A 56,930-nucleotide genomic window follows, 5' to 3' on the forward strand; every position below is an offset into this window, starting at 1 on the left:
CCGAGGTGCCCGCCGCAGCGAGGATGACGGAATCGCCGGGCGCCCAGCCGGATTCGATGAGCCGGTCACCCAGTACCCGTGCCAGTTGCGGGTCGGGGCCCAGCGCGTCTGCGACCGTGACGTCCGGGTGGCCGCTGGCCGCGATGTGTGCCGGGATGTCACTGCGGACGTGGTAGCCGCGCGACAGGAACGCGGGCACCAGGACCGCCGGGCGGTCGCCGGTCGCGGCGAGCAGGTCGGCGGGGGAGGGTCCCAGCACGTCGACGAACGCGACGCCGACCGGCGTCCCGAGCACCTCCGCGACGCTGTCGGCGATGTCACCGATCAGCGCCACGCCACTGGCTTTGCGGGTGCCGTGGGCGACCATGACGTGTTCCACCGGGCTTCTCACAATGCCTCCGCGAGGTCGTCGTCGACGGTGAGCCGGTAACCGCGTTTGACGACGGTCGACACGATCTGCTTGTCGCCCAGTGCTGTTCGTAGCCGCAGGACTGCGGTTTCCACGGCGTGGGTGTCGGTGCCGCTGCCGGGCAGGGCGCCGAGCAGGTCGGTGCGCGACACCACCGCGCCCGGCCGGTGGGCGAGCGCACGGATCGTCGCCATCCCGGCCGGGGACAGCGATTTGACGACCCCGTCCACCAGCACGCAGGTCCCGCGGATCTCGAGCAGATGCCCCGCGACGCGCACGGTACGGGCCTGCAGCAGCGGCAGTTCGTCGGTGATGTGGCGGGCCAACGCCCCCAACCGCATGCGCTCGGGCGCCGACGTCGGGACCCCGAGCCGGACCAGCGGTCGGGCGGTGACCGGTCCGACGCACATCGCGTGGACGTTGGTGCGCAGCGCCGTCAGGACCCGGTCGGTGACACCCATCTCGGTGGCCCGCATGAGCACCGACGCCACCGCGGGTGCGGAGGTGAAGCTGACCGCGTCGAACTTCTCCTCCGCGATGCCGGCGACCAGCTGGTCGAACTCGCCGTTGCGGGGCGCAGGCCGCCAGCGGTACACCCGGATCGGCACCACATCGGCGCCCGCTGCGCGCAGCTCGTCGAGGAATTCCGGGAACGGATCCCAGTCGTCGGTCGCGCCGTGCAACTGGACCGCGATGCGCTGCCCGGCGATGCCGCCGTCGAGCAGGTACCGCAGCACCTCACGCGACGACTCCGAATCCGGTGACCACTCCTCGGGCAACCCGGCGGCCCGGAGCGCGCCGGTCGCCTTCGGCCCGCGGGACACGATGCGGGCCCGTTCGAGCGCCGTGGTCAGGTCGGCGGCGACGCCCCAGCCGTCGGCGGCGGCGATCCACCCGCGCAGCCCGATCCCGGTCGTCGCGACGACGATGTCGGGCGGGGTGTCGATCAGCGCCTGGGTGTTGGCGCGTAGTTCGTCGTCGTCGGGCAGTGGCACCATCTCGATCGCGGCCGCGCTGGTGACGGTGGCGCCGCGCCGGCGCAGCAGTGCGCTGAGCTCGTCGGCGCGGCGGGCGGAGGTCACCGCCACCCGGAATCCGGTGAGCGGTGCCCAGTCAGGCTCACTCATGTGTTCTGTGTATGCAGGTCGTGTTTCGCATCTGTTTCCGGCCCGTTGCCGGGCCATTGCCATAGCGGCGGTCGGTGTGGACAGGACGACGCCATTGTCGTCCTGTCCACGGATCCGGTGGTCACGTGTGCGCGAGGTCGGGCCGCGTTGCGCGGTCGACCGCGGCGTCGCCGCTCGGGCGGCGCACGTACATGACCCAGGTGACCGCGGAGGCCACCACGTAGAACACCGCGAAGATCCAGAACGCGGCGGTGGCCGAACCGCTCGACAGGTAGGACTGCCGCAGCGCGAGGTTGATGCCCACCCCGCCGAGGGCGCCGACGGCGCCGGCGAACCCGATCAGCGCCCCGCTCATGGCGCGCGACCAGGCGGCCCGCTGCTCCTCGGGGGCGTCCAGGGAGCGACTGCGCGCCTCGAAGATCGACGGGATCATCTTGTACACCGAGCCGTTGCCGATCCCCGAGAGCAGGAACAGGGCGATGAAGCCGACGACGTAACCGATCATCGTGGCGGCGGTGGCCGCGCCCGGGCTGCCGTCGTCGAGGGTGCTGACGGTGACCAGGACCCCGGCCGCCAGGATCATGCCCGCGAACACCGCCAGGGTGACGCGGCCGCCGCCGATCCGGTCGGCCAGCTTCCCGCCGTAGACCCGTGACAGAGAACCGAGCAGCGGTCCGACGAACGCGATCTGCGCGGCGTGCAGCGACGCCTCCGCGGGGCTCTGCCCGCCGGCGGCGAAGTTGATCTGCAGCACCTGGCCGAATGCGAATGCGAACCCGATGAACGAACCGAACGTGCCGATGTAGAGCAGCGAGATCACCCAGGTATCCCGCACGCGCAGAATGTCTTTCATCGCGGTGAAGTCGATCTTGTGCTGTTCGAGGTTGTCCATGTACAGCGCCGCGCCGATACCGGCGACGGCCAGGGCCACCAGGTAGACCGCGCACACCCAGTACGGCTGCCGGTTGCCCGCGGTGGCGATGACGAGCAGGCCGACCAGCTGGATCATCGGCACCCCGATGTTGCCGCCACCCGCGTTGAGGCCCAGCGCCCAGCCCTTGAGGCGCTGCGGATAGAAGGCGTTGATGTTCGTCATCGACGAGGCGAAGTTGCCGCCACCGAAGCCGGCCAACGCCGCGCATACCAGGTAGGGCCACAGTGGGAGACCGGGATTGGCGAGCAACACCATGGTGCCCACTGTCGGGATCAGCAGCACGAACGCCGAGAACACCGTCCAGTTGCGTCCGCCGAACCGGGCCGTGGCCAGCGTGTAGGGGATCCGCAGGCAGGCCCCGACGAGGGTGGCGGTGGCGCCGAGCAGGAACTTGTCGCCCGCGGAGAACCCGTAGACGGCCTCGGGCATGAACAGCACCATGACCGACCAGATGGACCAGACGGAGAAGCCGATGTGCTCGGCGGCCACCGACCAGATGAGGTTGCGGCGGGCGATGTACTTGTTTCCGGCCTCCCAGGCGGCCGTGTCCTCGGGATCCCAGTCGGTGATGCGGTGCGACATGGCGGCAACGGTAGGAAGGTTTCGTTACCCCGACGCTGCAGGCGATGACCCCGCCGTGAAATTCCGCTCACCTCGGTCGGCGCAGCGGTGTGAGATCACCAGACGTCGCCGTGGCGCCAGTCGCAGGTCAGTTCGGCGGTGGGGTCGAGCTCCGTGCCCCCGAGGGCCGCGCGGACCGGGTAGACGAACACCGACCCGTCGTCGTCGGGGGTGTGCACGCGCCCGTGCGGGGACAGGACCGACGTCGGCCCCCGCCACGGCGTCCATCCCCTGGCGCGGTACATCGGCTGGGCCATGGTCGACGTCGCGAGCGCGCCGAGTTGATAGGCGCCGCGCACCACCTGTTCGCAGGCGTCCATCACGGCGCTGCCGAGACCCTGCCTGCGCCAGTCCTCGCGCACGGCCACGGCCTCGATGTATCCGCAGCGCAGTGCGGCGTCGCCGTGGAGCAGCCGGCGCTGCACCACCGCGGCGTGGGCGATCAGCGCCCCGTGACTGCAGATCAGCGCGTGCATCCCGCCGAGCGCGTGCTCCCAGTCGTCGTCGGTGAAGTCACCGCCGAAGGCGTCGGTGACCATCCGGCGAGCGCCTTCGCGGGTCTCGTTGTCGAGATCCGCGGTGTGCACCAGCCGCGCGGTGTGGATCACCCCGTGAGCGCGACCCTCGTGGACCAGCTGCGGCAGCACACCTCGGTTGTACCAGCGCGCCGCCGCCGCCACAACGGCCCGGTCACGTGATCGACCAGAACTCGAGCAGCGTCCGTATGGTCGCCGTCAGCGGCAGCGGTTGGTCCAGCATCGGATGATGCCCTGCCTCCGCCAGTTCGACGAAGGGTCCGCGCAGCTGCAGGATGTCGCGGATCCGTTCGGCCATCGGCGGGGGCACGAGGCCGTTCTCGCACCGCAGATATCCCACCCGGCAGGGGACTCGGGTGAAGGTGTCCTCGACGATCTCCCGTTCGGCCGGGGTCTGCTCGAGCAGCTCGCCCCCGAAGATCTCGGGGTCGAACTTCCACACCCACCCGGTGTCGGTGTGACGGACGGACTGCCTGGCGATGTGGTCGGCGATGTAGGGCAGCGTCACGTCCTGTGCCGGAACCGCTTTGAAGCGCGCGAGGATCTCCTTCTCCGTGCGGTAGCCCGGACTGTCCCGCCTGCGGCTGCGCAGCCGGTTCTCCTCGGGAGCGCGTTCGCGCAGGGGCGAGTCGACGACCAGCATGCTGTCGATCTGCGTGCCGTACCGGGTGGCCGCGGCGGCGGTCACCCAGCGCCGCCCATGCTGTGGCCGACGATGGTCGGCCGCGCCGACGATCCCGAGACCTGCGCCGCGGCGAGCACCTCCCGTGCCCAGACGGACACCGCGTAGCTCGCCCGGGTGCCGCTGTCGCCGTGGCCGCTCAGGTCGGGCGCGACCACCGTGTGGGTGCGGGTGAAGAACGGCGCGATGTGATCCCACCACCCGGAGTGGGCGCCGCCACCGTGGACGAGGACCAGCGGCGGTTTTCCCGGCTCTCCCCACGAGCGCACCCGGATGGGGCAGCCTTCGACCTCGATCGTGTGATGGTGTGGCTGCTGGCTCAACGCCGTCGTGAACCAGTCCGGCACGGCCGTCGACGGAGACGAGAGCGAGGACTCTCCGCGGCGGAACAGGCGATTCACCTCGCCATTCTGCAACAACTCCCTACGCGAAGGGTTTCCGCGGCCGTGACCAGTGCAGCCGCACGGTCTGGCCCGGGCGGGCCTGCGAGGCCCTGTCGATGTCGTCGTCGACCACGACACCGATCACCGGATATCCGCCGGTGACCGGATGGTCCGGACCGAGGATGACCGGCAATCCGTTGGGCGGCACCTGGATCGCCCCGCGCGTGGCGCCTTCGCTGGGCAGCTGCCGGTCGGACCACCGGTAGTCCAGCGGCATGCCGACCAACCGCGTACCGACCCGGTCGCTGCGGGTGGTGACCTGCCAGTTGGTGCGCACCAGGATGTCCGGGTCGACGAACCAGTCGTCGCGCGGACCGGGCACCACCATGAGCTCGAGGACGTCGTCGTCGAGCGCCGCCACGGGCGCCTGGTCGAGTTCGGGGAAGTCCTCGGTGTGGTGGCCGACGGGCAGCACGTCACCGGGTTTGAGCGGTTGCGGTCCGATCGCCGACATCACGTCGTAGCTGCGTGACCCGAGCACCGGCGCCACGTCGAACCCGCCCCGCACCGCCAGGTAGCTGCGCAGGCCGGAGTACGGAACCCCCAGCGAGATCACGTCGCCGTCGTGGGCGTAGTGGATGCTGTTGGTGCCGAACGGCTTTCCGTTGACAGCTGGGTCCGCGTCCGCGCCGGTCACGGCGACCGCGACGTCACCGCCCCGGACGCGGGCGGTGAAGCCACCGAACATCACCTCGACCGTCGCCCGGTCACCGGGGTTGGCGACCAGCCGGTTGGCCAGCGCGTGGGCGCGGCGGTCGGCCGCGCCCGAGCGGGTGACGCCCATGTGCGCGAGCCCCGGCCGGCCTAGGTCTTCGACCAGCGCGAGCGGGCCCGTCTTGAGAACCTCCAGAGTCGTCATCGTCGCCTCCTCATCCGACCGTGCTCATCAGACGCTGCGGAACTCGACCCACATGCCCGGGGTGAGTAGCGCGGGGTTCTCGCGGTCGACGTCCCACAGCGTGGCGTCGGTGTGTCCGATCAACTGCCACCCGCCGGGCGATTCGCGCGGATACACCCCGCTGTACTCGCCGGCGAGCCCGACCGAACCGGCGGGCACCTTCGTACGCGGTTCGGCACGGCGCGGGACGTGCAGCCGTTCGTCACCGCCGACGAGGTAGGCGAATCCCGGTGCGAAACCCCCGAATCCGACCCGCCACCACGTGCCGGTGTGGGCGGCCACCACCTGTTCGGCCGTCAGCCCGGTCAGGCGGGCGACGTCGTCGAGGTCGGCGCCGTCGTAGACGACATCGATCACGGCGTCGGCGCGGTCCGGTGGGTTCGCGGACTCCGCCACCGCGCCGCGATCGACGCGCAGGGCGGCCAGCCGTTGCCGGGTAGGCGCCTGGTATCGCGGGCCGTCGACTTTGACCAGGACGGTGCGGGAGGCGGGCACGATATCGATGACGCCGGGCAGTCCGGCCTCGCGGACGGCGTCGGTCCACACCAATACTTCGGCGGTGCTGCCGAACTCGAGGAGCAGTGCCCGGTCGCCGTAGTCGAGCACTCTGGCCAGAACCATCGAGTCCATCACATCCGGTGCTGCGGTCATACCCAAAGCTACCGCTGGGTAACGTCGGCGTCCGCTGACTGAGAAGGTTTCCCAGAGGTGTTTTAGGAAGCGCTCAGACCGCGGGTTCGTACGTGGGTTCGCGACGCTTGATGGTGGCGATCACCCGGTAGGTCACCGGCAGCATCGCCGCCTCGATCACGGTCTTGTAGACCCAGCCGAGTGCCGCGTAGACGGCGAACGAGCCCATGTTGCCGAAGCCGATGATCGGTGCGGCGATCGCGCAGAAGACGAGGGTGTCGGCGAACTGACCCACCACGGTCGACCCGAGCAACCGCGCCCACAGGTGCTGTTCCTTGGTGCGCTGTTTGATCCGGACGACCACCCAGGCGTTGACCAGCTGACCGACCAGGAAGCCGGACAGCCCCGCGACGGCGAGCCCGGTGATCGCCGCGACGGTGGTGGCGAGCGCCTCCTGGTTCGCGTAGTCCGGCGCGCCGGGCAGGTGCACGGTCGTCCACAGCACGAGGACGGCGAGCGCCTGCATGGCGAACCCGATGAACACCGCCCGCCGCGCGGCGCGGAAACCGTAGACCTCGCTGAGCACGTCACCGATCACGTAGGTGAGGGGGAAGACCAGGAAGCCGCCGTCGGTGAGCAGCGGCCCGAACGCCACCCCCTTGGTGGCCGCGACGTTGGAGATCAGCACCAGGCCGGTGAACACGGCGACCAGCGTGGGGTAGTAGGCCGAACCGATGGTCGCGGAACCGCGGTGAGCTGTCGGCGCGACGGTCATCGGCACATTGTGTCAGGCCAGGATCTGCGCCAGCAGCGGCGGCAGCCGGTCGGCGACCAGCGGATAGGACAGCGGTGAGGCGAAAGCGATCGCTCCGGCGAGTTCCTTGTCGGTGAAGATGGTGCGCCCACCCGCGACGGCCTTCAGTCCCGCGATGGCCGGGTCGGCGAGCAGCGCGCCCTGTTCCTGTTCGTTCTCGGTCGTCCAGATGAGGACGTCGGCGGCGTCGAGCACCGCGGCCATCCGGTCGCGTGGGATCAGCGGGCCGCCCGGGTCGGCGACGGTGAACCCCATCTGGGTGAGGAAGTCGGTGCGCCAACCGGGCGGCACGGCCTGGACGCTGTCGCGGTGGAGCGGGCCGCGCACCAGCAGGGCCTTCTTGCCGGCGAACTGCGGATTGGCCGATGCCGCGGTGGTGAACCTCTCGTCGACGCGGGCGATGAGCGCCGCCATCTCGTCGGCCTTGAACACCGCCTGGCCGATGATCGTCGCCTGGTCCTTCCACGGCCCGAAGAACGCGGCGGACCCGCTCTGCGCCACGGTCGGCGCGATCTCCGACAGCGTCGTGTAGGTGTCGGCGTCCAGACCGGCGTTGGTGGCGACGATCAGGTCGGGGTTCAGCGCGCGAATCGCCTCGATCTGGATACCGTCGCCGAGGCTGAGCACAGTCGGCTGCGCGGGCCCGAGTTGGCTTCGCGCCCAGGGCCATACGCCGTACGGCTCGCCGCCGAACCAATCGGTGACGGCGATCGGGACGACCCCGACGGCCAGCAGGTCGTCCTGTTCGGTGAGCCCGGCGCTGACGACCCGGGTCGGCGGCCCGGGGATGCGGGTCTCGCCGAATGCGTGGGCGACGGTGACGGAGCCGTCCTTGGCGACGGTGCCCGTCTCGTCGCCGCCGCAGCCGGCGAGCGCGGTCGAACCGGCGAGCGTGGCGGTCATGGCCAGGAATGTGCGCCGCGACCAGGCAGATGACACGCGGCGAGCGTAACCGCTAACCCACCTCGAAGCCGCTGAACAACACGAGCGCGAGACCGAGTGCCACCACGATGTTGACGACGGTGGCCGAAGCGAACACCGCGACCGGGCGCCAACCCGCCTCGCGCAGGCCGCGCAGGGAGAACTCCAGTCCGATCGCGACGAACGCGAAAATCAGGAACCACGTCCGCAGGTCGTTGACCGTGGTGATGGTGGCCTTGTCGCCGCCCCACTGCAGGTACAGGGTGCCGATGATCGACGCGGCGATGAAGCCCAGCACGAATTTGGGGAACCGAGCCCAGAACTGCCCGACGGTCGGCCTGGCCGACTCAGCGCTGCGGCGTTCCACCTTGAGGGCGAAGTACGCGGTCAGCGCGATCGCGACGATGCCGATCAGCGCGTTCTGCGTGGTCTTGACGATGGTGGCGATCTGCAGGGCGTCCTCACCGGCGAGCGCCCCGGAGGCGGCGACGGCGGCGGTGGTGTCGATGTTGCCGCCGATCCACGCGCCGGCCACGGCATCGGGCAGGCCGAACACCCGGGCCAGCCAGGGCAGCAGGAAGATCGAGGGCAGCGCGAAGGCGATGACCAACGACGCGGCGTAGGCCAGCTGCTCACGCTTGGCCTGAACCGCCCCTGCCGCGGCGATGGCCGCACTCACCCCGCAGATGGACACCGCCGAGGCGAGCAGCGCGCGCAGTTTGTCCTCGAGTCCGAGGCGGCCGCCGAGCCACCAGGTGAACCCGAAGACGATGGAGATCAGCAGCAGCGCCTGCACGATCGCCGGTCCGGCCGCGGTGACGAGGACCTTGAGGTTGATCGACGCGCCGAGCAGCACCAGCCCGGTCTTGATGAAGAACTCGGTGCGAAAGCCGCCCGCCAGGGCGTCACGCAACGCGAGGCGGCTCAGCACCACGTTGCCCAACAGGCCCAAAGCGATGGCGTAGACCGGGAATTCGATGGATTTCGCGACGCCCTCGAAGGACGTGCCATCGGCCCACCGGGGCACCTGGGATTCGAGGAAGCGGGTGGCCGCGCCGAGCGCCAGCACGACCGCCACCCCGGCGACGGCGTACCCGATCCCGCTCGAGCGGCGCTCTTCGGTGGTCTGCTCGGTCACGGGATCACGCTGCCCGGGATGGCGCCGACGAGCACGAGCGCGAGCAGGGTGAGGCCGACGATCACGGCCAGCCAATCCTCGTTCATGGGTGCGCAACGTACCGGCGCCCGCAGGTGCGGGCACCGGTTGCGCTCAGCGTGAGGCCAAAGTCAGGAGTGGGCGAGCTTCTTGTTGACCAGCCTGGTCAGCCAGGCCGGCGAGAAGCGGGCGCCGGTGGCGAGCACCTTGGACTGCGCACCGACGGGGAAGTGCACCTGGTGCAGCGCGCGGCGCAGCGCCGGGGGTTCGACGGCGGCGACGATGGCATCGGCGATGTCCTGGGCGGTCAGTCGGATGCCCAGGGAGTCGGTGGTGCCGGTCTTGATGTCGTCGGTCATCGCCGTCTGGACGTACAGCGGCCACATCGCGATCACCCGGATGCCATACCGGCTCCACTCCAGGTCGAGGGCCTCGGTGATACCGCGGACGAAGAACTTGGTGGCGCTGTAGTTGGCGAGTTCGGCCTGACCGTAGATCGCGCTGGCCGAGGCGAGGTTGACGACGACCGCCCCGGGGGTGTTGCGCAGGTGGGGGAACGCGGCGTACAGACCGTTGACCACCCCCTTGGCGTTGATGTCGATCTCCTTGAGGTGCCCGGTGAGGTCGAGTTCCTCGAATCGGCCGGCCCGCAGGATCCCGGCGTTGTTGATCAGGACGTCGAGGCGGCCACCGGTGGCCTGGGTGAACTCCTCGATGCGTCGGCTCATCTCGTCGCTGTCGGTGACGTCGAGGTGACCGGTGAGGACGGTGGTCTGCACCCGGTCCAGTTCTTCGGTGAGCGTCTTGAGTCCGACCTCGTCGATGTCGAACGCTCCGACGGTGTAGCCCTTACGGGCGAAGGCGATCGCGGTCTTGCGGCCGATGCCGGCGGCGGCGCCGGTGATGAACACGGTTTTCGGGGTGCGCATAAGACATAGTCACCCATCCGCGGGTTTCGCAAACGTGATCGGGCCGCAGCAAACGAGACCGTAATAGGTGTTGGAATATCCAACCACGTCATTATTTGCGGGTATTCCTGCGACGGACGCGTCGCATGTGCCTGCTGTGACGGGCGTGACGGAGCTGATATGGCCAATGAGCCACGAATGGCCTGGAACTCCCCCTCGCGGCGCTAGGGAGAACGACCGCTCGGGAGAGCCCCAGGCCTGCGCCCAGGCTACGCTCAGAATTCGCTGGAGGACAGATTTCCGGGAATCCGTCATCGCGGAATCACGGAACTCATCCGAGAGCGATGGTGACGCCGAGAGCGATCATGATCATTGCGATCAGGGCGTCGAGGACTCGCCACGTCGACGGTGTCGAGAACAGGCCGCCGAGGCGGCGCGCGCCGAAGCCGAGGCCGGTGAACCAGACGGCGCTCGCCGTGACGGCACCGATACCGAAGAGCCAGCGGTCGTCGCGGTGCTCGTTGGCCAGGGCGCCGAGCAGCACGACCGTGTCGAGATAGACGTGCGGGTTGAGCCACGTGAGTGCGGCGCAGGTGACGAGGACACCGACGAGGCGGGCCGGGCCGTCCTCGGAGGGCATGAGCGCCGACGGCCGCACGGCGCGTCGCGCCGCGAGCAGACCGTAGCCGATCAGGAACGCGGCCCCGCCGAGCCGCGCGAGGTCCAGCACGCCGGGGTGGGCGGTGACGAGGGCGCCGAAGCCCGCGATCCCGGCACCGATCAGCAGGATGTCGGACACCGTGCACACCGCGACGACGGCGCCGACGTGCTCACCGCGGACGCCCTGGCGCAGCACGAACGCGTTCTGCGCGCCGATCGCCGCGATCAGCGTGAGCGACGACAGGAAACCGAAGACGACGGGGGAGGTCACGCCTTCGACGGTAGGCAGAGTGTGCGTTCAGTACAGCTAAAGATTCTGAAGATGGATTAGTAAAGTTAATGCGACGGGCCGTTCACGTGTGGAGGATCTCGTTGCCCTCCGGATCGCGGTCCGGCAGGTCGGCGCCGTCGACCACCAGGTGCAGGCGGTTGCGCAGGGTCTTGGGCTCGTCGACCCGAACGAACTCCACCCAGAACCGCGAGTCCTGACGCAACGACGCGTACACCGGGTGTTCCCGGGTGACGGGCAGTCCGGTCGGTCCGGACCAGAACCGGGCCAGCGCAGACGGGTCGAGGGCGTCGAACACCACCGCCGCGATCGGACCGACCCCCTGGTACTCCTCGCGGGGTTCGAGCACGCAGAACTCGTTGCCGCCGGGATCGGAGAGCACCACCCACGGCACGTCGCCCTGGCCGATGTCGAGAGGCGCAGCGCCGAGCGATCGAGCCTGACGCACCAGTTCGGCCTGGTGGTCGGCGGATGTCGAGGCGAGATCGAGGTGCAGCCGGTTCTTGACCCGCTTCGGCTCGTCGACCTCCGCGAACCGCAACCGCACGCCGTCGTCGAGGTGGACCGCGCCGTCGCCGACCGAGGGCAGCTGCAACAGCTCCGACCAGAACGTCACCAGCGGCGAGGGATCTGTCGACTCGACCAGGATCTCCCGGATACGGCTCGGCATGGTGCACAACCTATCCCGATGGGCGGGACGGGAGATGTGCCCCCGCTCACTGCGGTGTCACTGTTTCCCTTCGAGCCACCGGGGGTGGCGGGGACTAGGAGTGACGTTGGTGAACCGGGCAGATCTGGACCGTCCGCTGGAGGCGGTCGGCGGTCTGTTCGGGATGACCGTCGATGCGGTGAAGTTCGCGTTCAGGAGGCCGTTCCAGGCCAGGGAATTCCTCGAGCAGTCGTGGTTCGTCGCGCGGGTGTCGCTCGCGCCGACCCTGCTGGTCGCGATCCCGTTCACGGTGCTGGTCAGCTTCACGCTGAACATCCTCCTTCGTGAACTCGGTGCCGCCGACCTGTCCGGCGCAGGTGCCGCATTCGGCGCGGTCACCCAGGTGGGTCCGCTCGTCACGGTGCTGATCGTGGCCGGCGCAGGCGCGACCGCGATGTGCGCCGACCTCGGTTCGCGCACCATCCGCGAGGAGATCGAGGCGATGGAGGTGCTGGGCATCAATCCCGTTGCGCGCCTGGTGACCCCGCGCATGCTGGCTTCGGGCCTGGTGGCGCTGCTGCTCAACAGCCTGGTCGTCATCATCGGCATCATCGGCGGCTACGTCTTCTCGGTGTTCGTGCAGGGCGTCAACCCCGGCGCCTTCGCCGCGGGCATCACCCTGTTGACCGGTATCGGCGAGATGGTCATCTCCTGTGTGAAGGCCGCGCTGTTCGGGCTGATCGCCGGTCTGGTCGCGTGTTACCGAGGGTTGACGATCAACGGCGGCGGCGCCAAGGCCGTGGGCAACGCGGTCAACGAGACGGTGGTGTACGCCTTCATGGCGCTGTTCGTGATCAACGTGGTCGTGACCGCGATCGGTATCCGGATGACGACGGGCTAGCCGATGGGTGCACTCAGCACGCTGGGAGCGGCCTATCCCCGCGCCGTGCGGCAGTTCACGAAGCCGGCCAGTTCGGTCGGCCGCCTCGGCGACCACGTCCTGTTCTACGGCCGCGCCCTGGCAGGGACACCACATGCCGCCGTGCACTACCGCAAGGAGGTCATCCGGCTGATCGCCGAGATCAGCATGGGGGCAGGAACATTGGCGATGATCGGCGGTACCGTCGTCATCGTCGGGTTCCTCACGCTCGCGGCGGGCGGCACACTGGCGGTGCAGGGATACAGCTCGCTGGGCGACATCGGCATCGAGGCGCTCACCGGATTCCTCGCCGCGTTCATCAACGTGCGCATCTCCGCACCCGTCGTCGCCGGAATCGGCCTGGCCGCCACCTTCGGCGCCGGTGTCACCGCCCAACTCGGGGCCATGCGCATCAACGAGGAGATCGACGCGCTCGAGACCATGGGCATCCGCCCCATCGAGTACCTGGTGAGCACCCGCATCATCGCGGGGATGATCGCGATCACGCCGCTCTACTCGGTCGCGGTGATCCTGTCGTTCCTGGCATCGCAGTTCACCACCGTGATGCTGTTCGGCCAGTCCGGCGGGCTCTACGACCACTACTTCAACACCTTCCTCAACCCCGTCGACCTGCTGTGGTCGTTCCTGCAGGCGATCCTGATGGCGCTCACGGTGTTGTTCATCCACACCTACTTCGGCTATTTCGCCACCGGCGGACCGGCCGGCGTCGGGGTGGCCGTCGGCAACGCGGTCCGCACCTCGCTGGTCGTCGTCGTGGCGGTCACGCTGCTGATCTCGCTGTCCGTGTACGGCTCCAACGGCAACTTCAACCTGTCCGGATAGGCGTGGGATGGCGATGAAGTCGATTTCCGCACGGAACGTGGCGGGCACGCTCACCGTGGTGGCCATCGCCGCGATCGTGGCGCTGGCGGTGGGGCTGTTCAACGGGACGTTCACCAGAAGCGCGACGGTCACGGTCGTCTCCGACCGCGTCGGCCTGGTGATGAGTCCCGACGCCAAGGTCAAACTCCACGGCGCCCAGGTCGGCAGGGTGGCCGCCATCGAGGCGTTGCCCGACGGCCGGGCGGCCATCCGGCTCGCGATGGACCCGTCCCAGCTCGGGATCATTCCGTCCAACGTCCTGGTCGACATCGGCTCGACCACGGTATTCGGCTCCAAGGCAGTGGAGTTGGTGCCCCCGGCCGACCCCTCACCCGAGCCGTTGCGCGCCGGCCAGGTCCTCGACGCCGGACACGTCACCGTCGAGATCAACACGGTCTTCGAACAACTCGTGGCCGTGCTGGCGAAGGTCGAACCGGCCAGACTCAACGAGACGCTGGGCGCGCTGTCGCAGGGGCTCGCCGGACGCGGTGAGAAGTTCGGTCGGACACTGGCCGACCTGGACACCCTGCTCGCCGACCTCGATCCCAGCATGGACAACCTCAGCCGCGACATCGCCGTCGCGCCGCAGGTTCTCGACGCCTACGCCGACGCCGCCGCCGACCTGCTCACCACCGCGGACAACGTCTCCCGGATCAGCGACACGCTGGTGGAGAAGCGCAACGACCTCGACGCCCTGTTGGTCAGCGCCATCGGACTCGCCGACGTCGGCAACGACGTCGTGGCGACGAACCGGGGGGCGCTCACCGACGTCATGCGCCTGCTGGTGCCCACGACGGATCTGACCAACCAGTATCACACCGCACTCAACTGCGGCCTCGCAGGCATGCTTCCGCTGGCCATGGCCCCGCCACCTCCGGTTCCCGGTGTGCTGCTGCTGGATTCGTTCGTTCTGGGCACCGAGCGCTATCGGTACCCGCAGAATCTGCCGAAGGTGGCGGCGCGCGGCGGTCCGCAGTGTGTGGGTCTGCCCGACGTGGGATACGAGACCCGCGCGCCCTACGTCGTCTCCGACATCGATGCCAACCCAGCGCAATACGGCAACCAGGGCATCCTGCTGAACTCCGAAGGGCTCAAGCAGATGCTGTTCGGACCCCTCGACGGACCGCCCCGCAACACGTCGCAGATCGGCCAGCCGGGATGAGGCGGCTGGGCCCCACGCTGGCCAAATTCAGTGTGTTCGCCGCGGTGATGGTGCTGTTCACCGCAGCGCTGTTCGCGATCTTCGGGCAGTACCGCGCCGGGTCGGCGCACACGTACTCCGCGGTGTTCGCCGACGCGTCGAGTGTGAAACCCGGTGACTCCGTGCGGATCGCGGGAATCCGGGTCGGCACGGTCAACGGGGTGTCGCTGCAACCGGACAACACGGTGGTGGTGGACTTCGACGCAGGCAGCGACGTCGTGCTGACCACCGGGACGAAGGTGGCCGTCCGCTACCTCAACCTCGTCGGCGACCGTTACCTGGAACTCGTCGACGGACCCGGATCGACGAAGATTCAACCCGCCGGTTCGCGGATCCCCCAGGACCGCACCGAACCCGCACTCGATCTGGACCTCCTGCTCGGCGGCCTCAAACCGGTCATCAGGGGGCTCGATCCCGAAGACGTCAACGCGCTGACCCACTCGCTCATCCAGATCCTGCAGGGCAACAGCAACGACGTCGAGTCCCTGTTCGCCAAGACCTCGTCGTTCACCAACGCCATCGCCGCCAACGGCGAGACGGTCCGTCAGATGATCGACAACCTCAACACCGTGGTCGCGACGATGTCGCGGGACGGCGACCAGTTCTCCGGCGCCGTCGCCCGTCTCGAGGAACTCGTCACCGGGCTCGCCCAGGACCGCGATCCGATCGGTGCCGCCATCGAATCCCTCGACAACGGCACCGCGTCGCTGGCCGACCTCATGACCGAGGCCCGGCCGCCGCTGGCCGGATCGATCGACCAGCTCAACCGGGTCGCGCCGCTGCTCGAGAAGGACAAGGAGCTGCTCGACATCTCGCTGCAGAAGGCCCCGGGCAACTATCGCAAACTGGTGCGCCTCGGCGCCTACGGCAGCTGGCTCAACCAGTATCTCTGCGGCCTGTCCGTACGGGTCACCGATCTGCAGGGACGCACCGCGTATTTCCCCTGGATCAAGCAAGACACCGGAAGGTGCGCCGAGCCCTGATGCTGAAATATCGTGGATCATCGCTCATCCGAACCGGTCTCATCGGTCTGGTGCTCATCGTGCTGGTCATCGTGGTCGGTCTCCAGCCACAGCAGCTGTGGTCGATGGCGACCTCGGTGAAGTACCGGGCGATCTTCGCCGAGGCCGGCGGCCTGGCCGCAGGCAACGACGTCAAGGTCTCGGGTGTCACCGTCGGAACGGTGTCCGATGTGGCGCTCGAGCGCGGCAAGGCGCTGGTGACCTTCTCGCTCGACGGGACGGTGCGGCTCGGGTCGGATTCGACCGCCCACATCCGCACCGGCACACTGCTGGGCGAGCGGATGCTGACGGTGGAACCACGAGGGTCACGACCGCTCGGATCGCTGGAGACGATCCCGCTGTCGCGGACGTCGTCGCCCTACTCGCTGACCGAAGCCGTCAGCGAGTTCACCGCCAACACCGCCGAAACCGACACCGCGACGCTGAACCAGTCGCTGGACACCCTGTCGGAGACGATCGACCGGCTCGCGCCCCAGCTGGGCCCGACCTTTGAAGGGCTGACCCAGCTGTCCCGGTCCCTCAACGACCGCGACGAGACGCTGGGTGACCTGCTGGCAGGCGCCGCCGACGTCACCGGGATCCTGTCCGAACGCAGCCAGCAGGTGAACACGCTGCTGCTGTCCGCCAACGACCTGCTGGCGGTGCTCGAACAGCGCCGCTACGCGATCGTGAACCTGCTCGCCAACACCTCCGCGATGTCACAGCAGCTGACAGGTCTGGTGCGGGACAACGAACAGGAGCTGGCGCCGACGCTGGAGAAACTCAACTCCGTGTCGGAGATGCTGGAGCGCAACCGGGACAACATCGCCAAGGCCCTCAACGGACTGGCCAAGTACCAGGTGACCCAGGGCGAGGCCGTCAACAACGGCTTCTACTACAACGCGTTCATCGGCAACCTGATCCCCGGTGGGGCGCTGCAGCCGTTCCTCGACTACGCGCTCGGCTACCGCCGCGGCGTCAACGCCGGTCAACCCCCCGACAACGCCGGCCCGCGCGCCGAGTTCCCCCTCCCCTACAACGGTATTCCGGGTGGTTCGCGATGATCGGCCGCACCGGATTCGCCAAGGTCCTCACCGTCGCCTTGGTGGCGTTGCTCGTCGCCGGTGTCGCCGTCGTCGTGCGGCAGGCGTTCTTCGCGCCGCGGACCATCACCGCCTACTTCGCCTCCGCGACGTCGATCTACCCAGGCGACGAGGTACGTGTCGTCGGTGTCCGGGTCGGCAGGATCGAATCCATCGAACCGGTGGGCGAGCAGGCGCGGTTCACGCTCGCGGTCGACCGTGACGTGCCGATCCCGGCCGACGCCAAGGCGATCATCGTCGCGCCGAACCTCGTCGCCGCGCGCTACGTGCAACTCACCCCGGCGTACGAGTCGAGCGGTCCGGTGCTGTCCGACGACGCCGTCATCGGCGTGGAGCGCACCGCGATACCGGTCGAGTGGGACGAGGTCAAGGAGCAGTTGGCTCGGTTGGCAGGTGAGCTCGGCCCGGCCGGCGGAGTGTCGGACACCTCGGTGAGCCGGTTCATCGACAGCGCGGCCAAGGCGATGGACGGCAACGGGGAGAAGCTGCGGGAGACCATCGCCCAGCTCTCCGGGGTGGGGCGCATCCTCGCCGACGGCAGCGGGAACATCGTCGACGTCATCAAGAACCTGCAGGTCTTCGTGACCGCGCTGCGGGACAGCAACGTGCAGATCGTCCAGTTCCAGGACCGTCTCGCCACCGTGAGCAGCGTGGTCGACGGCAGCCGGGCGGAGATGAACTCCGCGCTGACCAACCTGGCCGAGGCCGTCGGGGAAGTGCGGCGGTTCATCGAGGGCAGCCGCGACCAGACCGCCGAGCAGATCCAGCGTCTGGCCGCCGTGACACAGAACGTCGCGGACAACCGCGTCGCCCTCGAGAACGTCCTGCACGTCGCACCGAACGCAATCGGCAACGGCTACAACATCTATCACCCGGACACCGGCACGATGCTGGGCGGATTCGCGATGGGCAACTTCGCCAACCCGGTGCAGCTCATCTGTTCGGCGATCGGGGCGGTCCGCAACGCGACGGCGCCCGAGACGTCGAGGATCTGCGCGGAATACCTGGGGCCGGCGCTGCGCCTGCTGAATTTCAACTACCTTCCGCTGCCCATCAACGCGTACCTCAAGAAGTCGCCGAGCCCGGAGAACCTGGTCTATTCGGATCCGGCGCTGGCGCCCGGCGGGGCCGGGGGTGCGCCGACCCCGCCCGAGACACCGCCCGCGGTGTCGGCCTACACCGGCGCCGGGGACGTCCCACCCCCGGCCGGGTGGGGCCCGCCGCCGGCCCCGCCTGCGGGGCCGGAACCCCCCGCCCCGGCCACGCTGCCCGACATGCTGCTGCCCGCCGAGACGCCGCAGGAAGGGCCACCCGCGTGACCGGCCGCCGTTCGACCCGTCGCATGGCAGCGGTCCTCGCGTGCGTGACGGTGGTCGCCTCCGGATGCACCTTCGACGGCCTGAACTCGATCCCGCTGCCGGGCACGGTGGGCACCGGTTCCGGCGCGTCGACCTACCGTGTCCAGCTCGCCAACGTCGGTTCACTGGAATCGAATTCGCCGGTGATGGTCAGCGATGTGGTGGTCGGCACCGTGGGGCGGATGACCCTTCGCGGTTGGCACGCCGACGTGGAGGTCACGGTGCAACCCGATGTCGTGATCCCGGCCAACGCGGTCGCGACCGTCGGGCAGACCAGCCTGCTCGGGTCCATGCACCTGGCACTCGATCCGCCGGTGGGTGCCTCACCGACCGGTCGCCTGCAACCGGGGGCGACCCTCGGGCTCGACAGGTCCTCGACCTATCCGTCGACGGAGCAGACCTTGTCGTCGCTGTCGGTCGTCGTCAACGGCGGCGGGCTCGGCCAGGTCGGCGACATCATCCGGGAGTTCAACGCCGCCCTCAACGGCCGTGAGGACCGATTACGCGATCTGCTGGTGCGGCTCAACGACTTCGTCGGCATGCTCGACCGGCAGCGCGGCGACATCAACGCCTCGATCGCCGCGCTGAACCGGCTCGCGGGCACCCTGGCCGGACAGCGAGAGGTCATCACCTCGGCGCTGCAACGCATCCCACCCGCACTCGACGTGCTGATCGCGGAACGGCCGAGGCTGACGGCCGCGTTGGACAAGCTCCGGATCTTCAGCGATACGGCCACCGGGCTGGTCGAGGACACCCAGGCCGATCTCGTGCGCAACCTCAGGAATCTGGAGCCGACGCTCAAGGCGCTCGCCGATGTCGGCCCTAACCTCGGCACTGCGCTGGCGTACGCCCCGACGTTCCCCTACACCCAGGGCTTCATCGACCGGGCCATCCGCGGCGACTACATGAATCAGTTCATCATCTTCGACTTCACGATCCCGCGGCTCAAGCGCGGGCTGTTCCTCGGCACCCGCTGGGGGGAGGAGGGCACCCCGATGGTGCCCGCGCCCGGGGACCCCTGGTACCTCAACTACACCCTCGATCCCCTCAACGCCCCGGTGACGCCGCCGGCCGAGGTGGCGCCGGTGCCGGAGTTGACCGAGACGGCCGACGGGATCGACACCGTGGACCCCTCGTCCGCGGGAACCGATCCGGCGAGCGCAGGGGGTAACTGATGCTCACACGTTTCGTGCGCACCCAGTTGGTGATCTTCACCGTCACCGCCGTGGTGGCGATGGCGGTGATGGTCTTCGGATATCTCCAGGCCCCGACCCTGCTCGGGATCGGCCGGATGACCGTGACGGTCGAACTGCCGGGAACCGGTGGGCTGTACCGGTTCTCGAACGTCACCTATCGTGGGGTCGAAGTCGGCAAAGTCACCGACGTCCACGCCACCCGGGAGGGCGCGGTGGCCATCCTCTCCCTGTCCACCGGGACCGACATCCCCGCCGACCTGCACGCCGCAGTGCGCAGCGTGTCGGCGGTCGGTGAGCAGTACGTCGATCTGCAGCCGCGCACCGAATCGGGGCCGTATCTGCGCGACGGGTCCGTGATCCCCGTCGGCGACACGTCGATCCCGCAAGCGGTGGGGCCGATGCTCGATCAGGTCAGCGCGCTGATCGACAGCGTGCCCAAGGACAGGATCAGCGACCTGCTCGACGAGTCGGCGAAGGCGCTCAACGGTTCCGGATACGATCTCGGATCCATGCTCGACTCGTCGTCGACCGTGATCGGCGATGCGAAGGGCGTGACCGGCGAGATGCGTTCGCTCATCGACGACAGCGGACCATTGCTCGAGGGTCAGGCACAGACGGCCGACCAACTGCGCACCTGGGCCCGGAGCATGGCCGGTGTCACCGGTCAGCTCGCGGACAACGATCCGCAGGTGCGGACACTGCTCGGCGCCGGGCCGGGTGCCGCCGACGAGGCGTCCAGGCTCTTCAACGCCGTCAAACCCACACTGCCGGTGCTGCTCGCCAACCTCACCACCATCGGTCAGGTGGCCGTCACCTATCACGCGTCGATCGAACAGCTCCTCGTGCTGCTTCCGCCGTACGTCGCCGCGACCCAGACCGTGGGTGTCTCGCGGAACAACCCGACCGGGATGTCGTTGGGCGACTTCACGCTCAACCTCAACGATCCGCCGGCGTGCACCGTGGGCTTCCTGCCGCCCTCGTCGTGGCGTTCGCCCGACGACGAGAGCGACATCGACACCCCGGACGGCCTGTACTGCAAACTGCCGCAGGACTCTCCGATCGGGGTGCGCGGTGCCCGCAACTATCCGTGCATGGCCCAACCGGGCAAGCGGGCGGCCACCGTCGAGCAGTGCGCGAGCGACAAGCCTTACGAGCCGCTGGCGATGCGCCAGCACGTGCTCGGCCCGTATCCGTTCGATCCATCCCTTGTCGCGCAGGGGATCCCGCCGGACGATCGCGTGGATTCCGACGAGCAGCTCTACGGTCCAGTGGGCGGCACCCCGCCGCCGCCTCCTGGCCCCGCGCCGCCCGCCGGCCCTGGCGTCGCGCCGAGCGCGTTCGGTGCGGGTGAGATGGGCGGACCCTCGGTGGCGATCGCCACGTACGATCCGCAGACCGGCAAGTACGCCACACCCGACGGCAAGGTGTTCACGCAGCCGGCGCTCGCCACGAACGCCGTTGCCGGTGAGGACAAGACGTGGCAGGACATGCTGCCGACCGGGGCCTGAGTCAGCCCAGTTTGACGAGTTTGAACGGCATCGTGATGAACAGCGGCCTGCTGACGCCGCAGGCGCCGCTGGGTCCGGTCGTCTGGTCTTCGCCGACCAGCATGGTCGAGGCCGAGTCGGTCATGCTGCCGTCGGGCACCGTCGGCACGAACCGGAACACCTGGAGTCCGTCCGCGGCGGTGCCGTCCGGGCAGGGCGCCCAGCGCGGCACGGTGTGCTTGACGTACCAGATGCCGCCCTTCTTGTAGATCGGTGCCTCCCAGCCCTGGTCACTGCGGACAGTGCCGGTGCATTCGGTGGGGTAGCTGCAGACGGTGTCGATCGTCCAGGTGGCGCGGACGGTGGCCTCGTCGCGGAAGACCTCGTTCTTCTTGGCCCATTCGCCGTTCGACGTGGCGGAGTAGGTGCCGTTCAGGCCCCACTCCGGGTCCGCCGACGCGGTCGGCGGAGTCGCGAGGCCCGCGACAGCTGCGAGCGCGCCGACAGTGGTGACCACGCTTCGAACCCGCAACGCTCTCTCCTCAGCACTCGGCGATGGGCGACGCTAACAGCGGCGCCACGCCTCGCGGCGCCGCGACGGCCGCTGAGCGGGACGGTCGGCGTGCGCTCGTCGACACCGATGCCACAGTGGGCCCGTGCGCACGACCGCCTCCGCCGTTCCCCTCGTGGTCGCCGTGGCCGCCCTCACCGCGGCGCCGGCCGGCGCGGATCCCCTCGGATGCGAGGAGCCCGCGTGCGTTCCGGGCATCGCAGGCAACGTCACGCTCGGTGCGTCGTGCGCCGACACCAGCCACTACGTGTTCGGTACGACGGAATGGGGACGGCTGGTGTTCTGCGGCTCGCCGCGCCGATACGCGCCGCGGTACTTCCGGTCACCGCCGATGGAGGGCATCCGCGAATTGCACACCAACTGCACCGGATTCGAGAACTCGGTGGCGCAAGCACCCGACGGTCTGTTCCTCGCCTGCGTGGCCTCCAGCGGCGAAAGCCGGTGGGTGCAAGGGGACAACGCATGAACCGCTTCGGTGCGTCGGCGGTGATTGCCGGTCTGCTGGTCGGCACGGCCCCGCAGGCGTCGGCACAAGGACCGGTGCCGCATCACGTCCGCTACACGGTGACCGCGGATCAACCGACGCGCGCCGACATCTATTACCGCGCCGTCGATCCGCCCAACTGGGCCGAATACAGCCACAATCCTTACCGATTCAGCCCGAAGGCCGAGGTCGCTCTCGCCCCCGCCAGTCCGTGGGTCTTCGATGCCACACTCGTCGACCCGAACCGCTGGGCGATGGTCACCGCCGGCAGCGGCGTCGGCCCGGACAGGCCGAACTTCCGGTGCGAACTCGCCGTCGACGGTGTGGTCGTGGCCACCCATTCGGGCCCCAAGGGCGCCCTCTGTTCGCTGAGGAGTTGGTGACGCGTGAGCGAGAACCGCCGTATCCGCCGTCCCAGCCGGAGCACCGTCGTCGCTCTCCTGGCCGTGTTCGTCACCGCCGGGTCGCTGGCGGCGAGCGGCTACGTGACGTGGCATCACCGGGAGGCGACTCGGCAACACCAGCAGTCGGCCGAATTCGCGGCCGCGGCAAAGCAGATCGCCTTCACGCTCATGTCGATCGACGCGGCGAAGGCCGAGGACAGCGTCAAGCAGATCCTCGACAGCTCGACGGGACAGTTCCACGACGAGTTCAAGTCCGCCTCCGAGGATTTCGTCAGGCTGGCGCAGGACGGCAAGGTCGTCACCGACGTGAAGGTCAAGGCCGCCGCCGTCGAATCCATGACGAGGGACTCGGCGACCGTGCTCGTCACCACGACCTCCACGGTCACCAACGCCGCAGGTGCCGACGAACTACCCCGGGCGTGGCGACTGAGCGTCGACATCGTCAGGGAGGCAGGGCGACTCAAGATGTCGAAGATGGAGTTCGTGGCGTGATCGTCCGCATGCGGGTTCTGCGGGTTCGGTGGGGGCTGATGCTGACCGTCCTGGCCGCCGCGGCATTTGCCGGCCTGGCCGTCGTCCTCTACCTCACCCAGTACCGGACCGATGTGCGGACCGACGACGCCGCGGCATCGGCCGCGATCCGCGCAGCCTCCGTAGGAACCGTCGCCCTGCTGTCCTACCAGCCCGACAGCGTCGACACCGACCTGGCGGCCGCCGAGAATCACCTGACCGGTGGATTCCTCGACTACTACGGCAGGTTCAGCGACGAGATCCTGCTGCCGGCGGCCAAGCAGAGAGCGGTGAGCACCGAGGCGTCGGTGGTGCGGGCCGCAGAGGCCGAGATCCACCCGGACACCGCGAAGGTGCTGCTCTTCGTGAATCAGACGACGACGAGCCGGGAGCGGCCGGACCCTGCGCAGACGGCCAGCAGCGTCATGGTCAGCCTGACGAAAGTCGATGGCCGCTGGCTGATCTCGGCGTTCGACCCGATCTAGTCGAGCCGGCGGTCGTCTCTGGGCCGGATGAAGACGCCCTGAGCCTCCACGGTGGTCTGACCGGCGCACAGGATGCGACCGCGGGAGTAGGTCTTACGTCCGTCCTCGTGCTCCACCCAGGCCTCGGCGCGCAGCGGGCCCAGCGGTGTGGGCCGTACGTAGCGCAACTGCAGGGTGCCGGTGAAGGCGGGCCGGTTCGGCCGGTGCGCCGTGGCGCCCAGCAGGTGGTCGAGGATCAGCGAGCACACCCCGCCGTGCACGTGTCCGACGGGACCCTCGTACGCAGCGCCGAGGTCGACCTCGGTGCTGACCAGGCCGTCGGCATCGCGGTGCACCGTCAGCGGCGGCGCGATCGGGTTGCGCTGACCGATGAGGACGTTGCCGCGCGGCGCGCTGCTGCCGTCGGCGGCCGTCCGGACGCCGTAGGACCCCGCCATGAGCTGCTCACCCAGGATGTCCAGCGCCGCAACGACGTGATCGTGCGCGGCCGCGAGTCGATCGGCGTCGACCTCGGTGCGGATGACGGCGTCGATCAGCGACCGAACCGATTGGGTCAACGGTTCGTGTCCGTCGCTCACCGCGGCTCCGCGGCCGCCATGTCCAGCGCGGCGAGGTGGCTGAACAACAGGGAGGCGCCGATCGGGTTGCCGCCGCCGGGATAGGTCGTGCCGCTGACGGCGGCCATGGTGTTGCCCGCGGCGTACAGACCGGGGATCGGCCGGCCCGCGGTGTCCAGGACGCGTGCGCGGGTGTCGGTGCGCAGTCCGCCCTTGGTGCCCAGGTCCGACACTCCGAAGGCCGCGGCGTGGAAGGGCGGCCGGTCGATCGGGACCATCGGTGTCCTGCCGCCGGAGAAGGCGCGGTCATACGGTTCGTCGCCGCGGCCGAAGTCGGTGTCGCGCCCGTCGGCGACCATCGTGTTGTAGCGGGCGACGGTGGCGGTCAACGCATCCGCCGGGACGCCGATCAGATCTGCGAGCGCGTCGAGGGTGTCGGCGGTGTGCCACAGACCGGCATCCCGGTACCGCTCGGCCTCGACCATCGACACATTGGTGGCCTTGACCGGCGGGATCTCGCCCTCGCGGTCGTCGTAGACCATCCAGTACGGCAACGTCATCGCCCGCGAGGCGATCTCCTCGAGGACGGCGCGACCCAGCCGGTCGTACGGCGCCGACTCGTTGACGAACCGCTCGCCACGGTCGTTGACGAAGATACCGCCGGTGAACCAGAGCGCGAACGCCGAACGGCCGTCCGGGTGCGTCAGACCCGGCGACCACCAGGCCTGATCCATGAGGTCGGTGGCGGCGCCGAGCCGGATCGCCGCTCGGTGTGGGGCGCCGGTGTTCCCGGGGCAGCCCATGCTGTCCTCGGCCCGCCCGGGCACACCGCAGGATTCGCGCATCAGGGTGTTCTGCTCGAAGCCGCCCGCGGCGAGGAGCACACCCCGGCGTGCGCGGACCCTGACGTTCTCGCCGTCGCGGGTGATCATCGCCCCGGCGACCGCGCCGTCGACCTCGATGAGATCGGCCAGTGGTGCATTGAGAACCGTGTGCGCATGCGGGAATTCAGCGAGCGCAGCAAGGAAACGGCCGATCAGCGCCCGGCCTCCGGTCAGCTGCGCGGGGGCGGGATGCCCGAGGCGCTCGGTGTCCAATGGTCCGCGGATCTGCGCGGCGAGCGGTCCGGCGTCCGCGACGGGCAGCGGCACCGGAACGATGTGGCGGCGGCCGTCGGCGCGGGCGTGTTCGACCGCACCGTAGTAGTCCGGCCAGGGCAGTTCGGCGAACCGGAAGTGCTCGTCTGCTTCGAGGTACTCGATGAGCCGCGGGCCGCCCAGGACGTAGGCCCGCTGCAGATCGAATGGGGTGCGGTCGCCGACGACGCGGTGGAAGTACGCGAACGCGTCCTCGGGGGTGTCGTCGACGCCCGCCCGCAGCGCCACGGGGTTGCAGGGGAACCACATCCCGCCGCCACCGGAGTACGCGGTGGTCCCGCCGAAGCGGTCGGTCGCCTCGACGAGCGCGACGGACAGGCCCTCGCGCGCCGCGGTGTAGGCGCCCGCGACGCCGCCGCCGGATCCCACGACGACGACGTCGACCTCCTCGTCGAATGCAGACATGTTCCCCACCCTTCCGGGTGGCGGCGGCGATCGGCAAGTCGCGGTCCCGGTCAGTGGATCACGCGAAGGCGCAGGTCACGGCGCGTTGCTACCCTGGATGGGTGAAATCCGCCGACGGCCCGAACGTGACCGCTACAGGTTGGGCCCTGCTCGGCGTGCTGTCCTACCAGGACGAACTGACCGGCTACGACATCAAGAAGTGGACCGAGTGGAGTCTGCGGTTCTTCTACGGCAGCCCCGCCTACAGCCAGATCTACACCGAGTTGAAGAAGCTCGAGAACATCGGGCTGGTGACGTCGAGGGTCGAAACAGACGGCGGCGCCCGCAGCAAACGGCTCTACAAGATCACCAAGGCGGGTCTGGACGCGTTGAGCGACTGGGCGGACCAGGGACCCGTGGATCCACCGCAGCTCAAGCACAACCCCTTGTTGAGGGTGACGTTCGGGCATCTGACGAACCCCCGTCGGCTCAAGGAGATCATGCAGGATCACGTCGCCTACGCCGACCGCATGCAGCGCGAAGCCGCGACGGAGGCGCGGTGGGCCGAGGCCGAACCGGCGTGGGCCTACGGCCGGGTCGCACTGCAATGGGCCGAACGGTATTACGCCGCCGAACGCGAACTCGCCCAGAGCGTCATCAAGGATCTCGACGCGGCCGAGGAGGCGTTCGCCGAGTCGGCCAAGTCCAGCGAGGACGGCAAGCCGTCGCTGGCGAAGGACTACTGGTACGAGATCGAGCGCCGGGTCAGGGCCGAAGAAGGCCGGTAGCGTCCGCGCTGTTCCGGTGAGCGGACGGGCGGTCCGCTGTACCCGCGCCCCGCTGTTAGAACCGACGCATGGGCCCTGAAGTGACGATGTCGGGTGTCGACCCGCTGCAGCCGGCGACGCTCGGCCCGGTCCGGCTCCGCAATCGCATCATCAAGGCCGCGACGTCGGAGGGACGGTCCCCGGACGGCCTGGTCACCGACGACCTGATCGACTTCCACAAACGCTTCGCCGACGGCGGCGTCGGCATGACCACCGTCGCCTACTGCACCGTGGCCGAAGACGCCGCCAGCGCGCCCGGCCAGATCCTGATGAGCGCACGTGCGGTGCCGGGTCTGCGTAAGCTCGCCGACACCGTCCACGACGCGGGTGCGGCGGTGTCCGCGCAGCTCGGTCACGGTGGCGTGGTCGCGACCCGGAAGGTCAACAAGGTCACCCCGAAGGCGCCGAGCCGCTTCGTCAACCCCCAGTCCTTCGACTACTGCCGCCCCATCACCCGGGACGAGATCCGCACTGTCGTCGACCAATTCGGGGCTGCCGCGCAGGTGGCCGTGGACGCCGGGTTCGACGCGGTCGAGCTGCACCTGGGACACCTGTACCTGCCGAGTTCGTTCCTGAGCCCGCTGATGAACCGGCGTCGGGACGAGTACGGCGGCAGCGTCGAGAACCGGGCCCGATTCACGCGCCAGATCGCCCAGCGCGTCCGCGAGGTCGTCGGGAACCGCATCGCCGTCATCGCGAAGCTCAGCATGGAGGACGGTAAGCGGGGCGGGATCGCGCTGAGCGAATCGCTGCGGGTGGTGCAGTTGCTCGACGCGGACCGCAACCTCGACGCGATCGAATTGACACAGGGTTCATCGGTGTTCAAGCCGATGTATCTGTTCCGCGGGGACACCCCGGTCGACGAGTTCGCGGCCGTCATGCCGCCGCCGATGAACCTCGGGGTGCGGATGGTCGGCCGGCGCGTGCTGGGGACCTACCCCTATCAGGATCTGTACATGCTCGACTCGGCACGCCAGTTCGTCCCTGTCGTCGAGCACACACCGCTGATCCTGCTCGGCGGCATCACGTCTCGCGAGCACATGCAGCAGGCGATGGACGAAGGGTTCGGGTTCGTGGCCGTGGGGCGCGCGTTGCTTCGAGAACCCGATCTGGTCAACCAGATCCGCGAGCATCCGGCGAAACGCAGCCTGTGCAACCACAACAACAAGTGCATGGTGACCGTGTTCGGCAAGACGCACTGCGTGCTCGACCCCGTGCAGCGCTACGGACCGCCACAGCTCCCGGTGAGCCACGCGTGAAGCGCGCACTGCTGGGCGTCGCGCTGGCGCTGGCCTCGGTGCTGTCGGCACCGACCGCACAGGCCGAGACGCCTTACGGCAACTTCGAGATGCAGATCCAGGGCAGGTACGACTTCCACACCTGGCTGTGGGCGGTGTCCCGGTGCCCGGGCGAGTGCCTGCGGGTGCAGGCGATCGCACAGCCGGTCGCGAAGGCCTTCCCGTTCCGGGCGGATGCCCAACTGGCCGACGGCCGCTACACCATGACCGTCGACGTGCCCGACGGATTACGCTGTGGCAACGTCTATTACGGTCCGGTGATTGCCACCCGCGACGTGTACACCTGGGATGCGGTCAGCCGCTCCGGAACGCTGGCCTCGTCGTTCGCCGCCGGCTGCGACGGCGCACCGGGTGGCACGTTCACCTATCCGTTCCGGCTGGTTCGCCTGTAGAAACTCCTTCATGCGAATCGGTGTCTCCACGCCCGTGGTCGTCCAGGTGCCCGGTGTGGCGTCGGAGTGGGAGCGCGACGCCGGGATCGAGGATCTGCGGACGATCGCCCAGGCGGCGGACTCCCTCGGTTTCGACCACCTGACCTGCTCCGAGCATGTCGCCGTGCCCGCCGCTGACGCCGCGGCGCGCGGTGCCGCGTACTGGGACCCGCTCGCCACACTGGGTTTCCTGGCGGCGTGTACGTCACGCATCCGGCTGGGGACATCGGTGATCGTGCTCGGGTACCACCACCCGCTGGAGGTCGCCAAACGCTACGGCACCCTCGACCGGGTCAGCGGCGGCCGGCTGACCCTGGGGGTCGGCGTGGGGTCGCTGGCCGCCGAGTTCGAACTCCTCGGCGCCGACTTCGAGGACCGCGGCCGGCGCGCCGACGATGCGCTCCGGGCGCTGCGCGCCTCCCTGTCGACGACCCGGCCGGCCTACGACGGTGAGTTCTACCGCTACGACTCCGTGGTCGTCGAACCCTGTGCGGCACAGCCACGGGTACCGATCTGGGTGGGTGGGCGCACTCGGCGATCGCTGCGCCGGGCACTCGAATTGGGCGACGGCTGGATGCCTTTCGGGCTCCGGGGCGAGGAGCTCGCGGAGATGCTGTCGACGGTCGACGTTCCGGTGGGCTTCGAGATCGTCCTGCCGGTGGGGCCCCTCGACCCCTCGGCGCAGCCGGACCGCGCGGCACACCGGCTCCGTGCGCTGCGTGACCTGGGCGCGACGGCCGTCACGTGCACACTTCGGGCGACCTCGGCCGAGCACTACTGCGACCAACTCGAGGCGCTGCGCGCGGTCGGCGAAGGCCTCTGGTCACATGTGGGTACCGCCGTCGACCCGCACCTCGGTGCCGGTGACGAAAAACGCGTCGGCGGATCCGAGCATCGCGACCACGGAGGCGACGGCGGACGGGTCCGCGAACATCGCGCCGCCCTCGATGGCCAGCTGCGGCTGCAGCCGCGAGAACAGTGAGTAGTCCGCGTCGTCGGGCAGGCCGGGGCCCACGCTCTGCCGGGACTGTCCGGTGCCGTCCGTCATTCCCGACGAGATCGAGCCGGGCTGAACACAATTGAGGCGGATGCCGTCTTTCGCGAATTCCAGGGCGAGCGTGTGCGTCATCGACAGGATGCCGCCCTTGGAGGCGGCGTAGGCCGACATGTAGGGGTGACCGAACTGCGCCGACGTCGAACTGAAGTTGACCACCGCAGGCCCGTTGCCGGTGCGCAGCGCCGGGATCGCCTCCCGGGTGACCAGGAAGGTACCGACGAGGTTGACCCGCAGCACCTGCTCGAAGTCGGCCAGTGTGGTCTGCTCCAGGCGCGCCGAGCGCAGGATCCCCGCGACGTTGACCAGGGTGTCGAGCCCACCGAGCGCGCCGACCGCCTCGGCCACCCCGGCGCGCACCGACTCCTCGTCACCGACGTCCATGACCAGCGTCGACAGCCGGTCGGACTGCGCCCTGTCCACGGTGTCCCGCAGTCCGGCTTCGCTGACGTCGGTGGCGACCACCCGGCCGCCCTCGTCGAGGATGCGCAGCACGCAGGCCTGTCCGATACCCGAACCACCGCCGGTGATCAGTACGCGACGGTCGATGTAACGCGACATGGGACGAGTCCTCCTCAGACGGCTTCCGCTGCATCATGCGCCGCGATGTAGCCGTACACCAGACCTTGGGCGATCGTCGCGCCCGCACCGGGGTAGGTGGCTCCGAAGGCGTTGGCGGCGGTGTTGCCGATCGCGTACAGTCCGTCGATCGGCATGCCGTCCTCGCGCACGACACGGGCGCGCTCGTCGGCGCGCAGGCCGCCGCAGGTGCCGAGGTCGCTGAGCGTCATCTTCACGGCGTAGAAGGGTCCACGGTCGAGCGAGCGCAGGTTGGGGTTGGGGGTCACCGTCAGGTCGCCGTAGTACCGGTCATAGGCGCTGCGGCCCCGCTCGAAGTCCGAATCCTGTCCGGCATGAGCCATTTCGTTGAAGCGTTCGACGGTGGCGACGAATCGCGAGGCGGGTACGCCCATCTTCCGGCCGAGGTCGTCGAGGCTGTCGGCGCGGTGGGCGATGCCGGCGTCGTACCAGGGCTTCGGGATCGGCATCCGCGGGAACAGCTCCGCCGCGAAGACGTAGCTGTTGCGGTACTGCTGGTCGAACACGATCCACATGGCCTCGACGGGGTTGCCTGCGCGTTCACGCTCGAGCACCCGCTGCCCGAACGACATGTAGTCGCAGGATTCGTTGACGAACCGGTCACCGGTCTGGTCGACGATGATCGACCCGGGGAGCGACCGTTCGGCGAGCATCACCTTCGGATCGCCTCCCGGCAGGGCCGCCACCGCCGGGAACCACCATGACTGGTCCATGAGATCGATTGCCGCACCGAGATCCTGGGCGACCCGGATGGCGTCGCCGGTGTTGGTCTCCGCACCCAGGCTCGCATGTTCGCCCAGCTTCTCCGACTGGAACTTCCAGCGCATGTCCATGTGGTGGTCGAATCCACCGGCGGCGAGCACGACGCCGCGCCGCGCGGTCACGGTGATCTCCCGGCCCCGGTGGTCGACGACCGCCCCCGTCACTCGCCCACCGTCATCGACGACGAGCTCGCGCAGTGCGGTCTCGGTCCAGATCGGGATGCCGGCGCGCAGCACCCCGGCGAAGAGGCCGGCCGCCAATGCCTGCCCGCCCGCGGCGTACCGACGGCCCAGCAGCAGGCCGCCGACACCCTGCCCGAGTCGTTTGGCCACCAACGGGATTCCCCTGCGCGGAACCCGCGACATGAGGTTGAGCCACCGGTAGTCGGCCCCCGTCGTGGGCATGGGGATCTTCACCTCCATCACACCCGGACGCAGCTTGGGCAGATATGCGCCGAGGATCGCGGTGTCGAGGGGGCGGCACTCGCAGGTGCGGCCCGTGGCTGTGCCGCCGGGGCGCTCGGGGTGGTAGTCGGAGTACTCCCTCGCCCAGAACAGCCGCATCGGCGTGGCGCGGCGCAGCAGGTCCACGGTGGCGTCGACGTGGTCGAGGAAGGCGGTGGACCGCGCAGCGGGCGCCGTGCCGTCCACCACCGCGTCGAGGTAGGTCGTCGCGCGCTGTGCGGTGTCGCCGCCGCCGTCGCCCTTGATCACGTCGCTGGCGGGGAGCCACAGCGCGCCGCCGGAACGCGCCGTCGAGCCGCCGACGTACTCCGACTTCTCCACGATCAGCACCGACAGGCCGCGGGCGTGGGCGGCGAGCGCCGCGGCCATCCCGGTGCCGGAGCCCACCACCAGGAGGTCGACGGTGGTGTCGCGGACCGGCAGTCCGCCGGGGATCGTCGCCGTATGCGCAGTCGTCACCGGCGTGACGGTAGGGCGTCGCGCGTCCGAGCAGCGTGACCCGTCTCGATCAGCGGAACGCCTGCCCACGCCTTCGGACCCACGGTGTTGGATGGCCCCATGACCGATCTCGACAAGTACGGACCGTGGGCCGTCATCGCCGGTGGATCCGAAGGCGTGGGCGCGGAGTTCGCCCGGTCACTCGCCGGTGACGGGTTCAACCTCGTGCTGATCGCGCGCAAACCCGGGCCGCTGGAGGAGACCGCCGAGTCGTGCCGCGGACTCGGCGCCGAGGTGCGCACCATGTCGGTCGATCTACTCGACGCCGAGGCCACCGCCCGCATGGCCGCGGCGACCTCCGACATCGACGTGGGTCTGCTGATCTACAACGCCGGGGCCAGCACGTGCAACGACCCGTTCCTCGATGCCGACCTGGCCGAGTGGCGCAAGATCATCGACCTCAACATGACACGGATGCTCGAACTGACCCAGCATTTCGGCAGGGGGATGGTCGCGCGGTCGCGCGGCGGCATCATCCTGGTCGGATCGCTCTCCGGGTACATGGGTTCGGCCCGGCACACCGTGTATGCCGGGGTGAAGGCCTTCGGCCGGATCTTCGCCGAGAGTCTCTGGCTGGAATTGCGCGACCAGGGGGTCGACGTCCTCGAACTCGTGCTCGGCGTCACCCGCACACCGGCGATGGAGCGCGCCGGCCTCCGGTTCGACATCCCGGGGTTCATCGTGAACGACCCCGCCGAGGTCGCCCGGGAAGGACTGGACCGTCTCGGCGACGGCCCCGTTCACGTCGCAGGCGGCAACGCCGACCAGGCGGCGCACAACAGCGGCCCCGACCGCGCGAAGATCGTGCTGGACTCCCATCTGGCGATCCAGCGGCTCATCGGCGCGAAGCCGTGAGCGCCGAGGAGCGGATCGCCGCCCTCGAAATGAGGCTGAGCCGGCTCGAGGACGAACGCGACATCGCGCGACTGGTCGCGAGCTACGGCCCCTGCGTCGACGCCGCGCATGCCGTTGGGGCCGCCGAACTGTGGGCCGTGGACGGCAGCTACGACGTCGAGGGGTGGCGGATGAGCGGTCGCGACGAGGTGCGCGCCATGGTCGAGTCGGACGGCCACCGGGCGCTGGTGGCCGCGGGCTGCTGTCACTTCCTCGGGCCGTCGATCGTCACCGTCGACGGCGACGAGGCCGTCGCCCTGTGCGAATCGGTGGTGCTGCGGGCGGCCGACGAGGCGGCCACCGGGTACATGGTGTGGCGCGCGGCCGCCAATCACTTCCACCTGCGGCGCGGCGCGGACGGCTGGCGGATCGTGGCGCGCACGACACGCCTGCTCGACGGCAATCCGGAGGCGCACCGACTGCTCACCGCCGGTGTCGCGGGGGAGCGGCTCGACCCGTCCTGATGAGCGGAACAATCGCTGCCCGCAGGCGCGGGTCGGCGGTACAACAGACACATGACATCCGACATCGACGAGGTTCGGCAGATCGAAGCCGACGCGGCACCGACACGGTTCGCCCGCGGATGGCACTGCCTGGGGTTGACGCGCGACTTCGGCGACGGCAAGCCGCACACGGTCAACGCTTTCGGCCAGAAGCTCGTCGTGTTCCGCAGCGGCGACGGCAGGATCAACGTGCTCGACGGCTACTGCCGTCACATGGGCGGTGATCTGAGCCAGGGCGAGGTCAAAGGCAACGAGATCGCCTGCCCGTTCCACGACTGGCGCTGGGGCGGTGACGGCCGGTGCAAGCAGGTGCCCTACAGCAAGCGGGCGCCGCGGCTGGCGCGCACCGCGACGTGGACCACGCTCGAACAGGACGGCATGCTGTTCGTCTGGAACGACCCCGAGCGCAAACCCCCGCCCGAGGATGTCACGATTCCGCGGATCGAGGGTGCGACCAGCGACGAGTGGACCGACTGGCACTGGTACACCACGGTGGTCGACACCAACTGCCGTGAGGTGATCGACAACGTCGTCGACATGGCGCACTTCTTCTACATCCACGGCTCGCTGCCGACGCACTTCAAGAACATCTTCGAAGGGCACGTGGCGACCCAGTACATGAACAGTGCGGGACGTGCCGACCTGCAACCCCCCGAGGGCCCGAAGATGCTGGGCACCACCTCGGTGGCCTCCTACCACGGCCCGTCGTTCATGATCGACGACCTCACCTACCACTACGAACAAGCCGATCACCACACCGTGCTGATCAACTGCCACTATCCGATCGACGCGAATTCCTTTGTGCTGCAGTACGGGATCATCGTCAAGAAGTCCGAGTCGCTGCCCGACGACCTGGCGATGCAGACCGCGGTCTCGCTGGGCGACTTCGTCAAGATGGGGTTCGAGCAGGACGTCGAGATCTGGAAGAACAAGGCCCGCATCGACAATCCGCTCCTCTGCGAGGAGGACGGGCCGGTGTACCAGCTGCGCCGCTGGTATGAGCAGTTCTACGTCGACGCGGCCGACGTCACCGCCGACATGGTCGACCGCTTCGAGTACGAAGTCGACACCACCCGGCCGCGGGAGGAGTGGATGAAGATCGTCGAGGCCAACCTCACCGCGCGGGCGTCGGCGACGAGCGCGGGATGAGCGTCCGGCCCGACAACCGGCTCGACGACGCACCCATGGCGCCGGTGATCTGCCGGGCCTGCGGTGCGGAGGTGCTGGCGCGCAAGAGCAGCTGGCAGCAGACCAGCGTGCAGTGGAGTGCCGAAGCGGCGCAACGCTGCCCGCAGCGACGCGACACCGAGGCGCTCGCCGGCCACGGCCGCAGGACGGTGTTCCTGTCCTGTTCGGAGCTGTCCGAGTCGATCGTCGACGCGGTACGCGAGGGCCGGTTGGCCATCGTCGACGAAACGGAGGACGCCACACCGTAGTCTCGCCCTCGTGACCGAAGACATGGATCCGCCGGTGGCCGTGGTGACCGGTGCCAGCCGCGGCGCGGGCCGGGGGATCGCGCGGGCGCTGCTGACGTCCGGCTGGCGGGTGTACCTGACCGGCCGCACGGTCGACGGCCTCGGCGAGGGGTCGACACCGGTGCCGCTCGATCACCGCGACGACGAGGCGGTGGCCGCGCTGTTCGCCCGCGTGGAAGACGAGAGCGGCAGGCTCGACCTGCTCGTCAACAACGCCGCCGCGGTGCACGATGCGCTGACGGGCCGGGAGCCGTTCTGGCAGAAGCCGGTCGAGCTGGCCGACATCCTCGATGTCGGGTTGCGGTCGGCGTATGTGGCGTCGTGGCACGCCGCACCCCTTCTGTCACGTGGACCGCGCGGGCTCATCGCGTTCACGTCCTCACCGGGGTCGGTCTGCTACATGCACGGTCCGGCCTACGGCGCCCAGAAGGCCGGTGTCGACAAGATGGCGGCAGACATGGCGGTCGACTTCCGCGGCACACCCGTGCACACCGCCTCGATCTGGATGGGCATCCTGCTGACCGAGAAACTGCGCGGCGCGTTCGACGGCAATCCGGAGGGGTTGGCCGCGATGGCCGAACACGCCGAGACGCCGGAGTTCACCGGATACGTGATCGATGCGCTCTACCGCGACCCGACGCGCGAGTCTCTGAGCGGTCACACTCTCATCGGCGCGGAACTCGGTCAGCGGTACGGGATCACCGACGAGGGCGGCAGGCAACCGGTCTCGCACCGGAACATGCTGAGCGCGCCGCGCACGCCGAGCGACGTGGTGGTGCGCTGAGGCCGAACGTGAGGATATGTACGGGTTTCCGGCCAATTCTCGGGCATTTCTTCACGCTCGGCGGGACACCTTCGTCGCCGCGTCGGCTCCGGCGCGACGTCCGCTGAAGATACAGTCGGACAGCGAGAGTCCGCTGACGTAGCTGTTCGAGCACACACCGACTGCGTTGCGTCCCGCCGCGTACAGGCCCGGCACGGTTCCGCCGTCGCGGTGCACCACCTCACCGGTGCGCTCGTCGACCACCAGTCCGCCGAGGGTCAAGCCGGGGATCGGATAGAACATCGACGATGCGGCCGAGATGTCGATGGAGTAGAACGGACCCGTCGTCATCGGAGCACACAGCTCGAGGTCCTTGCAGGCCGGGTCACCGGTGCCGTCGGCGAGGCCCTGCCGGTACGCGTCGACGGTATGCCGCAGGCCCCCGGGGTCGATCCCGTTCTTGTGCGCCAGACCGTCGATCGAGCGGCTCTTCTTGTGCCCCACAGTGAACAGGTAGATCAACTGCAGCCGCTGGAAGACCTGGGTCTGTGTGCGGATCTGCATCTTGACCTTCCGCCAGGTCTGCGCATCGTAGATCGCCCATCCGACGCCACCGAACTCGCGCATCATCACGTTGCCGTGCGTCGCGCCGTAGAGGTCTTCGTTCGCGATGCGACGTCCGTCGGCGCCGACGGTGAGGCCTTCGAGGAATGCGCTCGGCGGTGCCAGGAACCGCCATGCCGTCACGTTGTCCATCTTGTCGGTCATCCCGCCCGCATCCAGTCCGAGCGCGATGCCGGTGCCGTCGTCTCCTGCGGTCCCGAGCGGTGAGATCTTCGTGAACTTCGGTGCGTGGGCCTGCACCCATTCCCGGTTGTGGATGAACCCACCCGCGGCCAGGATGACCGCCGGCGCATGCGCCTCACCGTCGAGTGCTCCGTCGGCCCAGAGCCGCTCGGCCTTGGCGACCGCTCCCGCGACCACGCTGGGCATCCACGTACCCAGCTTCGCCGTGGCCTTCGTCAGCAGCGCATGCCGTCGGGCGTTCGGATGGTTCAGCGCCATCGCGCGATACCGTACGCCGGTGACGCGGCCCTCGTGGGTGACGAGGCCGTGCACGCGCGCGAGGGGTAACACCTCCACGCCCTTGGCCTTGGCCGATGCGCTCATCCGCTCGAAAAGAACCTTCCCCGAACTCATCCCGGGTGCGAGGACTCGGTGGCCGCGCGGTGCGGGCTGCGCGGCGAGATTGTACGGATAGGCCTTCTCGTTGCCCGAGTAGTAGAGGTAGTGCTCGTCAGTCGGATAGGACGTCTTGTACGACGACACCGGGCCGCCCCGGAACTCGACGCCTTGCTCCTTGAGCCAGGTGATGAGTTCAGGGCTTTGCGCGCAGAACCGGTCGAGCGTCTCGTCGCCGACCGCGTCGCCGACTTCTTGCTCGAGGTAGGCGCGGAGGCTCTCGAGCGTATCGGTGTATCCGCCGTCGATCTGCTCCTGGGTGCCGCCGCCGGCGTAGATGATGCCGCCTGACAGCGCGGTCGCACCGCCGCCGTAGCCGCGGTCGAGCACCAGCACCCGCGCGCCCCGATCTGCCGCTTCGATCGCGGCGGCTGCCCCCGCCGCGCCGAAGCCGACCACGATGACGTCGTACTCGGTGCGCCTCACAACACTGACTTCATCTGTTTGGCGACCAATTCCGTGGTGCGCTTGGCCGAGAGGCGGGTCAGTGTGTTGAGCAGGCGCGCGTCGGTACCCACCACCACCCGGAAGCTGTCGCGCGCGATCCCGTCGACGATCTTCTCCCCGGCCACTTCCGGCGTCGTGGAGCGGACCTTGCGCCCACCGGCATCGATCATCTCGACGCCGGAGTTCCCGGTCAGATTGGTGCTGATGTTGCCTGGGAAGAGCGTGACGACGTGGACGTTCGTATCGAACAGTTCGGCATAGAGCCCCTCGCTGAACTGCTTCACCGCGCCTTTGCTGGCGCCGTAGAGGGTCTGGCCGGCGAACGGAATCAACGCCGACAGGCTCGACATGTTTGTCAGGTTGGCCTCGGGCCGCTCCAGCAGGCTGGGGAGGAAAGCTCGACACATGTTGACCGTCCCCCAGAAGTTGACGTCGATGATGCGGTCGATCTCATCGCCCGTCAGATCGGTGAAGGGGGCGAACCGGTGGATGATGCCTGCGATGTTCACGACGCCGTCGACCTGTCCATGACGGCTGAGGACTTGATCATGAAGGGCCGCAACGGCTCTGCGGTCGGTGACGTTCACCGTGTGGGTCGACACCGTGCCCTCGCGGTCACCGGCGAGGCGACGGGTGCCGGCGAGCCCGTGTTCGTCGAGGTCGGCGGCGACGACCCGGGCCCCGCGACGGGCCAGGCCGAGGACGACCTGACGGCCCATCCCGTTGCCTCCGCCGGTCACGACGAAGACCTTGTCCGCAATGCGCACGATGTGTCAGGCGACCTGGAAGGCCGAGGGGGACGCTTCCTGCGGGTAGACCGCCGGACCGCCGAGGTCGTAGGCCGCGTTGAGCGTCCCGATGAACTGGGGGTCGTGCAGCGGGTTGTCGGGCATGGCCAGCTTGATGCCCTGAGCGTTGACGTCCTTGACCAGCGTCTCGATCGCACGCTCGATGGTCAGGTCGTCGGTGTGGTCCATGTTCTTCTTGAGCTCGTCATAATCGGAGAAGACCTCGGCCGACCAGTGGACGAGGAATCGGAGCTCGTCGGTGTGGTGACGGGCGATCACGTCGTCGCCGTTCTTGAGCACCCAGTGGTCGCGATCAGCCGGGTCGCCGGTGAAGACGGTGTCGAACGCCAGACCGGCCGGAACCTGTTGCTCGAGTGGGCCGTTGGCCTCACCGCGGTGCACCATCATCTCGTTCTGCACCACCACACCCCGGTTGTAGACCGGCGGCAGCAGGCGCTGCGGCGCCTTGAGCGGACCCTCCGGCCAGTAGGTGAAACCGCTGCCCTCGTCGAGCGAGAACCAGGTGATCACCTGCGCCATCTTGATCAGGTAGTCCTGGAACAAACCGGATTTGCCCATCACGCTGGTAAGCCAGGTCGGGGCGTTCTCGTGACGCACACCGCGGAAGCTCGGCGAGTCGAGATGGCCCGGGTCGCGGTTGGCACACGGCCCGTTGATGTTGAACAACATCATCTCTGGCTTCGCGTACTCGGCGTTCCAGTAGCCCTTGGCGTAGTTCAGGAACTTCTCGTTGTAGAAGCAGTCATGCAGTTCGGGGTAGAGCACCGCGCCGTAATTCGCGAGGTATCCGCGGAACGTCGGGGTGAGGAACAGGTCGAGCGACGGCTCGAAACCCTCGGGGAACGCGCCACTCATGGTGGCCATCAGTTCGTCTGCCGATGCGAAGTGCTGAGCGATGATCAGTTTCCATGGACCCTGCGTCCGAACGACGTCCAGCAGCCGCTCCCGTTGGTCGTCGGTGTAGATGTCGTCGATCTCCTGCGGCGGTGACGCGGGTCGCAGGACGTCGGACAGTTCCAACCGCCGATCATCAGTGAGCATCGAGTCTCTCCTTCATTCATCGGCGCTGTGGCGCCCTGATGTGCCTTGATTCTGCGGCGGTTTGCGGCGTCGTCGACGGCCGCTTTCCGGTCATCGGGAGGTTGCGATCGGAGTGGCGAACTTCGCCCCCAGCAGCGCACCGACCTCTGCGATCGCGAGCCGGCCCCGTGCCGTGGCGTCCGCCCGCATCAGGAACCCGTGGTAGGCGCCGGGATAGCGGGTCTGAGTCGTCTGCACGCCGGCGTCGCGCAGCCGAGCGGCGTACCGTTCACCCCAGTCGCGAATGGGATCGCATTCGGCCGTCACCACGATCGCGGGCGGCAGTCCGGCCAGATCCGTCGCCAACGCGGGAAATCGGTACGGATCGTCCGATGCGGTGACGCCTTGGTCGGCCAACTCGTGCATGTACTCGATGTCGGCACGGCTCAGCATCGGCGCATTGGCCAGCAGTTGGATCGATTCACAGGTCATATCGCGGTCCAGGCCGGGATACAGCAGCGTCTGACAGAGGATCGGCGGCCCGCCCCGATCGCGGAACGCGAGCGCGACGGCCGCCGCCAGTGAGCCACCGGCGCTGTCGCCCACCACACCGAGCCGATCTGGATCGGCACGCAGCGAGGCGGCGTTGTCGGCTACCCACATCGTGGCGGAACAGGCGTCGTCGAACTGGGCCGGCGCCGGTGCCTCCGGCGCCAACCGGTACTCGACGGACACCACCGTCGCACCGCTCGTCGCCGCCAATGCCCGGGCGAGTGGTTCGAAGGCATGGTTGGACCCCATGACCATTCCGCCGCCGTGGAAGTAGACCAGCACTGGTGCCCGGGAGTCGCCGGTCGGACGGTAGATCCGCAGCGGAATCGGCTGCCCGGGCCCGGGTATCGAGACGTCCTCGACGTCCGCCATCGCCGGCATGTCACCCGGGTGTGGTGTCGTTTCGACGGCTCGACGCACCGCGGCGAGGCCGCGCTCACGCATCGGAGGTATCACGCCGAACGAGGCGACGCGGGCGGCGGCGTCGGGGTCGAGGGAGGGAACGGCCATGGGCGCGTTCAGTGCTGCGCGGGGTCGAAGCGGGGTGTGGTGCGCAGCATCGGTGCCCGCTGCGTCCGGAGCACCTCCGCGCGCTCGGCCATTGCGCTGCCGACGTATTCGGGCTGGGTCAGCAGATAGAACCGACCCTCGGCGGCCTGCTCGAACACCACCTCCGCGGCGGCGAGGGGGTCCATCGCGGCGGCCTTGATGTCCAGCATCGCCATCCGCTGCGACTCCGCCGCACCGACGTCCCCGTCGGTGACGCCGCCTGCCGACTCGAAGATGTTGGAGGTGACCGCACCGGGCAGCACCGCCTGCACGTGGATGTGCTCGTGCCCGGCCAGCTGCACCTCGAGGGCCAGGCACTCCGTCAGGGCGAGCACCGCGTGCTTGCTCATGATGTAGGGCGCCTGCAGGGGGACGACGGCCACACCGCCGATCGAGCTCAGGTTCCACACCCACGACGGGGTGCCCGCCTCGATCATCGAGGGCAGGAACGCCCGGACGCCGTGGAACACGCCGCTGACGTTGATGTCGACGACCCTCTGCCAGTTCGCGATCGGGGTGTCCCACAGGTAACCGAACTGCTCCACGCCTGCGTTGTTGACCAGCAGGCGCACCGGTCCGACATCGCGCCGGACACGCTGTGCCAGATCCTCGACGGCCGCGAAATCGCGGACATCGCAGACGATGTCGACGGCGCAGGCGCCCAGTTCATCGCGCATCTCGGCGATCGCGTCGCCGTCGATGTCGGCCAGCACCACCGTCATTCCCAGGTGGGCCGCCTGGCGGGCCAGACCGGCGCCGATACCGGCGCCCGCCCCGGTGATGACCGCGACACCGCCGGCGAAAGTCTGCCTAGCGTTCACGACCTCAGGCGCCCGCGGCGGCGGTATCGGCCGAGTACTCCGACAGCAGAACCGAATTGGTGGTGTCGAGGACGACCTCCATCTCGGTGAACTCCAGCCCGTTGACGCCTCGCCGGACCGCGACGTTGGCCACGCCGCTGGACACCGCGAACGGCACGTAGTTCGCGATCTGGTTCACGAAGATGTAGAAGCGGGCCCGGGTGACGTCGCCGTCGGTTCCGGTGCGGTGCAGGTTGGTGGCGTGATGGCGCAGCGGGTAGGGGCTCTGCCTGCGGTGGTCGGAGAGCCACTCCATCACGGTGTCGCGCCCCACGAGTTCGGGGGACATCAGTTCCTCGAACGGGCTCGCACCCGACTCGCTGCGGCTGATGTAGCGGATGTCGTCGGAATAGGCCGCCGCCATGGCGTCGTAGTGGGCCTCGTCGTAGTGGTACCAGAAGCTGCCGACGAAGTCCTGCAGCTCGGACAGCGCGATCTCGTTGCTCATGGCGGCCAGTCAACCGGTGCGCGACCTCGGATACACCCGTGTCGTCCGGTCAGCGGAACACCGTCACGCGGGGAGTTGCAGGGATTTCGTCTGCAGGAACTCCTCGAAGCCTGCCCGGCCGAGCTCCCGGCCGACACCCGACTTCTTGTAGCCGCCGAACGGCGCCACGGGGTTGTACATGCCGCCGTTGAGGTCGAGCTGCCCGGTCTGGACGCGGCGCGCGAAGGCGATCGCGTGCTCCAGGTCCTCGGCCCACACCGCGCCCGCCAACCCGTACGGGGTGCCGTTGGCGATGCGCACGGCGTCGTCCTCGTCGCGGTACGGGATGACCGCGAGAACGGGCCCGAAGACCTCCTCCTGCGCGAGTTCGGACTCGGGGTCGACCTCGGCGAACACGGTCGGCGCGATGTAGTAGCCGACGTCGCGGACCGGGCCGGCGCCACCGGTGAGCAGCCGGGCACCGTCACGCTGTGCGCGCTCGATGAAGCCGCGCACGGTGGCGAACTGCGTCGACGAGGCGGACGGACCGATGCGCGTCGCCGGGTCGAGCGGATCGCCCACGGTGTACCGGGCAGCCGCCGCCTCGACGAGACCCAGTGCCTCGGCATAACGGCTCCGCGGCACCAGCATCCGCGTCCAGGCCATGCAGGTCTGACCACCGTTGAGGAATGCGTTGCCGACCCCGACCTTCACCGCGGCCGTCAGGTCCCCGCCGTCGAGGATGACGTTGGCCGATTTGCCGCCCAACTCGAGGGCCACCTTCTTGACCGTCCGTGCGGCGAGTTCGGCGACCCGCTGACCGACGCCGGTGGAACCGGTGAACGAGACGAGGTCGACGTCCGGATGCTCGGCGATCCGCTCACCCACCACGCGGCCGCTCCCCGAGACCAGGTTGACCACGCCCGGCGGCAGACCGGCCTCCTCGAGTGCCTCGACGAACTCGAACACCGACAGCGGTGCCTCGTTGCTCGGTTTGAGCACGACGGTGCAACCGGCCGCGATCGCCGGCACCACCTTCGCGACCACCTGGTAGAGCGGATAGTTCCACGGGGTGATGGCCCCGACCACCCCGTAGGGCTCGCGCAGAACCAGCGAGTTGCCCACTCGCTCCTCGAATTCGAAGGCGGCGAGCACATCCGCGAAGCCGCGGGCGACGGCCAGGGGCACCGCGGTCTGCACGCCCTGCGCGATGCGCACCGGGGCGCCCATCTCGCGGGTGATCGTCTCGCCGATGTCGGGGAGACGCTTCTCCATGGCGGCGATCACCCGATTCAGGCGCTCGCGCCGTTCGGCGACGCTGATCAGCGGGTCGAAGGCGTTGCGCGCCGCGGCGACCGCCGCGTCGACGTCGGCGGCGGTGCCGTCCGGGACGCATCCGATCACCTGCTCGGTGGCCGGATCGATCACCTCGATCGCGTCACCCGATGCCGGTGTCACCCAGCGTCCGTCGATGTAGAGGGTCTTGCGGGTGTAGTCGTGCATGGGTTCCTTCGCGGTCAGGGGATGATGCTCGCGCGGACGTCGCGCTTGCCGTCGGCGGCGGCGAACGCCTCGTTGATGTGGTCGAGCGGGTAGTGCGCCGCGGCGAGGCGGTCCAGTGGCAGGCGGTCCTGGTGCTGGTCGAGGAAGGTCAGTGCCCGTGACAGCACGGACGGGTCGTAGAGCGAGACCCCGACCATCGTCTTGTTGCCGAATACGAAACGGGACGGGTCGAATTCGAAGGTCTTGCCGATGTTGATGTTGCCGATCTCGACGTAGCGACCGAACTGACCGAGCAGTTTGAGGCCCTCGTCGATGGCGGAGGGATGGCCGACGACCTCGACGACCACGTCGGCGCCGTGACCGTCGGTCAGCGCGCGCACGATCTTCGCGCGGTCCTTGACCGTGGCCGCCTCGGTGATGTCGATGACCGCGTCGGCGCCGAACGCGGTCGCCAACTCGAGGCGTTCGGGGACACCGTCGATCGCGATGACCTTGGCGGCGCCGCGGGCCTTCGCCACCGCGACCGCGTACAGGCCGAGCGCACCGGCGCCCTGGACCACCACGATCTCGCCGAGTTGCTGGTCGACCCGCTCGAGGCCGTACATCACCTGCGACAGAGCGCAATTGGCTCCGGAGGCGATCTCGTCTGAGATCGTGTCGGGAACGGTGTAGAGCACCGCGCCGGCCGGCAGCAGGTAGTAGTCGCCGTATCCGCCGACGAAGTACGGTGGCTCGTCGGCCCGTCCGAGCATCGCCATCGTCAGGTTCAGGCAGGCGCCTCGCCGGCCCAGCAGACAGTTGCGGCAGCGGTGGCACGAGAAGAAGTAGGGGAACACCACGCGGGTGCCCTCGGCCAGCGGTGCGCCGTTGGAGTCCGCGGTGACGCCGTCACCGAGCGCGACGGCGGCGCCGACCATCTCGTGGCCGAGGACGGTGGGCAGGTGGCCGCCGAGTCCGCGGGTGGCGAAGGTGCCGTGCCAGGCGTGCAGATCGGAGCCGCAGATGTTGGTCCGGGTGACCTTGACCAGAATCTCACCGGGACCCACGCCGGCCAGGTCGACCGTGTCGATCACGAACGGTTGTCCGGGCGCGTCGAACCGCGCAATCCGTCCTTCGAACACGAGAAAGTTCCTCTCAGTGGCTGTGCGCGGTACTGAACCGTTGGCGCAGATCGCGTTTGAGCAGTTTGCCGCTGGGGTTCTTCGGCAGGGCGTCGACGAAGAAGACCTGCTTGGGCGTCTTGTATCCGGCGAGGTGAGTCCGGCAGTGCGTGATGATGTCGTCGTCGCTGACGGAGAAGCCGTCGCGCAGCACCACCGCGGCCACCACCGTCTCCACCCACACCGGGTGGGCCAGCCCGAACACCGCGGCCTCCTGGACCGCGGCGTGCCGGTAGAGGACCTCCTCGACCTCGCGGCTCGCGACGTTCTCCCCGCCGGTCTTGATCATGTCCTTCTTGCGGTCCACGACGTGCAGCAGCCCGTGCTCGTCGTAGTAGCCCAGATCGCCGGAATGGAACCACCCGCCGCGGAACGCCTCCGCGGTCCTGGCCGGGTCGTCGAGGTAGCCGAGCATCAGATGCGGACTGCGGTGTGCGATCTCACCCACGACACCCGCGACGACAGGGCAGTCGTCCTCGTCGAGGATCGCGGTCTCGACGTTCACGACCGGCCGCCCGGCGGACCCGGCGTGGGCGTCCTGTTCGTCGGGTCCCAGCGCCGACGCCAGGGGCGCCAACTCGGTCTGGCCGTAGAAGTTCCACAGCCGCAGATTCGGCAGACGGTCGCGGATCTCGCCGAGGATCTCCCGCGGCATCGCCGATGCGCCGTAGTACCCCTTGCGCAAGCTGGACAGGTCGACCTCGTCGAAGACGGGGCAGCGCAGCAAGCTGATCCACACTGTCGGAGGCGCAAAGTAATTCGTGACGCGGTGGCGTTCGATGGTGCGCAACACCAGCTCCGGGTCGGGGCGCGGCAGGATGATGCTCGTCGCACCCAGATAGATGTCGGTGGCGAGGAAGTTGTCCAGCTGCGCACAGTGGTAGAGCGGCAGCGAGTGGATCTCCACGTCGTCCCCGGACATCGATCCGGCCACGATCGTGCTGACGTACTGCCACATCAGACTGCGGCTGGTGTGCATCACCGCCTTGGGACGTGATTCCGTTCCGCTGGTGTACATCAGCCGCAGCAGCTGATCGTCGCCGATGTCCGGCGCCGGGGCAGGTGAGTCGGTGGCCAGCCAGTCGGCGAAGTCGGCCCAGCCCCGTGCCGGCGCGACTCCGTCCGGCACGAGCGCGACCTTCGTCGTCACCGAACCGCCCAGCCGCATCGCCTCGTCCGCGGTCGGCGTCAACTCCCCCTCGACAATGAAGCCGCGGGCCCTGCTGTGCCCGAGCAGGTAGGAGATCTCCCCGGCGGTGAGCATGAAGTTGATCGGCACCAGCACGACCGCCGCCCGTGCGGTCGCGAAGGCGAGGACGGCGTACTGCCAGCAGTTGTGGGACAGCAGCGCGATGCGATCACCGGGTCCGAAACCGTTGTCCTGCAGCGCCGCCGCAGCCCGGTCCACCAGGCGCTCGAACTCGGCGAACGTCAGGACCACGTCTCCGTCGACGATCGCGGTCTTGTCCGGTTGTCTGCGCGCCGACCGGCGCGGAATGTCGCCGAGCGTGTGACTGCGTGCCCGCGCGATGACCAGGTCCATGGCCGCATCCATGTGGCAACGTAAGCACGGCGGACCGCGGTGTACGGATCGCTGTCCCGCTCAGTAGGCAGGACGGTGCCCGGTGCCCGGCAGCGGTCGGATACTCGTCGCCGTGACGACTGATGCGGAGCTGCGGGGCCACCTGCGCCAGGCCGACCCAGGCGTGCTCGTGGCGGTGTTGGCCCAAATGACCGGCGACCTCTCGGTGGTCGACGAGTTCGGCCCCGCTGTCTCGCATGTGCCCGATCCGCCGGAACGGGCCGGGGTCACAGACCCCTCCACCCTGGAGGCGTTGGTCGACCGGATCGTCGTCGCGCTCGGCGCGCCTCGGCCGCAGGGCGGTCTCACCGCCGACGACCCGGAACTGTTCGCCCGGCTGCTGCCGGTCGCACTGGGGTCCGAGGTCGGCGACGAGTTCGTCCCACTGTTGCTGGAACAGGGCGGCTTTCAGCTGTCGCAGCCCACGCTGCCGCGCGATGTGCCCATTGCGCCGGACACCACCGTGTCGATCGTCGGGGCAGGCATCGCGGGCATCGTCGCCGCGCTGGCCGCCGCCGACGCAGGCGTGTCGTACGAGATCTACGACCGCAACGACGAGGTCGGCGGGACGTGGCTGACCACGAAGTACCCGGGCATCGGCGTGGACACCCCGTCGGCCTACTACTCGCTGTCGCGCGAGGTGAACCCGGACTGGACGAACTACTACCCCCAGGGCGCCGAGTACCAGGCCTATCTGGTGTCGCTGGCCGACAAGTACGGTCTGCGGGAGCACACCCGGTTCGGCACCGAGGTCGAGGCGCTGTGGTGGGACGAGGACCGCGGGGAGTGGCAGATCCACGCCGTCGACCGCGACGGCACCCGCAGCGTCAGCCATTCGCGGGTGGTGATCACCGCCGCCGGATACCTCAACCGCCCGCGGTGGCCCGACGTCCCCGGCCGCGAGACGTTCGCGGGTGTCAGCGTGCATTCCGCGCAGTGGGATCCGTCGCTGGACCTCACGGGCAAACGGGTGGCGATCATCGGCGCGGGGTGCACCGCGGTGCAGATCGTCGACGCCTGCGTCGACCAGGTCGAGCACCTGACCGTCTTCCAGCGCCAGCCCCACTGGGTGGCACCGCGCAAGCGGCTCTCCGACGACGTCCCCGAGTACCGTCGCTTCCTCGGCAGGCGCCTGCCGTACTACGCCAACTGGCATCGGCTGAAGTCGTACTGGGCCACGGCGGACAACAACTATCCCGTCATCCTGCGCGATCCGGACTGGGCGCAGGAGCACCTGTCGATCTCGCCGGCCAACGACGTCCTGCTGCAGATGTGCCTGGACTACATCGACCGGACGTTCGGCAAGGGAACCGAACTGGCCAAGAAGGTGACGCCGGACTTCGCGCCGTACGGCAAGCGGATCATCCGCGATCCGGGCGGCTACTACGCCGCGCTGACCCGCGACCACGTCGACGTGGAGGCCAGCGAACCCGCCGAGGTCAACGCCAAGGGCATCGTCACCCGCGACGGCAGGCAGATCGACCTCGACGTCATCGTCTACGCCACCGGCTACCACCTGGACTTCCTGTCCACGGTGGACATCCGCGGGCGCGGCGGCCGGACGCTGCGCGAGGAGTGGGGCGACAGCCCGCGCGCCTACCGCGGTGGGACGGTCCCCGGCTTCCCGAACCTGTTCATCACCTCGGCGCCGAACTACAGCCCCGGCCACGGTGCGGGCGCGAACTTCTCCATGGAGGTGCTGGCCCACTACATCGTGGAATGCCTACAGCTCATGGCGATACGGGGTGCGAAGACCATCGAGGTGACACAGGAGGCGTACGACGACTACGTCGCGGACATCGACGAGGCGATGACGCGCACCGTGTGGTGTCACACGCCCAACGCCCACACCTACTACCGCTCCGGATCGGGGCGGGTGGTGGTCGCGACCCCGTTCCGCCTGATCGACGTGTGGCAGCAGCACCGGGCGCCCGTCGAAGAACACTTCGAGCTCCGATGACTCGACTTCTCAGCGGGAAGACGGCGCTGGTCACCGGGAGCAGTCGGGGCATCGGCCGCGCCATCGCCCAACGGTTGGCCGCGGAAGGCGCGACCGTCGTCGTCACCGCGCGCTCCCACAGTCCGTCGCCCTCGATGCGCGCCGGTGCGGCGGCGGCGCTGCCGGGCACCATCGGGGAGACCGTCGAGATGATCGAGGCGGGAGGCGGCACCGCCTACGCCGTGGCGGCCGATCTCGAGGACCACCAGCAGCGGCTACGGCTGATCGACGATGTGCTCGACCGCACCGGCCGCCTCGACATCCTGGTCAACAACGCCGGCTACGCCGATTACTCGGTGATCGAGCACATGGGCATGGACACCTTCGACCGCACGGTCGAACATTATCTGCGCACACCGTTCGTGTTGTCGCAGTGCGCGATTCCGCACATGCGGAGCCAGGGCGCGGGATGGATCGTCAACATCGGCTCGGTCACCGGGATGGCGCCGGTGCGACCGTTCCGGGAGTACAACAAGTCCTCCGGTGACGTCGTCTACGCGTCGGTGAAGGCCGCGCTGCACCGGTTCACCCAGGGCCTGGCGGCCGAGGTGCTGGACGACGACATCGCGGTCAACTGCGTGGGTCCGTCGACGGCAGTGCGCACTCCCGGTGCGGCGCAGCTGATTCCGGACACATTCCCGACCGAGCCCGTCGAGTATCTCGCGGAGACCGTGCTCGCGATGTGTCACCGGCCTGCGGCCGAACGCACCGGGCTCGTCGCGTTCAGCCTGCACTATCCGTGGTCACAGGGGCTGCCGGTGCACACCCTCGACGGTCGCGAGCTGCTTGCGCCGCTCGAGCCGCCGGCGACCGCCAACCCGAACATCCTGCCCGCCGGTCTGTAGTCACACCGCAATCTTCACGCGCTCACACCAAGTCGTTGCGGCAGAAGCTGTGACACACCCGATCCCGGACGATGAAGTCCGGGCATTCGGGATCGAACCACCGGTCGACGTATGCCCAGTGGATCGGATGCATGAGGTACGGGCCCATCAACCCGTCGACATCGGTGAACTCCTGCTCGAAGACGTGTGTCCAAGGTGACGCGCCGACCGCCTCCTCGACGCGGCTGAGCTGCCATGAATGGATGGTCCGCACGTAGCGGGGGAGGAGCCGCAGATCGTCCTCGAAGCGGCGGACGGTGGCCGTGTCGGTGCCCTCGCGCACGCGCAGCAGCAGGGCGCGGTACACGGTGCCGTCCCCGTCGGCCCCGGGAGTGGTCTCCCCGTGATAGGTGGCGCCGTTGACGTGCCGCACCGCCTCCCGGCCCAGCAGGTCGTCGAGCTTCGCGACGGCATTGGAACGCGCGGCCGCGTCGGCGAACCGCAGATGAACCAGGATGTCGCCGCCGTTGCGCACCCCGGGCAACGTCGGTTCGATGAGCGCACGGTCTGCGTGAAAGGTGTGGCGGCGCAGTGTCTCGATGACCTGCGGATCGTCGGTGTCGATCAGCCGGATGACGCTATACATCGCAGAGCCCGTCCACTTCGTCGGCCTCGGCGGCCACACTCCGGTCCCGCGAGACGACGAGATCCTCGATACTGGACCACCATTCGCCGATCGACGGATCGGGCCGGCCCTGCCACGTCATCTCCCACCACGCCCTGGCGCTGGGCAGCGACCACGTCACCGTGACGGTGTTGGGCTGGTCGGTGAACCAGATCGGCGGGCTCACCAGCACCTGCCGCAGCGTCATACCGCGCTCCCGCGCGCCGGGTGCGTATCCGGTGAGGTAGGCGTCGACGAACTCCCGGGTGCGGCCGGGCCGCGTCACCACCCGGTCGACGACGAACACCTCAGCCACCGGCAGGCACCCCCGCCAACAGCGCCGCGGCGTCACGGCACAGCTGGGCCCGGGCGGCCTGCGCGATCTCGAGGCTCGGCATCGTCATGAATCCGTGGATACCGCCGTCGAACCGGCGCACCATAGTGGGCACTCCGGCTGCGGCGAGTGCCTCACCGAACCGCAGGCCCTCGTCGCGCAAGGGGTCGTGACCGGCGATCACCACGACGGCCGGCGGCAGTCCGCGCAGATCGGCATGCAGGGGCGAGACGTAGGGATGCGCACGGTCGGCTTCGTCGGGCACGTATTGATCCCAGTACCACCGAAGAGCCTCGGCCGGGTTGTAGTACCCGGCGCCGAAGCGCCGGTACGACTCGGTGGTGAAGTCCGGCGTGATCATCGGGTAGACGAGCAGTTGGGCCGCCAGCGCCGGCCCGCCGCGGTCGCGGGCCATCAACGCCGTGACCGCGGCCAGATTGCCTCCGGCACTGTCGCCGCCGATCGCGATCCGCCCGGGATCGGCTCCCAGTGCGATGCAGTTGTCCGCCACCCACCGCGTGACCGCGTACACGTCCTCGGCCGCCGTCGGCCAGCCGTGTTCGGGAGCCAGCCGGTAGTCCACCGAAACGACGACGGCCGCAGTCCGATTCGCGATGTCCCGGCAGAGCCCGTCGTGGCTGTCCAGGTCGCAGAACACGAACCCGCCGCCGTGGGCGTACACCAGGACCGGCAACGGCCCGGCAGGGGCCCCGGCGGGATGGTAGATCCGCACCCGGATCCCACCCACGGAGCGGTCCTCGACCCCGGCGACCGGCTCGGGTTCGGCGGGTGCCACGAACCGCGAGCGGATGGTGGCCCGCGCCTGCGCACCGGTCATGGTGTGCACCGGCGGGAAGCCGCTGTCGAGCGCCTCGATCATCCGGGCGATCTGCGGATCGAGGGTCATGCGGGCTGCAGGACCGGGCCGCCACGCAGCGGGCGCACCTGCTGCAGGGTGGGTGCGACGCGTTGCGGTCCGCCGTCGACGTTGCGCCACACGCCCATCGCGGTCATCCGGACCGGCGCGACGAGGCGCTGGTCGAACGCCATCCGGCCCATCGGACCGCAGACGGACAGGGCTGCGACGGCTTCGCCGGGTGTGCCGATCGGTGCCGCCACACAGCCGAAGCCGGGCAGTGACTCCTCGCGGTCGAAGGCGACCCCGTGGGCGCGGGTCTTGGCGAGTTCGGCCGCCAGTTGCGCAGCGGTGCCGATGGAGTACTTGGTCCGGCGATTGGTGAGGTCGACGTCGTCGCAGGCATCGGAGTTGTACGCGAGCAACGCCTTGCCGATCGCGGTGCAGTGCGCGGGCTGGCGGCCGCCCACCCGGCTCGGCAGTGCGGCGACCATCCGGTCGCCGATCTTCTCGAGGTACACCACGTCGGCGCCGTCGAGGACGGCGAGGTGCACCACCAGCCCGGTGGCGCGGTGCAGATCGTGCAGCAGCGGCGTCGCCGCGCGGTGCAGCCGGTCCTGGTGCACGGCCAGCGACCCGAGCTCGACCAGCCGCATGCCCAGTTCGTAGTCGCGGCCGTTGCGGCGCAGCCAGCGCAGCTGCACCAGGCGCTCGAGCATGCGGTGTGCCGACGACCGGGGCAGGCCGGTGCGTCGCACGATCTGCGCCAGGGTCAGTCGGCCCGGGCCGTCGAAGGCGTCGAGTACCAGTGACACCCGGTCGATGACCGCGCTGGGGGTGGTGGATTCCGGGCTGACTGGAGCCATGGTCATGACGCCTCCTGGGGCTGAAGTGCAGATCAGGCATATTCCTATTAGGAATATGCCTGTTTGTATCACAAACGGGTGGGCCGTGTCACATGGATGCAGAATCTGGACTCAGCCCACACCGGTCGAAAGCCGAATGGCCGCGCCCCCCAGGGGCACGGCCATATCGGAAGGAAACGGGCGCTCAGCCCTTGGCGGCCGACCGCCCGGCGCGGCGGCCGTAGAAGCTGCCGTCGCCCAATGAGATTCCGCTGGCATACCCCCAGGCCGCAAGGCCCGCCGTCGAGCGGCCGGCGGCGAACAAGCCCGGGATCGGGTCCCCGTCGACGTGCAGCACCGCGCCGTCCAGCGACGTCTGCAGACCGCCGAGGGTGAATCCGCCGGTGCTCTCCCGCAGGTCGATCGCTCCGACCGGGGATCCGATTGGACGCAGCCACTGAGCCTTCTTGTGCAGCAACGGATCCTCGCCGTGGGCGGCGCCGTCGTTGTAGGCGGCGATCGTGGCCTGCAGCGATCCGGGCGCCAGCCCGATCTCGGCTTCCAGTTCGGCGACGGTCTCGCACACCCAGGTCGGCGGGCGCATCATCAGCTGCGGCGACTGCGAGGCCATCGCCTCGTCCTGGGCGTCGCCGTCGATGATCAGGTACGCGGTGTTGTTCTGGTGGTACAGCGTCAGTTGGCCCACCCGGCCCGGGTAGGTGTCCTCGGCGACGTAACGCTGGCCGCGTTCGTTGACCAGTACTCCGCGCACCAACTGCTGCGGGTCGATGAAGATCGCGACCTCGGTGGCGTCCATGTGGGCAAGGCCGGCGCCGAGCGCCTGGGCCATCCGGATCGCCTGGCCGTCGTGCTGCTCGATCGACGCGGCGGGACGGCCCGCGATCCGCGGGGCGTACTGGGCCACCATCGCATCGTTGTACGCGAAGCTGCCGGTGGCCAGCACCACCCCGCGCCGCGCCCGGATGGTCACCTCGGTGCCGTACTGCCGGGCCCGGATGCCGACCACCCGACCGTCGGACTCGACCACGAGCGCGTGCACCCGCACGTCGTAGAGCGAGCGCGCGCCGGCCGCCGTGGCGGTGTCGACGAGCGGCTTCATCAGCATGTAGCCGGCGCTGGCCTCACCCTGCTTCTTGCCCGACATCTGCGGGACGTGGCCGCGGGGCGCAGGCGTGGCGATCGTGTTGAACGGAGAGGAGTTCTCCCCGCCGCTGTACATCAGGCCCTGGTCGCCCATCGGCTCCCAGCCGGGCTCACCGAAGAACTCGGCCTTGAACGGGACCCCGCATTCCACGAGCCAGTCGAAGTGGGCGACGCTGCCCTCGCAGTAATCGGCGATGCGTGCGGTGTCGGCGCCGGGTCCCATGGCCACGTTGAGGAACGCCGCCATGTTGTCGACGGAATCGGTGAACCCGCACGCCTTCTGGATCGCTGTGCCGCCGCCGAGGTAGATGAATCCGCCCGCCATCGACGCCGCACCGCCCCACGAGCCGGTCCGTTCGAGCACCAGCACGTCGGCGCCCGCATGGGACGCCTCGACCGCCGCGGCCGCACCGGCGACCCCGTAACCGGCGATGACCACGTCGGCCTCGTGATCCCACTGCCTGACCGACGCGGCAGGCACCGGGCGCACGTCGCCGGCGCTCACGGCCGCATCGCGGCGGGGAGGTCGCCCACCCACTGGTGGCCCCAGTAGCTGTCGGCGGTGATCTCCTCTGCGGTGTAATAGGTTTCGTCGACCCGCATGCCCTCGGTGCCGAACTCGATGTCCCAGTCGCCCGGTGCGCGAACGTAGAACGACACCATCTTGTCGTTGGTGTGCCTGCCGAGCGTCGAGGACAGCTGGTACCCGTCGGCGTTCACGCGGTCGAGGGCCTGGCCGACCGCGTCGAGGCTGTCCACCTCCACCATCATGTGCACCAGACCGGGGTCGCGCAGGGTCGCGGCCGGACAGATCGCCAGGCTGTGGTGGCGTTCGTTGATGCCGAGAAAGCGCACGCGCACCGGCCCGAACTCCGGCGGAACCGGCACCCGGAACGCGCCGCGTGACTTGAATCCTAGTACGCCGGTGTAGAACTCGAAGAGGCCATTGGGGTCGAGCGCGGGAAGTACGACGTGGCCCAGACCCTGCGCACCGGTGACGAACCGGGCGCCGAAGGGTGTCACGACGGGGCTGTGGTCGAGCACCGCGCCGTGGAACACCTCGAGCGCGGTGCCCGCGGGATCCTCGAACGCGATGACCTCCTCGACGCGCCGTGCGTCGGCCTCCTCGAGCGACAGCTCCTTGAACGGAACACCCGCCGCGTCGAGATCGCGTTTGACCTGGTCGAGCGCCGCATGGTCGCGGACCTCCCAGCCCACGGTGACGATCCGGTCGACGTCACCGGGCCGGACGATGATGCGCGCGGCGCGCTCGTCCATCCGGAGGTAGAGGCACGACTCGTCGGGCCCGCTGCCCTCGGCGAAACCCAGGACCTGGAAGGCGAAGTGGCGCCACCGGTCGATGTCGGCGGTCTGGACGGTGACGTAGCCGAGGCTCTTCAACGCTGTCATGGTCGTTCCTTCCCGTTCAGATCATCGCCCGCAGTGCACCCTGCGGGTCGACCCCCAGTGAGCTCAGCGCGGATGCGTGGTAGATGGTGCCGGGCGTGTGGATCGCGTGCGCCACCCCGGCGTGCGCGTCACGCCAATACCGTTGCAGCGGTTTGTCCATGCGCAGCGCATTGCCACCCGACCGCGCAAAGATCTGGTCGACCGCGCACACCGCCCGCCACACCGCCTTGATCTGGCTGCGGCGCACAGCCGCCCGGTCGGCGAACGTCACCTCCTTGCCTTCGTCGACCATGTCGTAGATCCGGTCGACGTTGGACAGCAGTGCGTGGCGGGAGGCCTCGATGTCGGCGGCGGCCTCGCCGATCGCGTACATCACGTACGGGTCGTCCTTGACCGCGACGCCGCTGGCGTTGACCCGTTCGCGCTGATAGTCCAGATGCGCGGCCAGGGCCCCTTCGCAGATGCCGATGGTCGCAGAGCTGATCCCGAGCGGGAACATCGTCGACCACGGCATCTTGTAGAGGGTCTTGGTCATCCCGGCCTCGCGTTGCGCGGAGCCGTCCATGACCTTGAGACCGTCCATGGTGCGGTAGGCCGGGACGAACGCGTCGCGCACGATGACGTCCTTCGACCCGGTGCCGCGCAGGCCGACGACGTCCCAGGAGTCGTCCACGATCTCATAGTCGCTGCGGGGCAGGATCATGTGCAGGATCTGCGGCGGCATCACCGGTCTGCCCTCGCTGTCGCCGACCATCGCGCCCAGGATGATCCAGTCGCAGGCGTCGGTGCCGGAACTGAACTGCCAGCGTCCGGTGAACAGGTATCCGCCGTCGACCGGCCGGGCCACCCCCTGCGGGGCGTACGGCGACGCGATCCACGTGTCGACGTCGGTGGCCCACACCTCCTGGGCGACCTTCGGGTCGGCGTACGCCAACTGGTACGGGTGCACACCCACCACGCCGTTGACCCAACCCGCGGCAGGATCGAGCGCGGCGGTGGCCATCACGGTCTCGGCGAACTCCCGTGGGTGGACCTCGTAGCCGCCGTACTGCTCGGGCTGCAGCAACCGGATGTGGCCGGCCGTCTTCATGTTCTTGACCGTGGTGTCCGAGAGCCGGCCGAGCCTCTCGGCCTCGACGGCCTGTTCGCGGAACTGGTCGGCCAGTTCCATCACCCGGTCGATTACCCGGTCGGTCATGGGACGTCCTTCTCTCGTGGGGCTCTCTTCGATGGTCTACCGGTATCGTGCGCCGCTCGTGGGCGAATCCCGGTGAATGGAAAAGCCGTCAGCACCGACGTCAGAATTCGACGTGGATCTCGTCGGAGGCCGGACGCGCCTGGCAACCGAGGATCGTGCCTGCCTCGATGTCCTCAGGCTCGAGGATCTCGGTGTCGGGCATGTCGACCTGTCCGCTGACCAGGGTGGCCGCGCAGGATCCGCACTGTCCCTCGCGGCACGAGTACGGCACGTCGAGACCCGCGGTCAGCATCACGTCGACGAGCGTGGCCGGGCGGGCCCATCGGAGGGAGTGCTGCTGCCCGTCGAGGTCGACCCGCAGGTCGGCGGCCTCGCCATCGGCCGCGGTGTCGACCGGCGCGACCTCCGCGAAAGGATCGCCGGTCAGGGACCGGAACACCTCGGTGTGCACCTCGTCGCGGGGCACACCGGCGTCGGCGAGCGCCGCCTGCACCGCGGTCATGAACGGTGCGGGCCCGCAGAGATACGCCTCGCCGCCGGTGAACCGCCGGGCCAGGGCCGTGAGCTGGTCCCGGCGGGGTATCCCCTGTACGGATTCCAGCCAGTGCACGACAGTCAGCCGGTCGGGGTGGCGGGCGGTCAGTTCGCGCAGTTCGGCCGCGAAGATCACCGACCGCTCGTCGCGGTTGGCGTACACGAGCACGATCCGCCCGCTGCCCACCGCGAGCGCCGACTTCAGGATCGACATCACCGGGGTGATGCCGCTCCCGGCGGCCCACAGCACCAGGTCGCGGTCGAGATCAGCCGGGGTGAACGTCCCGGAGGGTGACAGTGCCTCGATGATGTGGCCGGCGGCGACGTTGTCGCACAACCAGTTCGAGCCGTATCCGCCGGCAACCCGCTTGATCGTCACCTTGGGTGCGGCGTCGGTGTGCGGTGAGCTCGCCAGCGAATAGCAGCGGGCCACCGCATCCCCCTGGTCGCCGGGCACCCGAAGCGTCACGAACTGACCCGGTCGGTAGTCGAAGCGGACATCTCCGGCGACGGCGAATACCAGCGACCGGGTGTCGTGGCTCTCCTCGATGACGTCGGTGACGGTGAGCCGCAGGAAGTCCACGCCGGCGATCATGGAGGCGCAGGGTGCGGATCGGGAACGCGACGTCCGTTGACCGGGAAGGACCCCTCCGCGCGCGGGCGGGCCACGCCTAGCGTGATCGTCGTGGACACCTCGGCTGATCAGCTGCTCAACCAGGTCGATGCGGTGGTCGTCGGCGCCGGCTTCGCGGGGCTCTACGCACTGCACAGGCTTCGCTCGCAGGGTTTGCGCGTCCGGGTGTTCGAGGCCGCCCCCGACGTCGGCGGCACCTGGTACTTCAACCGGTACCCCGGGGCGCGGTGCGACGTCGAGAGCGTGGACTACTGCTACTCGTTTTCCGAGGAGCTCCAGCAGGAGTGGAACTGGAGCGAGAAGTACGCCACCCAGGCCGAGATCCTGCGCTACATCAACTGGGTCGCCGACAAGCTCGACCTCAGATCCGGCATCACGTTCAACACGAAGGTCACCTCCGCGGTACTCGACGAGGACACGCTGCAGTGGACGGTGAAGACGGACACCGGCGAGGTCCTCAACACCCGGTTCTGCATCATGGCGACGGGCCCGCTGTCCGCGGCGCTCACCCCGCAGTTCCCCGGCCTCGACACCTTCGCCGGCGACATCTACCACACCGCGGACTGGCCGCACGAGGACGTCGAATTCACCGGCAAGCGGGTCGCGGTCATCGGCACCGGATCGTCCGGCATCCAGTCGATCCCGATCATCGCCGAGCAGGCCGCGCAGCTCTACGTCTTCCAGCGGACCCCGAATTACAGTGTGCCGGCGGGTAATCGACCGCTGACCGAGGAGGACGTCGCCGCGGTCAAGGCGAACTACGACGAGCGGCGGCAGCTGTCCTGGCGCAGCGGCGGCGGGTCACCGCACATCGCACACCCGAAGCTGACCATGGAGGTGACACCCGAGGAGCGCAGGGCGGCGTTCGAACGGCGTTGGGAACTCGGCGGTGTGCTGTTCTCGAAGACCTTCCGCGACCAGATGATCGACCCGCAGGCCAACGACGAGGCCCGCAAGTTCTACGAGGAGAAGATCCGCGCCGTCATCGACGACCCCGCCGTCGCCGACCTGCTGATCCCGAACGACCATCCGATCGGTACCAAGCGGATCTGCACCGACACCAACTACTTCCAGACCTTCAACCGCTCCCATGTCGAGTTGATCAGCGTTCGCAAGACACCGATCGAATCGGTGGACCCGGACGGGATCAACACCTCCGACGCACACTATGACGTCGACGCCATCGTGCTGGCGACGGGTTTCGACGCGATGACCGGGGCACTGGCCAAGATGGACATCGTCGGGCGCGGTGGTGAGAGGCTCGCCGACGACTGGCGCGACGGGCCGAGGACCTACCTCGGGCTCGGCGTCGACGGCTTCCCCAACCTGTTCATCGTGTCGGGCCCGGGGGCGCCTGCGGTGCTGGCCAACA

General features: G+C 68.9%; 57 protein-coding genes and 2 pseudogenes (2 of these 59 only partly in view). 24 read left to right on the plus strand and 35 right to left on the minus strand.

The annotated features are described in order from the left end of the window. The 13 genes and pseudogenes from AU196_RS19745 to AU196_RS19805 form a co-directional block, all read right to left on the minus strand. On the minus strand, positions 1-367 hold the 5' portion of the coding sequence (locus AU196_RS19745) for a sirohydrochlorin chelatase (protein WP_157546548.1). Its footprint begins 305 nt before the window's first position; only the first 367 of its 672 coding nucleotides appear in the window; it begins with the start codon at positions 365-367; its stop codon lies beyond the left edge, outside the window. 20 nt (positions 368-387) lie between these two features. After that, positions 388-1,536: a uroporphyrinogen-III synthase gene (locus tag AU196_RS19750; RefSeq protein ID WP_059096760.1), complete on the minus strand. Its 1,149-nt coding sequence runs from the start codon at positions 1,534-1,536 to the stop codon at positions 388-390. A 121-nt stretch (positions 1,537-1,657) separates the two neighbouring features. Next, positions 1,658-3,052: a nitrate/nitrite transporter gene (locus tag AU196_RS19755; protein ID WP_059096761.1), complete on the minus strand. Its 1,395-nt coding sequence runs from the start codon at positions 3,050-3,052 to the stop codon at positions 1,658-1,660. 95 nt (positions 3,053-3,147) lie between these two features. Further along, positions 3,148-3,738: a GNAT family N-acetyltransferase gene (locus tag AU196_RS19760; RefSeq protein WP_059096909.1), complete on the minus strand. Its 591-nt coding sequence runs from the start codon at positions 3,736-3,738 to the stop codon at positions 3,148-3,150. Between the two features lie 43 nt (positions 3,739-3,781). Continuing rightward, positions 3,782-4,725, minus strand: a pseudogene (locus tag AU196_RS19765) (alpha/beta fold hydrolase). Between the two features lie 7 nt (positions 4,726-4,732). Beyond that, entirely contained in the window at positions 4,733-5,611 is an 879-nt protein-coding gene (locus AU196_RS19770; protein ID WP_059096762.1) for a 5-oxoprolinase/urea amidolyase family protein, read from the minus strand. A gap of 27 nt (positions 5,612-5,638) precedes the next feature. After that, entirely contained in the window at positions 5,639-6,301 is a 663-nt protein-coding gene (locus AU196_RS19775) for a 5-oxoprolinase subunit B family protein (protein WP_059096763.1), read from the minus strand. A 73-nt stretch (positions 6,302-6,374) separates the two neighbouring features. After that, positions 6,375-7,055: a queuosine precursor transporter gene (locus tag AU196_RS19780; RefSeq protein WP_059096764.1), complete on the minus strand. Its 681-nt coding sequence runs from the start codon at positions 7,053-7,055 to the stop codon at positions 6,375-6,377. 12 nt (positions 7,056-7,067) lie between these two features. Continuing rightward, positions 7,068-8,033, minus strand: a complete 966-nt coding sequence (locus tag AU196_RS19785) for an ABC transporter substrate-binding protein (protein ID WP_059096765.1) — start codon at positions 8,031-8,033, stop codon at positions 7,068-7,070. A 16-nt stretch (positions 8,034-8,049) separates the two neighbouring features. Further along, entirely contained in the window at positions 8,050-9,153 is a 1,104-nt protein-coding gene (locus AU196_RS19790; RefSeq protein ID WP_059096766.1) for a YeiH family protein, read from the minus strand. Positions 9,154-9,302: 149 nt separating this feature from the next. After that, positions 9,303-10,100 carry an SDR family oxidoreductase gene (locus AU196_RS19795; RefSeq protein WP_059096767.1) on the minus strand — a complete coding sequence of 266 codons (798 nt, stop codon included), beginning with the start codon at positions 10,098-10,100 and terminating at the stop codon, positions 9,303-9,305. 310 nt (positions 10,101-10,410) lie between these two features. Next, on the minus strand, positions 10,411-11,010 hold the full coding sequence (locus AU196_RS19800) for a LysE/ArgO family amino acid transporter (protein WP_059096768.1): 600 nt from the start codon (positions 11,008-11,010) through the stop codon (positions 10,411-10,413). Positions 11,011-11,092: 82 nt separating this feature from the next. Next, positions 11,093-11,698, minus strand: coding sequence for a VOC family protein (locus tag AU196_RS19805; protein ID WP_059096769.1), 606 nt, complete (start codon positions 11,696-11,698; stop codon positions 11,093-11,095). A gap of 163 nt (positions 11,699-11,861) precedes the next feature. Between AU196_RS19805 and AU196_RS19810 the strand changes: the two genes are divergently transcribed. From AU196_RS19810 to AU196_RS19845, 8 genes are read left to right on the plus strand one after another with little or no spacing between them, the layout of a single operon-like run. Next, the gene (locus AU196_RS19810; protein WP_231737658.1) at positions 11,862-12,578 is read left to right on the plus strand and encodes an MlaE family ABC transporter permease; all 717 of its coding nucleotides are present in this window, start codon (positions 11,862-11,864) and stop codon (positions 12,576-12,578) included. A gap of 3 nt (positions 12,579-12,581) precedes the next feature. Then, positions 12,582-13,439 carry an MlaE family ABC transporter permease gene (locus AU196_RS19815; RefSeq protein ID WP_059096770.1) on the plus strand — a complete coding sequence of 286 codons (858 nt, stop codon included), beginning with the start codon at positions 12,582-12,584 and terminating at the stop codon, positions 13,437-13,439. A gap of 13 nt (positions 13,440-13,452) precedes the next feature. After that, positions 13,453-14,640 carry an MCE family protein gene (locus tag AU196_RS19820; RefSeq protein WP_059096911.1) on the plus strand — a complete coding sequence of 396 codons (1,188 nt, stop codon included), beginning with the start codon at positions 13,453-13,455 and terminating at the stop codon, positions 14,638-14,640. Further along, a complete protein-coding gene (locus AU196_RS19825; protein ID WP_059096771.1) occupies positions 14,637-15,662 on the plus strand; it encodes an MCE family protein in 1,026 nt (341 codons plus the stop codon). Before AU196_RS19820 ends, AU196_RS19825 begins: the two co-directional genes overlap by 4 nt. Further along, entirely contained in the window at positions 15,662-16,744 is a 1,083-nt protein-coding gene (locus AU196_RS19830) for an MCE family protein (protein ID WP_059096912.1), read from the plus strand. The genes AU196_RS19825 and AU196_RS19830 overlap by 1 nt, the downstream gene beginning before the upstream one ends. Then, positions 16,741-18,102, plus strand: a complete 1,362-nt coding sequence (locus AU196_RS19835; protein ID WP_059096772.1) for an MCE family protein — start codon at positions 16,741-16,743, stop codon at positions 18,100-18,102. The genes AU196_RS19830 and AU196_RS19835 overlap by 4 nt, the downstream gene beginning before the upstream one ends. Then, positions 18,099-19,316, plus strand: coding sequence for an MCE family protein (locus tag AU196_RS19840; protein ID WP_059096773.1), 1,218 nt, complete (start codon positions 18,099-18,101; stop codon positions 19,314-19,316). The genes AU196_RS19835 and AU196_RS19840 overlap by 4 nt, the downstream gene beginning before the upstream one ends. Next, positions 19,316-20,845 carry an MCE family protein gene (locus tag AU196_RS19845; protein WP_059096774.1) on the plus strand — a complete coding sequence of 510 codons (1,530 nt, stop codon included), beginning with the start codon at positions 19,316-19,318 and terminating at the stop codon, positions 20,843-20,845. Before AU196_RS19840 ends, AU196_RS19845 begins: the two co-directional genes overlap by 1 nt. Before the next feature lies 1 nt (position 20,846). Here AU196_RS19845 and AU196_RS19850 read toward each other — a convergent pair whose 3' ends face one another. Continuing rightward, a complete protein-coding gene (locus AU196_RS19850) occupies positions 20,847-21,341 on the minus strand; it encodes an Rv2253/PknI dimerization domain-containing protein (RefSeq protein ID WP_059096775.1) in 495 nt (164 codons plus the stop codon). Positions 21,342-21,480: 139 nt separating this feature from the next. Between AU196_RS19850 and AU196_RS19855 the strand changes: the two genes are divergently transcribed. From AU196_RS19855 to AU196_RS19870, 4 genes are read left to right on the plus strand one after another with little or no spacing between them, the layout of a single operon-like run. Further along, complete coding sequence (locus AU196_RS19855; RefSeq protein ID WP_059096776.1) at positions 21,481-21,861, plus strand: hypothetical protein; 381 nt, start codon at positions 21,481-21,483, stop codon at positions 21,859-21,861. Continuing rightward, positions 21,858-22,262, plus strand: a complete 405-nt coding sequence (locus AU196_RS19860) for an Rv2576c family protein (protein ID WP_059096777.1) — start codon at positions 21,858-21,860, stop codon at positions 22,260-22,262. The genes AU196_RS19855 and AU196_RS19860 overlap by 4 nt, the downstream gene beginning before the upstream one ends. Before the next feature lie 3 nt (positions 22,263-22,265). Next, a complete protein-coding gene (locus AU196_RS19865; RefSeq protein WP_059096778.1) occupies positions 22,266-22,775 on the plus strand; it encodes an Rv1363c family protein in 510 nt (169 codons plus the stop codon). Beyond that, the gene (locus tag AU196_RS19870; protein ID WP_231737654.1) at positions 22,772-23,278 is read left to right on the plus strand and encodes a twin-arginine translocation pathway signal; all 507 of its coding nucleotides are present in this window, start codon (positions 22,772-22,774) and stop codon (positions 23,276-23,278) included. Before AU196_RS19865 ends, AU196_RS19870 begins: the two co-directional genes overlap by 4 nt. Here AU196_RS19870 and AU196_RS19875 read toward each other — a convergent pair. Then, positions 23,275-23,856, minus strand: coding sequence for a PaaI family thioesterase (locus AU196_RS19875; RefSeq protein WP_059096779.1), 582 nt, complete (start codon positions 23,854-23,856; stop codon positions 23,275-23,277). The two genes, AU196_RS19870 and AU196_RS19875, sit on opposite strands and share 4 nt — an antisense overlap. After that, positions 23,853-25,397: an FAD-binding protein gene (locus AU196_RS19880; RefSeq protein WP_059096780.1), complete on the minus strand. Its 1,545-nt coding sequence runs from the start codon at positions 25,395-25,397 to the stop codon at positions 23,853-23,855. Before AU196_RS19880 ends, AU196_RS19875 begins: the two co-directional genes overlap by 4 nt. Here AU196_RS19880 and AU196_RS19885 point away from each other — a divergent pair. From AU196_RS19885 to AU196_RS25295, 4 genes and pseudogenes are all read left to right on the plus strand, one after another. Then, on the plus strand, positions 25,388-26,164 hold the full coding sequence (locus AU196_RS19885) for a PadR family transcriptional regulator (protein ID WP_082695810.1): 777 nt from the start codon (positions 25,388-25,390) through the stop codon (positions 26,162-26,164). The two genes, AU196_RS19880 and AU196_RS19885, sit on opposite strands and share 10 nt — an antisense overlap. Before the next feature lie 68 nt (positions 26,165-26,232). Continuing rightward, positions 26,233-27,462: an NADH:flavin oxidoreductase gene (locus tag AU196_RS19890; protein ID WP_059096781.1), complete on the plus strand. Its 1,230-nt coding sequence runs from the start codon at positions 26,233-26,235 to the stop codon at positions 27,460-27,462. An 8-nt stretch (positions 27,463-27,470) separates the two neighbouring features. Further along, a complete protein-coding gene (locus AU196_RS19895; protein WP_059096915.1) occupies positions 27,471-27,893 on the plus strand; it encodes a hypothetical protein in 423 nt (140 codons plus the stop codon). 10 nt (positions 27,894-27,903) lie between these two features. Further along, positions 27,904-28,752 (plus strand): annotated as a pseudogene (locus AU196_RS25295) (LLM class F420-dependent oxidoreductase); the annotation flags it as partial. 3 nt (positions 28,753-28,755) lie between these two features. On the opposite strand, the gene AU196_RS19900 reads toward AU196_RS25295, so the two are convergent. Together AU196_RS19900 and AU196_RS19905 are read right to left on the minus strand one after the other, a co-directional pair. Then, a complete protein-coding gene (locus tag AU196_RS19900) occupies positions 28,756-29,547 on the minus strand; it encodes an SDR family NAD(P)-dependent oxidoreductase (RefSeq protein WP_059096782.1) in 792 nt (263 codons plus the stop codon). A 14-nt stretch (positions 29,548-29,561) separates the two neighbouring features. Then, positions 29,562-31,271 carry a 3-ketosteroid-delta-1-dehydrogenase gene (locus AU196_RS19905; protein ID WP_059096783.1) on the minus strand — a complete coding sequence of 570 codons (1,710 nt, stop codon included), beginning with the start codon at positions 31,269-31,271 and terminating at the stop codon, positions 29,562-29,564. A gap of 99 nt (positions 31,272-31,370) precedes the next feature. On the opposite strand from AU196_RS19905, the gene AU196_RS19910 reads away from it, so the two are divergent. The 5 genes from AU196_RS19910 to AU196_RS19930 are packed head-to-tail and all read left to right on the plus strand — an operon-like array spanning position 31,371 to position 34,966. Next, the gene (locus AU196_RS19910) at positions 31,371-32,165 is read left to right on the plus strand and encodes an SDR family NAD(P)-dependent oxidoreductase (RefSeq protein WP_059096784.1); all 795 of its coding nucleotides are present in this window, start codon (positions 31,371-31,373) and stop codon (positions 32,163-32,165) included. Positions 32,166-32,194: 29 nt separating this feature from the next. Next, complete coding sequence (locus tag AU196_RS19915; protein WP_059096916.1) at positions 32,195-32,668, plus strand: nuclear transport factor 2 family protein; 474 nt, start codon at positions 32,195-32,197, stop codon at positions 32,666-32,668. Between the two features lie 51 nt (positions 32,669-32,719). Next, entirely contained in the window at positions 32,720-33,856 is a 1,137-nt protein-coding gene (locus AU196_RS19920) for a 3-ketosteroid-9-alpha-monooxygenase, oxygenase component (RefSeq protein ID WP_059096785.1), read from the plus strand. After that, positions 33,853-34,143, plus strand: a complete 291-nt coding sequence (locus tag AU196_RS19925) for a hypothetical protein (RefSeq protein ID WP_059096786.1) — start codon at positions 33,853-33,855, stop codon at positions 34,141-34,143. Before AU196_RS19920 ends, AU196_RS19925 begins: the two co-directional genes overlap by 4 nt. A 22-nt stretch (positions 34,144-34,165) precedes the next feature. Then, positions 34,166-34,966, plus strand: a complete 801-nt coding sequence (locus AU196_RS19930) for an SDR family NAD(P)-dependent oxidoreductase (RefSeq protein ID WP_059096917.1) — start codon at positions 34,166-34,168, stop codon at positions 34,964-34,966. A gap of 51 nt (positions 34,967-35,017) precedes the next feature. On the opposite strand, the gene AU196_RS19935 is transcribed toward AU196_RS19930, so the two are convergent. From AU196_RS19935 to AU196_RS19975, 9 genes are all read right to left on the minus strand, one after another. Next, complete coding sequence (locus tag AU196_RS19935) at positions 35,018-36,613, minus strand: FAD-binding protein (RefSeq protein WP_059096787.1); 1,596 nt, start codon at positions 36,611-36,613, stop codon at positions 35,018-35,020. Then, positions 36,610-37,401 carry an SDR family NAD(P)-dependent oxidoreductase gene (locus AU196_RS19940; RefSeq protein ID WP_059096788.1) on the minus strand — a complete coding sequence of 264 codons (792 nt, stop codon included), beginning with the start codon at positions 37,399-37,401 and terminating at the stop codon, positions 36,610-36,612. The genes AU196_RS19935 and AU196_RS19940 overlap by 4 nt, the downstream gene beginning before the upstream one ends. 6 nt (positions 37,402-37,407) lie before the next feature. After that, positions 37,408-38,484: a hypothetical protein gene (locus AU196_RS19945; RefSeq protein ID WP_059096789.1), complete on the minus strand. Its 1,077-nt coding sequence runs from the start codon at positions 38,482-38,484 to the stop codon at positions 37,408-37,410. Between the two features lie 90 nt (positions 38,485-38,574). After that, positions 38,575-39,525 carry an alpha/beta hydrolase gene (locus tag AU196_RS19950; RefSeq protein WP_059096790.1) on the minus strand — a complete coding sequence of 317 codons (951 nt, stop codon included), beginning with the start codon at positions 39,523-39,525 and terminating at the stop codon, positions 38,575-38,577. Between the two features lie 8 nt (positions 39,526-39,533). Beyond that, on the minus strand, positions 39,534-40,385 hold the full coding sequence (locus tag AU196_RS19955; RefSeq protein ID WP_059096791.1) for an SDR family NAD(P)-dependent oxidoreductase: 852 nt from the start codon (positions 40,383-40,385) through the stop codon (positions 39,534-39,536). Between the two features lie 4 nt (positions 40,386-40,389). Continuing rightward, the gene (locus AU196_RS19960; protein ID WP_059096792.1) at positions 40,390-40,872 is read right to left on the minus strand and encodes a nuclear transport factor 2 family protein; all 483 of its coding nucleotides are present in this window, start codon (positions 40,870-40,872) and stop codon (positions 40,390-40,392) included. A gap of 63 nt (positions 40,873-40,935) precedes the next feature. After that, positions 40,936-42,354, minus strand: coding sequence for an aldehyde dehydrogenase family protein (locus tag AU196_RS19965; protein ID WP_059096793.1), 1,419 nt, complete (start codon positions 42,352-42,354; stop codon positions 40,936-40,938). A 14-nt stretch (positions 42,355-42,368) separates the two neighbouring features. Beyond that, complete coding sequence (locus tag AU196_RS19970) at positions 42,369-43,475, minus strand: zinc-binding dehydrogenase (protein WP_059096794.1); 1,107 nt, start codon at positions 43,473-43,475, stop codon at positions 42,369-42,371. A gap of 13 nt (positions 43,476-43,488) precedes the next feature. Further along, positions 43,489-45,069, minus strand: a complete 1,581-nt coding sequence (locus tag AU196_RS19975; RefSeq protein ID WP_059096795.1) for an acyl-CoA synthetase — start codon at positions 45,067-45,069, stop codon at positions 43,489-43,491. A 175-nt stretch (positions 45,070-45,244) separates the two neighbouring features. Between AU196_RS19975 and AU196_RS19980 the strand changes: the two genes are divergently transcribed. Both AU196_RS19980 and AU196_RS19985 read left to right on the plus strand, forming a co-directional pair. Next, positions 45,245-47,056, plus strand: a complete 1,812-nt coding sequence (locus AU196_RS19980) for a flavin-containing monooxygenase (RefSeq protein WP_231737659.1) — start codon at positions 45,245-45,247, stop codon at positions 47,054-47,056. After that, complete coding sequence (locus AU196_RS19985; protein ID WP_059096796.1) at positions 47,053-47,940, plus strand: SDR family NAD(P)-dependent oxidoreductase; 888 nt, start codon at positions 47,053-47,055, stop codon at positions 47,938-47,940. Before AU196_RS19980 ends, AU196_RS19985 begins: the two co-directional genes overlap by 4 nt. Before the next feature lie 22 nt (positions 47,941-47,962). Here the strand turns inward: AU196_RS19985 and AU196_RS19990 are convergent, their stop codons facing one another. From AU196_RS19990 to AU196_RS20025, 8 genes are all read right to left on the minus strand, one after another. Further along, positions 47,963-48,565: a Dabb family protein gene (locus tag AU196_RS19990; RefSeq protein ID WP_059096797.1), complete on the minus strand. Its 603-nt coding sequence runs from the start codon at positions 48,563-48,565 to the stop codon at positions 47,963-47,965. After that, positions 48,558-48,899 carry a hypothetical protein gene (locus tag AU196_RS19995; RefSeq protein ID WP_059096798.1) on the minus strand — a complete coding sequence of 114 codons (342 nt, stop codon included), beginning with the start codon at positions 48,897-48,899 and terminating at the stop codon, positions 48,558-48,560. The genes AU196_RS19990 and AU196_RS19995 overlap by 8 nt, the downstream gene beginning before the upstream one ends. Continuing rightward, positions 48,892-49,824: a LipP1 family hormone-sensitive lipase gene (lipP1, locus tag AU196_RS20000; RefSeq protein WP_059096799.1), complete on the minus strand. Its 933-nt coding sequence runs from the start codon at positions 49,822-49,824 to the stop codon at positions 48,892-48,894. The genes AU196_RS19995 and lipP1 overlap by 8 nt, the downstream gene beginning before the upstream one ends. Further along, entirely contained in the window at positions 49,821-50,645 is an 825-nt protein-coding gene (locus AU196_RS20005; protein WP_059096800.1) for an IclR family transcriptional regulator, read from the minus strand. The genes lipP1 and AU196_RS20005 overlap by 4 nt, the downstream gene beginning before the upstream one ends. Positions 50,646-50,823: 178 nt before the next feature. Further along, positions 50,824-52,287: an FAD-dependent oxidoreductase gene (locus AU196_RS20010; RefSeq protein ID WP_059096919.1), complete on the minus strand. Its 1,464-nt coding sequence runs from the start codon at positions 52,285-52,287 to the stop codon at positions 50,824-50,826. Then, on the minus strand, positions 52,284-53,192 hold the full coding sequence (gene bphC / locus AU196_RS20015; protein WP_059096801.1) for a biphenyl-2,3-diol 1,2-dioxygenase: 909 nt from the start codon (positions 53,190-53,192) through the stop codon (positions 52,284-52,286). The genes AU196_RS20010 and bphC overlap by 4 nt, the downstream gene beginning before the upstream one ends. A 16-nt stretch (positions 53,193-53,208) precedes the next feature. Continuing rightward, complete coding sequence (locus AU196_RS20020) at positions 53,209-54,390, minus strand: acyl-CoA dehydrogenase family protein (RefSeq protein ID WP_059096802.1); 1,182 nt, start codon at positions 54,388-54,390, stop codon at positions 53,209-53,211. A gap of 100 nt (positions 54,391-54,490) precedes the next feature. Continuing rightward, positions 54,491-55,519, minus strand: a complete 1,029-nt coding sequence (locus AU196_RS20025) for a ferredoxin--NADP reductase (RefSeq protein WP_059096803.1) — start codon at positions 55,517-55,519, stop codon at positions 54,491-54,493. Between the two features lie 90 nt (positions 55,520-55,609). Between AU196_RS20025 and AU196_RS20030 the strand changes: the two genes are divergently transcribed. Then, positions 55,610-56,930, plus strand: the 5' portion of a protein-coding gene (locus AU196_RS20030) for a flavin-containing monooxygenase (RefSeq protein WP_059096804.1). 302 nt of this gene lie beyond the right edge of the window; 1,321 of the gene's 1,623 nt are visible here — the first part of the coding sequence; its start codon is at positions 55,610-55,612; the stop codon falls past the right edge of the window.

It is taken from the genome of Mycobacterium sp. IS-1742, from assembly GCF_001500125.1.
In the GTDB taxonomy this organism is placed as follows: Bacteria; Actinomycetota; Actinomycetes; order Mycobacteriales; family Mycobacteriaceae; genus Mycobacterium.

Coding starts and splice junctions, on each gene's coding strand:
- AU196_RS19750 (WP_059096760.1), bottom strand. CDS start 1,536: ATGAGTGAGCCTGACTGGGCACCGCTCACCGGATTCCGGGTGGCGGTG.
- AU196_RS19755 (WP_059096761.1), bottom strand. CDS start 3,052: ATGTCGCACCGCATCACCGACTGGGATCCCGAGGACACGGCCGCCTGG.
- AU196_RS19770 (WP_059096762.1), bottom strand. CDS start 5,611: ATGACGACTCTGGAGGTTCTCAAGACGGGCCCGCTCGCGCTGGTCGAA.
- AU196_RS19775 (WP_059096763.1), bottom strand. CDS start 6,301: ATGACCGCAGCACCGGATGTGATGGACTCGATGGTTCTGGCCAGAGTG.
- AU196_RS19780 (WP_059096764.1), bottom strand. CDS start 7,055: ATGACCGTCGCGCCGACAGCTCACCGCGGTTCCGCGACCATCGGTTCG.
- AU196_RS19795 (WP_059096767.1), bottom strand. CDS start 10,100: ATGCGCACCCCGAAAACCGTGTTCATCACCGGCGCCGCCGCCGGCATC.
- AU196_RS19805 (WP_059096769.1), bottom strand. CDS start 11,698: ATGCCGAGCCGTATCCGGGAGATCCTGGTCGAGTCGACAGATCCCTCG.
- AU196_RS19810 (WP_231737658.1), top strand. CDS start 11,862: ATGACCGTCGATGCGGTGAAGTTCGCGTTCAGGAGGCCGTTCCAGGCC.
- AU196_RS19815 (WP_059096770.1), top strand. CDS start 12,582: ATGGGTGCACTCAGCACGCTGGGAGCGGCCTATCCCCGCGCCGTGCGG.
- AU196_RS19820 (WP_059096911.1), top strand. CDS start 13,453: ATGAAGTCGATTTCCGCACGGAACGTGGCGGGCACGCTCACCGTGGTG.
- AU196_RS19825 (WP_059096771.1), top strand. CDS start 14,637: ATGAGGCGGCTGGGCCCCACGCTGGCCAAATTCAGTGTGTTCGCCGCG.
- AU196_RS19830 (WP_059096912.1), top strand. CDS start 15,662: ATGCTGAAATATCGTGGATCATCGCTCATCCGAACCGGTCTCATCGGT.
- AU196_RS19835 (WP_059096772.1), top strand. CDS start 16,741: ATGATCGGCCGCACCGGATTCGCCAAGGTCCTCACCGTCGCCTTGGTG.
- AU196_RS19845 (WP_059096774.1), top strand. CDS start 19,316: ATGCTCACACGTTTCGTGCGCACCCAGTTGGTGATCTTCACCGTCACC.
- AU196_RS19860 (WP_059096777.1), top strand. CDS start 21,858: ATGAACCGCTTCGGTGCGTCGGCGGTGATTGCCGGTCTGCTGGTCGGC.
- AU196_RS19885 (WP_082695810.1), top strand. CDS start 25,388: ATGCAGACATGTTCCCCACCCTTCCGGGTGGCGGCGGCGATCGGCAAG.
- AU196_RS19880 (WP_059096780.1), bottom strand. CDS start 25,397: ATGTCTGCATTCGACGAGGAGGTCGACGTCGTCGTCGTGGGATCCGGC.
- AU196_RS19890 (WP_059096781.1), top strand. CDS start 26,233: ATGGGCCCTGAAGTGACGATGTCGGGTGTCGACCCGCTGCAGCCGGCG.
- AU196_RS19900 (WP_059096782.1), bottom strand. CDS start 29,547: ATGTCGCGTTACATCGACCGTCGCGTACTGATCACCGGCGGTGGTTCG.
- AU196_RS19910 (WP_059096784.1), top strand. CDS start 31,371: ATGACCGATCTCGACAAGTACGGACCGTGGGCCGTCATCGCCGGTGGA.
- AU196_RS19915 (WP_059096916.1), top strand. CDS start 32,195: ATGAGGCTGAGCCGGCTCGAGGACGAACGCGACATCGCGCGACTGGTC.
- AU196_RS19920 (WP_059096785.1), top strand. CDS start 32,720: ATGACATCCGACATCGACGAGGTTCGGCAGATCGAAGCCGACGCGGCA.
- AU196_RS19925 (WP_059096786.1), top strand. CDS start 33,853: ATGAGCGTCCGGCCCGACAACCGGCTCGACGACGCACCCATGGCGCCG.
- AU196_RS19930 (WP_059096917.1), top strand. CDS start 34,166: ATGGATCCGCCGGTGGCCGTGGTGACCGGTGCCAGCCGCGGCGCGGGC.
- AU196_RS19945 (WP_059096789.1), bottom strand. CDS start 38,484: ATGCTCACTGATGATCGGCGGTTGGAACTGTCCGACGTCCTGCGACCC.
- AU196_RS19950 (WP_059096790.1), bottom strand. CDS start 39,525: ATGGCCGTTCCCTCCCTCGACCCCGACGCCGCCGCCCGCGTCGCCTCG.
- AU196_RS19960 (WP_059096792.1), bottom strand. CDS start 40,872: ATGAGCAACGAGATCGCGCTGTCCGAGCTGCAGGACTTCGTCGGCAGC.
- AU196_RS19965 (WP_059096793.1), bottom strand. CDS start 42,354: ATGCACGACTACACCCGCAAGACCCTCTACATCGACGGACGCTGGGTG.
- AU196_RS19975 (WP_059096795.1), bottom strand. CDS start 45,069: ATGGATGCGGCCATGGACCTGGTCATCGCGCGGGCACGCAGTCACACG.
- AU196_RS19980 (WP_231737659.1), top strand. CDS start 45,245: ATGACCGGCGACCTCTCGGTGGTCGACGAGTTCGGCCCCGCTGTCTCG.
- AU196_RS19985 (WP_059096796.1), top strand. CDS start 47,053: ATGACTCGACTTCTCAGCGGGAAGACGGCGCTGGTCACCGGGAGCAGT.
- AU196_RS19990 (WP_059096797.1), bottom strand. CDS start 48,565: ATGTATAGCGTCATCCGGCTGATCGACACCGACGATCCGCAGGTCATC.
- lipP1 (WP_059096799.1), bottom strand. CDS start 49,824: ATGACCCTCGATCCGCAGATCGCCCGGATGATCGAGGCGCTCGACAGC.
- AU196_RS20005 (WP_059096800.1), bottom strand. CDS start 50,645: ATGACCATGGCTCCAGTCAGCCCGGAATCCACCACCCCCAGCGCGGTC.
- bphC (WP_059096801.1), bottom strand. CDS start 53,192: ATGACAGCGTTGAAGAGCCTCGGCTACGTCACCGTCCAGACCGCCGAC.
- AU196_RS20020 (WP_059096802.1), bottom strand. CDS start 54,390: ATGACCGACCGGGTAATCGACCGGGTGATGGAACTGGCCGACCAGTTC.
- AU196_RS20025 (WP_059096803.1), bottom strand. CDS start 55,519: ATGATCGCCGGCGTGGACTTCCTGCGGCTCACCGTCACCGACGTCATC.